Annotated in this window: 41 protein-coding genes and 2 pseudogenes (2 of these 43 cut by a window edge); 19 read left to right on the forward strand and 24 right to left on the reverse strand. The window is 68.0% G+C overall.

Translation table 11 applies throughout. The annotated features are described in order from the left end of the window. A protein-coding gene (locus tag IEY98_RS28120; protein WP_189213691.1) for a hypothetical protein crosses the window boundary here: on the forward strand, window positions 1–41 show its end. Its footprint begins 859 nt before the window's first position; only the last 41 of its 900 coding nucleotides appear in the window; the start codon falls outside the window, past its left edge; it ends in the stop codon at window positions 39–41. Between the two features lie 312 nt (window positions 42–353). Continuing rightward, window positions 354–587: pseudogene (locus IEY98_RS33485) on the forward strand (Lsr2 family DNA-binding protein); the annotation flags it as partial. 364 nt (window positions 588–951) lie between these two features. Here the strand turns inward: IEY98_RS33485 and IEY98_RS28130 are convergent. Continuing rightward, on the reverse strand, window positions 952–1,482 hold the full coding sequence (locus IEY98_RS28130; protein WP_189213692.1) for a hypothetical protein: 531 nt from the start codon (window positions 1,480–1,482) through the stop codon (window positions 952–954). Between the two features lie 55 nt (window positions 1,483–1,537). Here IEY98_RS28130 and IEY98_RS33510 point away from each other — a divergent pair. Both IEY98_RS33510 and IEY98_RS28135 read left to right on the forward strand, forming a co-directional pair. Beyond that, window positions 1,538–2,145: pseudogene (locus IEY98_RS33510) on the forward strand (hypothetical protein); the annotation flags it as partial. 134 nt (window positions 2,146–2,279) lie between these two features. Beyond that, window positions 2,280–2,948: a hypothetical protein gene (locus tag IEY98_RS28135; protein ID WP_189213693.1), complete on the forward strand. Its 669-nt coding sequence runs from the start codon at window positions 2,280–2,282 to the stop codon at window positions 2,946–2,948. Here the strand turns inward: IEY98_RS28135 and IEY98_RS28140 are convergent. Continuing rightward, window positions 2,887–4,014 carry a hypothetical protein gene (locus IEY98_RS28140; protein WP_189213694.1) on the reverse strand — a complete coding sequence of 376 codons (1,128 nt, stop codon included), beginning with the start codon at window positions 4,012–4,014 and terminating at the stop codon, window positions 2,887–2,889. The genes IEY98_RS28135 and IEY98_RS28140 overlap by 62 nt on opposite strands. Before the next feature lie 530 nt (window positions 4,015–4,544). Between IEY98_RS28140 and IEY98_RS28145 the strand changes: the two genes are divergently transcribed. Both IEY98_RS28145 and IEY98_RS28150 read left to right on the forward strand, forming a co-directional pair. Further along, the gene (locus IEY98_RS28145) at window positions 4,545–5,519 is read left to right on the forward strand and encodes an ATP-binding protein (protein WP_189213695.1); all 975 of its coding nucleotides are present in this window, start codon (window positions 4,545–4,547) and stop codon (window positions 5,517–5,519) included. A gap of 2 nt (window positions 5,520–5,521) precedes the next feature. Then, the gene (locus tag IEY98_RS28150; RefSeq protein WP_189213696.1) at window positions 5,522–6,493 is read left to right on the forward strand and encodes a response regulator; all 972 of its coding nucleotides are present in this window, start codon (window positions 5,522–5,524) and stop codon (window positions 6,491–6,493) included. A gap of 118 nt (window positions 6,494–6,611) precedes the next feature. Here the strand turns inward: IEY98_RS28150 and IEY98_RS28155 are convergent, their stop codons facing one another. The 5 genes from IEY98_RS28155 to IEY98_RS28175 form a co-directional block, all read right to left on the reverse strand. After that, entirely contained in the window at window positions 6,612–7,157 is a 546-nt protein-coding gene (locus tag IEY98_RS28155) for a putative endonuclease domain-containing protein (protein ID WP_189213697.1), read from the reverse strand. 600 nt (window positions 7,158–7,757) lie between these two features. Then, window positions 7,758–8,597 (reverse strand): immunity 49 family protein, encoded by an 840-nt coding sequence (locus IEY98_RS28160; RefSeq protein ID WP_189213698.1) that lies wholly within the window; start codon window positions 8,595–8,597, stop codon window positions 7,758–7,760. Next, complete coding sequence (locus tag IEY98_RS28165; RefSeq protein ID WP_189213699.1) at window positions 8,594–9,844, reverse strand: hypothetical protein; 1,251 nt, start codon at window positions 9,842–9,844, stop codon at window positions 8,594–8,596. Before IEY98_RS28165 ends, IEY98_RS28160 begins: the two co-directional genes overlap by 4 nt. 80 nt (window positions 9,845–9,924) lie before the next feature. Then, window positions 9,925–12,405 carry an ATP-binding protein gene (locus IEY98_RS28170; RefSeq protein WP_229787611.1) on the reverse strand — a complete coding sequence of 827 codons (2,481 nt, stop codon included), beginning with the start codon at window positions 12,403–12,405 and terminating at the stop codon, window positions 9,925–9,927. A gap of 570 nt (window positions 12,406–12,975) precedes the next feature. Then, window positions 12,976–14,667, reverse strand: a complete 1,692-nt coding sequence (locus IEY98_RS28175) for a hypothetical protein (protein ID WP_189213700.1) — start codon at window positions 14,665–14,667, stop codon at window positions 12,976–12,978. Between the two features lie 491 nt (window positions 14,668–15,158). Here IEY98_RS28175 and IEY98_RS28180 point away from each other — a divergent pair, with 491 nt between their 5' ends. Continuing rightward, a complete protein-coding gene (locus tag IEY98_RS28180) occupies window positions 15,159–15,641 on the forward strand; it encodes a hypothetical protein (RefSeq protein WP_189213701.1) in 483 nt (160 codons plus the stop codon). A gap of 1,107 nt (window positions 15,642–16,748) precedes the next feature. Here the strand turns inward: IEY98_RS28180 and IEY98_RS28190 are convergent. Beyond that, the gene (locus IEY98_RS28190; protein WP_189213702.1) at window positions 16,749–18,209 is read right to left on the reverse strand and encodes an AfsR/SARP family transcriptional regulator; all 1,461 of its coding nucleotides are present in this window, start codon (window positions 18,207–18,209) and stop codon (window positions 16,749–16,751) included. A gap of 106 nt (window positions 18,210–18,315) precedes the next feature. On the opposite strand from IEY98_RS28190, the gene IEY98_RS28195 reads away from it, so the two are divergent. Both IEY98_RS28195 and IEY98_RS28200 read left to right on the forward strand, forming a co-directional pair. Next, the gene (locus IEY98_RS28195; RefSeq protein ID WP_189213703.1) at window positions 18,316–18,789 is read left to right on the forward strand and encodes a hypothetical protein; all 474 of its coding nucleotides are present in this window, start codon (window positions 18,316–18,318) and stop codon (window positions 18,787–18,789) included. Window positions 18,790–19,053: 264 nt separating this feature from the next. Then, the gene (locus IEY98_RS28200) at window positions 19,054–19,665 is read left to right on the forward strand and encodes an RICIN domain-containing protein (RefSeq protein ID WP_189213704.1); all 612 of its coding nucleotides are present in this window, start codon (window positions 19,054–19,056) and stop codon (window positions 19,663–19,665) included. A 281-nt stretch (window positions 19,666–19,946) separates the two neighbouring features. Here the strand turns inward: IEY98_RS28200 and IEY98_RS32925 are convergent, their stop codons facing one another. From IEY98_RS32925 to IEY98_RS28230, 6 genes are all read right to left on the reverse strand, one after another. Continuing rightward, a complete protein-coding gene (locus IEY98_RS32925) occupies window positions 19,947–20,609 on the reverse strand; it encodes a hypothetical protein (protein WP_229787613.1) in 663 nt (220 codons plus the stop codon). 240 nt (window positions 20,610–20,849) lie between these two features. After that, window positions 20,850–22,439: a family 20 glycosylhydrolase gene (locus tag IEY98_RS28210; protein WP_229787615.1), complete on the reverse strand. Its 1,590-nt coding sequence runs from the start codon at window positions 22,437–22,439 to the stop codon at window positions 20,850–20,852. Continuing rightward, on the reverse strand, window positions 22,436–23,317 hold the full coding sequence (locus IEY98_RS28215) for an ABC transporter ATP-binding protein (protein ID WP_189213705.1): 882 nt from the start codon (window positions 23,315–23,317) through the stop codon (window positions 22,436–22,438). Before IEY98_RS28215 ends, IEY98_RS28210 begins: the two co-directional genes overlap by 4 nt. Next, window positions 23,314–25,107, reverse strand: a complete 1,794-nt coding sequence (locus IEY98_RS28220) for a dipeptide/oligopeptide/nickel ABC transporter permease/ATP-binding protein (protein ID WP_189213706.1) — start codon at window positions 25,105–25,107, stop codon at window positions 23,314–23,316. The genes IEY98_RS28215 and IEY98_RS28220 overlap by 4 nt, the downstream gene beginning before the upstream one ends. After that, window positions 25,104–26,045 (reverse strand): ABC transporter permease, encoded by a 942-nt coding sequence (locus IEY98_RS28225; protein WP_189213707.1) that lies wholly within the window; start codon window positions 26,043–26,045, stop codon window positions 25,104–25,106. The genes IEY98_RS28220 and IEY98_RS28225 overlap by 4 nt, the downstream gene beginning before the upstream one ends. 37 nt (window positions 26,046–26,082) lie before the next feature. Beyond that, window positions 26,083–27,621, reverse strand: coding sequence for an ABC transporter substrate-binding protein (locus IEY98_RS28230; protein ID WP_189213708.1), 1,539 nt, complete (start codon window positions 27,619–27,621; stop codon window positions 26,083–26,085). Between the two features lie 174 nt (window positions 27,622–27,795). On the opposite strand from IEY98_RS28230, the gene IEY98_RS28235 reads away from it, so the two are divergent. The 4 genes from IEY98_RS28235 (at window position 27,796) to IEY98_RS28250 (ending at window position 33,591) form a co-directional block, all read left to right on the forward strand. Then, window positions 27,796–28,440 carry a TetR/AcrR family transcriptional regulator gene (locus IEY98_RS28235; protein WP_189213709.1) on the forward strand — a complete coding sequence of 215 codons (645 nt, stop codon included), beginning with the start codon at window positions 27,796–27,798 and terminating at the stop codon, window positions 28,438–28,440. A gap of 60 nt (window positions 28,441–28,500) precedes the next feature. Continuing rightward, complete coding sequence (locus IEY98_RS28240; protein WP_189213710.1) at window positions 28,501–30,810, forward strand: glycoside hydrolase family 3 C-terminal domain-containing protein; 2,310 nt, start codon at window positions 28,501–28,503, stop codon at window positions 30,808–30,810. Beyond that, window positions 30,807–31,979: a glycoside hydrolase family 1 protein gene (locus IEY98_RS28245; RefSeq protein ID WP_189213711.1), complete on the forward strand. Its 1,173-nt coding sequence runs from the start codon at window positions 30,807–30,809 to the stop codon at window positions 31,977–31,979. The genes IEY98_RS28240 and IEY98_RS28245 overlap by 4 nt, the downstream gene beginning before the upstream one ends. Before the next feature lie 106 nt (window positions 31,980–32,085). Then, a complete protein-coding gene (locus IEY98_RS28250; protein ID WP_229787618.1) occupies window positions 32,086–33,591 on the forward strand; it encodes an alpha/beta hydrolase in 1,506 nt (501 codons plus the stop codon). A 195-nt stretch (window positions 33,592–33,786) separates the two neighbouring features. Here the strand turns inward: IEY98_RS28250 and IEY98_RS33210 are convergent, their stop codons facing one another. Beyond that, entirely contained in the window at window positions 33,787–33,921 is a 135-nt protein-coding gene (locus IEY98_RS33210) for a hypothetical protein (RefSeq protein WP_268244613.1), read from the reverse strand. A gap of 241 nt (window positions 33,922–34,162) precedes the next feature. Between IEY98_RS33210 and IEY98_RS28255 the strand changes: the two genes are divergently transcribed. Further along, window positions 34,163–34,363 (forward strand): DUF397 domain-containing protein, encoded by a 201-nt coding sequence (locus IEY98_RS28255; RefSeq protein WP_229787619.1) that lies wholly within the window; start codon window positions 34,163–34,165, stop codon window positions 34,361–34,363. Window positions 34,364–34,845: 482 nt separating this feature from the next. Here the strand turns inward: IEY98_RS28255 and IEY98_RS28260 are convergent, their stop codons facing one another. From IEY98_RS28260 to IEY98_RS28275, 4 genes are read right to left on the reverse strand one after another with little or no spacing between them, the layout of a single operon-like run. Beyond that, window positions 34,846–35,175: a hypothetical protein gene (locus IEY98_RS28260; protein WP_229787621.1), complete on the reverse strand. Its 330-nt coding sequence runs from the start codon at window positions 35,173–35,175 to the stop codon at window positions 34,846–34,848. Window positions 35,176–35,183: 8 nt separating this feature from the next. After that, complete coding sequence (locus IEY98_RS28265; RefSeq protein ID WP_189213714.1) at window positions 35,184–36,380, reverse strand: RHS repeat-associated core domain-containing protein; 1,197 nt, start codon at window positions 36,378–36,380, stop codon at window positions 35,184–35,186. Window positions 36,381–36,422: 42 nt separating this feature from the next. Further along, window positions 36,423–42,542, reverse strand: coding sequence for a DNRLRE domain-containing protein (locus tag IEY98_RS28270; RefSeq protein WP_189213715.1), 6,120 nt, complete (start codon window positions 42,540–42,542; stop codon window positions 36,423–36,425). Beyond that, a complete protein-coding gene (locus IEY98_RS28275) occupies window positions 42,542–43,282 on the reverse strand; it encodes a hypothetical protein (RefSeq protein ID WP_189213716.1) in 741 nt (246 codons plus the stop codon). The genes IEY98_RS28270 and IEY98_RS28275 overlap by 1 nt, the downstream gene beginning before the upstream one ends. Window positions 43,283–43,613: 331 nt before the next feature. Between IEY98_RS28275 and IEY98_RS28280 the strand changes: the two genes are divergently transcribed. The 3 genes from IEY98_RS28280 to IEY98_RS28290 all read left to right on the forward strand — a co-directional run bounded on the left by IEY98_RS28280 (window position 43,614) and on the right by IEY98_RS28290 (window position 45,788). Next, window positions 43,614–43,847 carry a hypothetical protein gene (locus tag IEY98_RS28280; protein ID WP_189213717.1) on the forward strand — a complete coding sequence of 78 codons (234 nt, stop codon included), beginning with the start codon at window positions 43,614–43,616 and terminating at the stop codon, window positions 43,845–43,847. Window positions 43,848–44,088: 241 nt separating this feature from the next. Next, window positions 44,089–44,808, forward strand: a complete 720-nt coding sequence (locus IEY98_RS28285; protein ID WP_189213718.1) for an Imm52 family immunity protein — start codon at window positions 44,089–44,091, stop codon at window positions 44,806–44,808. 674 nt (window positions 44,809–45,482) lie between these two features. Continuing rightward, window positions 45,483–45,788, forward strand: coding sequence for a hypothetical protein (locus tag IEY98_RS28290; protein WP_189213719.1), 306 nt, complete (start codon window positions 45,483–45,485; stop codon window positions 45,786–45,788). Between the two features lie 473 nt (window positions 45,789–46,261). On the opposite strand, the gene IEY98_RS32930 is transcribed toward IEY98_RS28290, so the two are convergent. From IEY98_RS32930 to IEY98_RS28300, 3 genes are read right to left on the reverse strand one after another with little or no spacing between them, the layout of a single operon-like run. Further along, on the reverse strand, window positions 46,262–47,335 hold the full coding sequence (locus IEY98_RS32930; protein ID WP_229787623.1) for a S1 family serine peptidase: 1,074 nt from the start codon (window positions 47,333–47,335) through the stop codon (window positions 46,262–46,264). Window positions 47,336–47,369: 34 nt separating this feature from the next. After that, window positions 47,370–47,492, reverse strand: coding sequence for a hypothetical protein (locus IEY98_RS33215; protein WP_268244614.1), 123 nt, complete (start codon window positions 47,490–47,492; stop codon window positions 47,370–47,372). A 54-nt stretch (window positions 47,493–47,546) separates the two neighbouring features. Further along, window positions 47,547–50,453, reverse strand: coding sequence for a P-loop NTPase (locus IEY98_RS28300; protein WP_189213720.1), 2,907 nt, complete (start codon window positions 50,451–50,453; stop codon window positions 47,547–47,549). Here IEY98_RS28300 and IEY98_RS28305 point away from each other — a divergent pair. Both IEY98_RS28305 and IEY98_RS28310 read left to right on the forward strand, forming a co-directional pair. Beyond that, on the forward strand, window positions 50,424–54,569 hold the full coding sequence (locus tag IEY98_RS28305; RefSeq protein ID WP_189213721.1) for a S1 family serine peptidase: 4,146 nt from the start codon (window positions 50,424–50,426) through the stop codon (window positions 54,567–54,569). The two genes, IEY98_RS28300 and IEY98_RS28305, sit on opposite strands and share 30 nt — an antisense overlap. Then, a complete protein-coding gene (locus tag IEY98_RS28310) occupies window positions 54,562–55,833 on the forward strand; it encodes an SEFIR domain-containing protein (RefSeq protein WP_189213722.1) in 1,272 nt (423 codons plus the stop codon). Before IEY98_RS28305 ends, IEY98_RS28310 begins: the two co-directional genes overlap by 8 nt. A gap of 430 nt (window positions 55,834–56,263) precedes the next feature. Here the strand turns inward: IEY98_RS28310 and IEY98_RS28315 are convergent, their stop codons facing one another. Both IEY98_RS28315 and IEY98_RS28320 read right to left on the reverse strand, forming a co-directional pair. Continuing rightward, window positions 56,264–57,649 (reverse strand): DUF4407 domain-containing protein, encoded by a 1,386-nt coding sequence (locus IEY98_RS28315; protein ID WP_189213723.1) that lies wholly within the window; start codon window positions 57,647–57,649, stop codon window positions 56,264–56,266. Continuing rightward, window positions 57,646–57,671: the end of a hypothetical protein gene (locus tag IEY98_RS28320; RefSeq protein ID WP_189213724.1), read on the reverse strand. The gene runs 577 nt beyond the window's last position; only the last 26 of its 603 coding nucleotides appear in the window; its start codon lies beyond the right edge, outside the window; its stop codon occupies window positions 57,646–57,648. Before IEY98_RS28320 ends, IEY98_RS28315 begins: the two co-directional genes overlap by 4 nt.

Consider the following 57,671-nt stretch of genomic DNA (forward strand, 5'->3'; position numbering starts at 1 on the left):
CTTCAGTGCACGACGACGATCTGCAAGACCGAGCACTGTGAGCCGCGGCGCATGGCGTCGTTCGAAGACGATCTCCGTTTGGTGGGGCGGTCGTCCTGCCGGTGGCGCTGATCACCGAACGTTGTGTGCGTCCGAGCCGTACGACCTGGACGTCCCAGGTCGGTCGACAGCACTCGAATCCGGCGACAAGTCTGAACCAGCAGATGATGCTCGCGACTTCCGCCTCTTCTGACCGTGGTGGCAGGCGTAGCGCTAGGCGTAGCCGCCGTTGCGCTTCAAGAGTTGGTCTCGCGGGGCCTGCGTGACGAGATGGCTCAGTTCATCACTGTCGGGGTGGCCGGAGCAGGCAAGAAACCAAGGCAATCCGCGACTGGGCGCGGCAATCCGAGTTCGACGTATCCGACCGAGGACGCATCCCCGCCAAGTCGTCCAAGCGTACGACGCCGCCCGACCAACCAAGCCGGACGTTCCTGCTCCCGCCAGGCTCAGGCCCAGTGGCAAGCGTAAGAAAGTTCGCTGAGCCTGGCGGGGGAGGAAGGGCGGACGCTGATCGCCACCTACCTTGGTGTGTCGGTGGTCCAACATGACGACCAGACCGCTCCGCCGATGCCTGATCTTCGCGCCGAGTATCCACACAAGAGCCCAGCCGCCTTCGAGGTCATACGTGACGCACAGCCCCGGCACGTGGAGCAGTCAACGTTATCGGCGTACTCGGTGGTCTCCCTTCGATCCTCGGCGAAGTAAAAGTCGAGATCCTCTAGGGTCGACGGACGTGGTTCTCCGGGTCGGAAGAACAGGCGGCAGGGTGCTGCATTGCACCATCGGATGGGCCGTCGTGGGTGCCGTCGTGGTGGCGACGCACAGTGTCGATGGCCCGCTCCAGGGCGCTGCGGAGCCTGTTGCGTTCCGCGCTGAACCTTGCTATCACTCATCGCTGTCACCAACTGCGGGCTAGCCGATCTTGCGCGCGGAACAGGTAGTTGTAGGCGCTGCCGGGATCCGCTTGGCGTCGGAGGCCAAGGAACGCGCTGGCGGCACCGAGTGCAGCGCCGATGGGATTGCCGGAGACAAGGGTGACTGCGCTTCCAGCGATGCCGAGCCCAAAGGAGGCCAGGGGCCGCCGCCAAGACTTTCGGGCGAGGCGCCGAAGCTCGTCTGCGGTGTCCGCAAGAGCCTCCCGACGGTCCGCGAATGCCTGCTCTCGAGCATCGTGGTCAAGTGATGCAAGATTCCGAACAAAAATGCGGAGATCACGGACGTATGCGCGGTGTTCGGCACCGTGCTGACGGCGGAATCAAGAACTTCGTCGAGAGGTACCGGTGTCAGGTCGAGAGTGATGCCATGTCCGACGGTCGGCAGCGTCGGCATATCCAGCGTGTCGAGCAGAGCTTGGAGATGGCGTGCATGCACACTGATTGGCTGTAGTGCGTAGCCAACCGCTTCAGCAGGGGTGCGCAGGAGTTGCGGGAGTACGACGAGCACGAAGGCACGTACGGCTGGGTGGAGCGAGGTTGACACGCCGTCTTCGCTGTGAGCGCTGCTGGGCATCCGACACTTGGCGCTCGCTGGAGCGTCCGCAGAGGTGCTTCGTCCAGCCCGTTGGCTCCTGATCTTCGCCAGCGTGGTGAGCCTTGCACTGAACGTGGCCGAACCGCTGGTCACAGGTGAGTTCGGCAAGGCAGCGTTCGACGCCGTGGGCCTCTGCTCCTGATCGGCTGGGCTGAGGTCGGCCCCGGCTTCAGCAGGCGATCAGCACGGCCAGCGTCGAAACCTGGTATCGGGAGTCCTCTGGTACCGATCAAGCAGAGCCCAGCGATCGGAGCAGCGTGGATGGCACCGATGAACCAAGTCAGCCGACGGCTGCGACGGCAAATGAGGTGCAGTGGGGCCGCCGAAAGGCACCTCAACATCGCTCACCGGAACTCCTCCTGGAGCAGGCGAAGCGGGAGGATGCGGATCATCGCGCAGCTCATCAGAAACCGGTATCGGCGGACACGCCGTACGCGGCTTGGGGTAGGCGCAACTCGGACGCCCCAGCTCGTCAAAGTTGTTCGTGCCGAGTACCAGGCCCAGAGCGCACGCGCTCCGGTTGATGCAGCTGTCGCGAGCGACGTGCAGCGCACTCCGGCAACCTTGGCGGCGTGACGGTGGTGGCGTACAGCGCGTCCGTGTGGGCCACCACCGTCGAGCGCCGGATCCACAGGTGGCAAGTGCAACCGGTCTCGGCTGTCGATCTGTGCTGGGGACGACCCTTGTTACCCGGACTAGTGTCGGCAGGCGTGACGCCGGAACATGAGAGTCTGCTCACCGCGCTGGTGGAGTTCGTCGGTGAAGCTGGCAAACGGGCGCCAGAACTGGCGGACATGGCCGACCGCGAGGCGGCAGACGCGATGGCCAGTTGGCCGCAGGCTGGCGAGGTCCGCCAGGCTGCCGCTGTTGCCGCCCACACCCACGGCTATCTCGACGAAGGCCAACCGGCTGGCAGAGCATTCGATGCGCAGGGCCTTAATCGTCTCGGCATCGCCGGTCTTCTGCGAGCCGGCCGTGAGTTCGATCGCGAGGCGCTCGTCAACCAGCTGGCCGGTTATTTTGCCGGGCCCGCAGAACGCATATGGCGTCATCTTGTTCTGGATCTCGACTGGGAGTTGCCTGTCCCGGTTGAGATCGTGGGGTGGCGGCTGTGGCGGCCGAACGGTGAGGAGTGGGATGAGTTGCGACCGGTGCCAGCTGCGGCGGACTACGCGGCCGGGCAGGTATGGGATCCGCTGCTGCGATTCGGCGAACATGTGGTGTTGTCCGTGTCCGAAGAGCAGGAAGAGCCCGCAAACGGCCACCGGATCCGGCTGTTGGCAGTCAGCTTTCTACGGGTGATGCCATCGTGGGTTGCTACCGCGCGGGTGGCTTCCGTTGTGGTCGGTCAAAGGCGCCGTTCATGGTCGCATCGATGATGCGTTGCGCGTGCTTCCGGACGTCGGGGGGTTGCTGGCTGAGGTTGGCTTCGATCGTCCTGTGCGGTTGGTCGAGGAGGCTGCGAGCCTGGGCTGCGAGGTCGGGCATGGGCCCGAGAGCAACGGTGACTGCTTGGAGGTTCTCCTGCCAGCCGGCGCGGAGCATGCCGATGACGGAGGGCACCAGGAGCATCACGATCTCCGGGTGCTGGTCGATCTGGTCCAGCCCGGCCAAGCCGGCGTAGTTCGCGTCGTCGAACAGTGCGGCCATCATTCGCGCCACGAGCGGTAGGTGCCGGAACAACACCGCGACGATGTCACGGGCTGTCCCCATCTCCGCCTCGGTCGCCTCGCGCACCGCGCGTAACGCGGTGGGCAGGGCAACTACCTCGGCGGTCTCGAAGAGGGCCTCGGCTGGCCCTGTCAGCCACGGTCCGGCTCCCTCGACGCGCTGCCGCCGACCGTTGGGAGCGACGCCAAGTACCCGTTCGACAGTCTTCGCGTCTTCGGCCGTGGCGTGGACCGCATCTCCGAGAGCGAATGCGCGTAGGAGCAGATGGACTGCCTGCGCCCGGTCGGCGGCCCGGACTCGGGTTCGTCGGGGAAGGGAGTTGGGCCCGCGTTTGGCCGTGAGCCCACCTGCAATCCGGTGGAGCGCCTGGTCGCGGTCGCTGTCCACCGTGGGGGCCAAGCCATGCCGCTGGGCTTGCGTGGTGATCTCTCGTTTCAGCATGTCAAGCGCAGCGGTGAGGCCATCAACGAGCGCGGCACGGATGACGTCAGGTGCAAGGGGGAACCCGTCGACCCATAGCAGCACGCGCAGCGTGTCGAGGTCCTTCGTGTGTTCACGCCACCCAAGCAGTGCGATTAGTTGTCGATGTGCCCCGTCCGAGTAGGTCCACACCGGAGTCCGGCCGCGGTGGCCGGTACGGACGGGCCGGGGCAGCAGTCCCTGGGCGCGGAAGGTCTCCAGCATCCTCAGACTGACTTGGTACCCCGCATCGCCAGCGATACGGACGAGAGCCTCACTGTCGTGACCAATACCTGTCTCGTGGCCGACGCCCATGCAGAGATCCTATCCGGAAGTACTCCCACCGTGTGGCCAGTTAACGTGCACGTCTTGGCTAGTACTCCCGCTGGGGAGCCGACCAACTTGCATCGACGTCGGAAGACCTTGCTACCTGCTCATATTCGTGATCCTGTGGATGTGCAGCGACCACCGGTCGCCGAAGTACTAATCCCATCAATGTCGCGAGGAACGATGATGATCAACGAGAACGACCTGAAGAAGATCCTGGCTGCCACAGCGGCTGGGTACGCGAGCTCGGTCACCAGACGGTGGGCACGCCAGCGCGGTCTCGACCGACTGGCTGTGACACTGCTATCGACGGTGGCTGGCGCTGTCGTCTCAGCGGTAGTCCTCCGCACCTGAGAACACCCGCTAGGCCACCGACGACGAGGAGCGATCGTCCGGCGTGTGGCGGGAACTCAGCGGGTACTGGAACAGCCTTGGCTAGGTGAGCGCGCCGAAGACGATCAATACCCTGCCTCAGCCGCGGGCTGGCTGGCAGGATCAGTGAGGTGAATGGTGGTGCCGTGCTGGCTGTGGTCCTCGGTGTCGGGGTGCTGTTGGTTGCCCTCGTGGTGGCGACCGCGCTCGTGCTGCGGGCTGTACGTGCCTCGACGGCAAAGCAACCGCAGGATCCTGCATGGGGCGACACGGCAGAGCGGTTCGAGCGGAGCGTTGCCACACTCGCTGACCTGAACTTGGACATGAGCCGGTTTGAGCGCAGCGTTGCCATGCTCGAAGACTTGCGCCTGGACACGAGCCGGTTCTGGGAGAGCGTCGTCATGCTCGCCGACTTGCAGCCGACCATGGCGAACATGACGTCCCGTCTGGCGGAGCCGGCGGCGATCGGCCCCACCGAAGTCACCGATGCCCGGATCGTCGCCGAGTTGAACCACGCTCTCCAAACGCCGCTGCGCGGTCTCGGCTACGCCGTCCGGAACCTGGAGAACCTCCCAGACGAGGTGCTGATCGAGGAGCGGGCCAAACGCCTGGCCGACATGGCCGCGATGCTCGACAGTTGCACCGCCGCGTTGGCCACCTTCCGCGGTCTGGTCACCACAGTCGCGTCGGTGCCCTCGCGGCAGCCGTCCCTCAACGAGGCGGTTCGCGCTTTCGGTGACTCGATCCCAAGCCCGAACGACGAGCCGATCGCGATCAACATCGTCGGACTGCCGGACCGGGTCGACGGATTCTCCAACCACTACCTGCTCACCATGCTTCAGCCGCTGGTCGAGAACGCGATCGAGGGCTGCGTCCCCGGCGGCACGGTCGAGATCACCTGCATCGACCACGGCGACGCGGTCGAGTTCACCGTGTTCAATCCTGTCGACCGTCCGGTCGACCAGGATGTCCTGTTCGCACCGCGGCGCACGACCAAGGACGGGCACCAGGGCCTCGGAGTATCCATCGTGTCCCGGCTCGCGGAGTTCGAACGGGGCGACCTGACTGCGGATACCACCGACACCGGCGTGCGCATGCGCGTCGTCCTGCCGAGGAGGTAGCCATGCACCCGGAGATCCTCGTCGTGGACGACGACCGCATGTACGCCCAGAACCTGGCCGAATGGCTGCGGAACCGGATGCCGCAGGAAGTCGCACACACCGACGACAAGGACGAGGCGATCGAGCTGGTGAAGTCCACGTACGTGCGGGTGGCGATCCTGGACCAGCGCATGCGCCGCAAGCTCGGCATGGACGGCACTGAACTCGCCGCCGAAATCCGGACGATCGACGAACGGATCCGCGTCATCATCCTCAGTGGCGAGTCTGACGTTCGGGACTACCAGAAGTCCAACGAACTGCGGCTGCGGCACCTGGTGAAGGGCGACGACGAGGCCCTATTACGGGAGATCCGGCTCGCGCGACAGCAGTATCTGCTCGACCTGGAACGCGGCGCCGAGACGAAGGCTGAGGTCATCGGCCACTACCGCCCCCGCGTGTTCTTCCGCGGTCCGGCAGTGGTATTCAAGAAGCTCGTCGAGGAATACGTCTCCACCACTCCGGAGGTCGACGAGCACGACTTCCGGACGTTGGTGCATGTCAACGCCGGCCAGACGGTCACCGAGGCGCAGATCAGCACGTTCGGCCACGAGATCGAGATCGAGGAAGAGAGCACCCGCCAACTGGAGGCGACCGGCTTGTTCCGGGAGGTGGTGATCGCGCAGCTCACCACCAGCCTGAAGTCGGCGATCCGCGAGCGCGGCCGGACGATCGTCACCCGGCAGGAGCAGCACAGCAGCGAGCAGCGGTTCGAGGTGCCAGAGAAGGACCAGACCGAGGGCGTGGTCGCCTTCGCCATCCAGGAAGCGCCGCTATACCACCGGAAACGCGCATTGATCCAAGTCTCGTGCGAGTGCTGTGGTCACCAGGACGTTGTCACGGTCGGCTTCCGCGAGCCGAGCGGCCAGATCCGCCGCCGCCGTGTCGACTACCTTACGGACAACAAGCAGCGGATTACCGATATCGGCACTCGATGAACACCTGTCGTCGACCGCGTTGCCTCGAAGTTAAGTGAATGTCGTATCGGTAAGCGTGTGAGTCTCCCATGACCCGCCTGCGGTCGACCCTGCAGGTTGTGAAACGGAGGCTGCCGTGTCAGGTGGAATAGCGCTCGGCGAGCCGGTTGAAGAACGACGTAAGCTGCCTGTCGGTGGCTGGGCTTTCGGTGAGTTCGGCGCCGCCGAAGCGGTAGACCTCGTAGCCGCGTAGCCGCAGTTCGCGGTCCTCGGCGACCATCTCGGCGTACCGCTGGGCGTCGGCGCGCCCAGTCTCGTCGGCGTAGTGCTGTCTGCCGTCGCATTCGATCACGATGCGGATTTCGCTGCGGTAGGAGCAGGAGGAAGTCCATCCGCTGGCGGGGCAACGGGGAGGAACCGGGGCGTGGTGGGCTCGGGTGTACGGGTCGTAGTGCAGGTACACCTGCGGGAGCAGAGCCGGGATGTCATTGCCAAGCCGGACGTAGCGCTCAGCGTATGCGCGCAGGATCCGTCGCTCCGCGTCGTTGTCGCCCAGTGAGCGGTCGAGCCGCCGGTACAGGCTGCGCGAGACTTCGCGTGCAGGTGCCTCAGTGAGCCCTTCGCGCTCGACCCACCAGCTGGTCCAGGTCTGCCCAGGTGAGCCCAGGTCTGTGAGCTGCAGCATCCTGCCCTCACCCGTCAGTTTCAACCCGCCAGCCCTGGCGCTGGTCAGCAAACTGCGTGACAAGCTGCTCGTCCAAGCCGTCCGGGCCGGCCACGGGCCTTCGAGTCCTCAACGTTCCCCACGCCGGACATCATGTCGGTCATCAGGTGCACTTCCATGATCAGGAGTTACACCGTTTCGTTTTACAGTCCCCCAGCCGGGTCGGTGTGGGTCGCAACGATCACTTGTCGCCGCTAGCGGAGACGGTAGCAAATGCGAGCAGAATGTGACATGGCGGAACAACGCGGGCGTGCCACAGCACCGCGCGTTCTTCCTTGCCGAACAGGGGACGCCGGAGGTGATCGTGGAGTCAGGCTCGACATCGCTGTCTTCGAGTCGCCAGCTGAGTCGCTTGCGGCGGACTACGCGCACAGACGCTTCGGCTGAACCCGGCGGGTCAAGATCCGATCCTCCGGTGTGCGCGTCCGACCCGGTTGGCGGCCAGGTGCCCGAACATGTCGTCGAGTGTCGCGGTGGTCGGCGGGTCGTCGATCCAGCCCCATCTGAGCGCCTGTTAACGCACTCGTGGTGCGGCACGTGCCCGGACCAACGGTGGCGCCGCTACTCGCCGACTCGCACTCCTTCCACCAGTGCCCGGGGAATGTAGTCGGATTCCACCGTGAGGCCAAGGTCTAGGTCGTAGGCGATGCAGGCCATTGCAAGGGGGGCGAGTGCTAGCAGGCCGTCCGGCTCGTTAGCCCGATCGTTCTGTCCCCAGTACTTCTTGTGCTGCTCGAGGGCAAATGCGAGTTCGCGGTTCACGCCGTCGGTATCGTGCTGGACGATGTAATTGAACAGCTTCATGGCGGGGTAGTGAAGCCGCAACGCACGCGTCTTGCCCATCAACAGCTTGTCCGTATTCATGGCGTCCAGCGCGGTGTTGAGCATGGTCAGGACTTTAGGATCACGACGCCAGTAGGATTTCAGCACCTCGACCCAGAGGTACAGGAACTCGTCACCCGTCGCCCCGCTCCCGTGCAGGACTTTCGCTGGCACGGAGCAGAGGAGGTCCAGCAGCTTCTTGTCTCGACAGGCGACAGCCAAGTGATGCGCGTCAAGCCACATGCCAGGATCGGCGTGGACCCCGTTCCCCGCAGCGGGCACCCGGACAGGTTCGCCGATGACCATGTCGACGCCGTCCCCGTCAGTCATGGCGTATGCGAAGATTCCAGCGCCAGCTTGCGTAGCCAACACGATGCTGTCCCAGAACTCGATGCTGCTCCCATTCGGGTCGAAGACCGAGCGGTACGCGGCATGCCTCAAGGCGCGAGTGTGAGCGAAGTAGAGCTGGTCGAGGTGCTGGCGGGCGCGCTCTACGGCGATTTTCTCCTTGACGACGAGTGCTTCGACGTGCCTACGGGCGAGCTCGTAATCTGTCGGATGTCGCGTAATGGTGCTCATGAAGTTCTCCCGAAAGAGTCTAGGTCGAATGTGCGATGCGAGTAACCGTTGAATTCGGAACCTCGGCTTCCTGGTCTGAGTGACGCGCGGACTAGGATATAATCCAGCGTCCCGTCAGCTCGTGCGTCGAGCAACCGTTCCGTCCTGTCATCCTCGGGGCGAGATTCCAAACGGGCGTCCATCTGGTTCACGATCGAGTTGAAGTAGTGGGCAGTCCCCTGTTCCGCAATCACGTTCCCGGCGCGCCGCGTACCCAGTGGGCCGCCGCCCGCTTTACACTCAACGACCACCAAGCGCTCCTTCCCACCAGCATCGGTTACGGACCATATCTGGTCGAACCACCCCGCTCCTCGTTCACTCCCGTCTGTGGCGTGCAACGGCTTGATCTCAACACCTTCTCCGCCATACATCTTCTCAACCGCGAGCTGACCTGACGCCAGGCCCAAGGACTCGCTCTTCAGCGTCACGTCCTTGTATGCCATTTTTAGGTTTCTGCTCGTGACATTGAGGTCGTTCTTTACGTCCTTCAGCGTGGTGAGCGCAGCATCGCGTTCGGCCACGATCTGGGCGAACCTCTCCTTCTCCTGTTGTGTCGCACAGTACCGCTCTACGTCCCCCTTGAAGGACGCGCGCTGAACCCCGGACTCGACCGGAACGTACCAACCACCTTCCGCGGCGCGCATCTGAGGAATCCGGTTACCGTCCGCGTCCTCGGCAAAGGCGTCCCGGCGCACGGGCTCACCTCTACGCAGGTAGTAGTGTTCCTGGAACATGGGGTCGTCCGCCCGCAGTGCGCTGGGGTACGGCTTGTCGTCACTCTCTTGATCGACCTCGGCCGTTCCCCCCGGGCGTCCTTCTTCGTCGGTGAGGGGAGTCGAATCCTCCTCGTCCGACCAGTCGGACGACCTGAGCTCCGCATCGTCACCCGCTAGCGCTGCAGTCCCAGCCTCCAGCATGTCTTCCGCTACGTCACCCGCAGTAACTGCGGCCGGGTTGGGGAGATCTGCGGAGGTAAGGCTCTTGACTAGTGGTTTGCTACCCGTCACCCCCTTCGGGTTGATCGAGTATGCGGATTCGTAAACTGCTAGCGAGGCGAGTTCCTGTTTGGTTGGGGGAGGGTCGCTACTCATCGGCAGGTGGGGCGGAGCCGATTGACTCAAGTCTCCGCTTTGGTCGGGCTTGATCAAGCCAGTCGTGGGGGGTACGCGGTCCTTGGGGGTTACCAGTTTCCGCTCGTTGATGACCACGCTTGCCGGATCTGGCAGTTTAGGAGGCGATAAATCGGGTGTTGGATGTGGGGATGAATTATCAGTGCCCGAGTCGGCGCTCATGTTGTCTTGTCGATCGACAGGAGGAATTCGGCCCAATTGGTGGGGAGGCGGAGGTACTGGGTGGCGTTGCGGAAGCCGGACGTGGTGTCGGGGGACTGGGTAAGGGCGGCCAACGCGGTCTTCCAGGCGGTGTCGCCGATGACGGTTCCGGCGGGTGGGCGCCACACGTCCGGGTGGTTTTCGAGGGCGTTCAGTTGGACCTCCTTTGGTGCGTCGGGGAGGTTAAGGCCGCGGGTGGCCAAGGTGGGGAGGTGGACGGGTTGGTCGTTCTGGAGTGTGCGGATGACGTCGATCCAGCGGTACGCGCCGGATTGCCATTCGTGTTCGGTGCCGTTGCAGAAGGTGCGGTGTCCGTCGATGGCCATGAGCATCGTCGCGGCGACGTGTCCGATGAGCCGTTCCGGTTGGTAGTGCTCGGAGAGGCCGGTGTAGCGGGAGGCTACGGACTTCTCCACGCGGTGGCCGATGGCGCATTCCAGGGTGCGGCGGTTGAGCGTGGCCAGTTCGTCGAGCCAACGCTTGTCCGGTCGGGGTGTCGGGTGGCCGGTTACGTGGGCGATTACCACCAGTTCGGTCCACAGCACGAGTCTGGGCCCGGAGGCGACCCGTTCGGCGGTGTTGATCTCCCGCAGGGAGCACGCGCCCTGGGTGCGGCAGGCAAGTCCGCAGCCCGCTCCCCGGGTGCGTGACCGTCCTACTGATGGGCCTTCGGCGGGTGCTTCACGGTCCTCGCCGAGCGGGATCTCGACCCGTACTGGGCGGTCCATTCCGTCGGAGAAGATCACTGCGCGGCCTGGTGGCAGGGATACAACGTGCCGTGACTGCGCCTCGGAGAGATTCATGGTCGAGCCGACGGTATCGCGGTCGTCGGCCGCGGGGAGTCGGTGGATGATTTTGAGTGCGGTGTTCTTGATGATGTCGGGGACGATCTTGGCCGGGATCTGTTCGGCGACGACGATGCCTTCTCCGTAGGCGCGGATCTCGGCGAGCAGGGAGCTGAACAGTTCGACAGCGTGCGCGGCTGGGGAGCCTGGCTCGACACGTTTGAGCAGGCGGTGTGCTTCCTCGATGACCGTGACGTGGCGCAGCGTTCCTGTGTCGGGGCGGTGGACGCGGAGGTGTTCGTGTAGTCGGATCAGCATGGCGCCGATGAGGAATGCTTTGTCCTGGTCGTTCCCGATGTCCTCGATCTCCAGGACGACGTTGCGGTTGAGCAGGTCCGCGAGGTCGAGTGGGTGCCCGCCTTCGAAGAACCGGCCGGGGGTGCCCATTCGCAGGCTGCTCAGTCGCACGTCGATGAACCCGCGGACGTTGTCGGCGATCTCTCGGCCGTAGCCGATACCCTCGACGACTTCCATGGCTGTGCGGCGCAGGTCTGAGAGTGTCGGGTATCGCGGGGTACGGTCCGGTCGGACGGGCGCGCCGACGACGGTGTCCCAGCCGAGCTCAGTGTAGCACCGGCTGAGGGCGTGGCTGAGGATCTGGGGGAACGGCTCATCGGCCTCGAAGGCGGCGAGGAACAGGGCGCGGATCAGGTCGATGTGGGTCTGCACTGGGAATCCGGGCTCAGGTTCGAGCGGGTTGATCCCCAAGGGCACGGCGTCGGGCGCGCCAGGTCGGATCACCGAGAGGTTCTCGGCGCCGATTCGGCCTGCCATGCGGGCGTACTCGGCCTTGGCGGGTTCGATGACCAGCCACGGCACGCCTGCGCGAGTCAGTTGTTCGAGCAGGTGGCGTACGGTCTGGGACTTGCCCGCGCCGGTTGCACCGGCGACGAAGGTGTGCCGGTTGAGGGTGCCGGGTGCGACGGTGAACTCGCCGACGGGTAGGTCGGCGTCGTCGAGGACGTGGCCGACTGGTATTCCGCCCTCCCACTCGGGTGTCTGGTCGAACCCGACGCGTTCGGTGAGCCGGATGCCGGGCAGCTCGCGGCGCGGCGGACGCGCGAGCGCGGCGACGAGTTCGGTGCTGGCCATGAACGGCGAGGCAGGGCCGTCACCCTCGACTCGGGCGTCCCATGCCACGCCTAGCCCTGTGAAGTCAGAACCGGGATGCAGTGTGTAGGGAAGCCTGTCGAGATCGCTGGAGCCGCACAGCAGCGCGGCGGCGCGGGCGGCCTCGGACGGGGTGGCTCCTCCGGCGAGGACGTGCACCTGCCACATGCCGCTGACACGGCCGCGGCTGAGCTCCCGGTAGCGGATCTGGGCCCGTTCGAGGGCGGTCCGGTCGGACTCGGAGTTCTCCCGCTGTCGGAGGCGGGGGATGGACATATCCAGCGACGTCAGCTCCCGCTGGACGGAGTCAGCTGGGGCGGGTTCGGCGAGGATGATCCAGGCGAACGGGCAGCGTAGGTGGGCTGCGTAGTCGTCAAAACCGCCCCGACTCAGGTTCTCCTCCGCCGCCCACAAAGGATCGACCTCGGCGGTGCAGCGGGTCCAAACCATCCGATCCCAACCGGCGCGTACGTCGTCGCTCATGACCGGCTCGCAGGTGGCGCCAGGTGGGTAGAGCACGGGGGTGGGAGTCCCGATTCCCACCCCGGGGAACGCGGGCCGCCCGCCGACCAGAACTCGCATCGGACCGCCTGCCGCTGGCCGCTCCCAGGCCACGAGGACGGCGTCGCCGCGACTGCTCGCGTGCGCGGCTGTGAGCGCCGCGAATAGCTGCGCCGGGGTCGGGTCGTCCTGTTCGAGCGGCGCCGGGGCGGTAACAAGGCGGTGGAAGCCGAAATCTGCCAGTGGGTCCACGGTCAGGCCTGGCCGTTGAGCTTGATTGCGATGCGATTCAGGAAGGTGATGCCGGGGCGGCAGTCGCCACGGACGGCCTGCGCCGGGTGAACGGACTCTTCACCCGGATGGACACAGTCGCGGGAGGTTGCGGGATCGTGGCAGACGCGACGGCGAGTTCGTGCACGCCTCGATGCTTTCGCCCTTGGCTCTCGCGGATTCGGAGTGGTCGATCTGTGTGGCTGGGGCGGCTTGCAGGCTAGGCGAGACACAGAACACCCCCGGCACAAGCTTGACTCGTGCAGATCCATGGTTGGCTCGTCATCGTCGTGGAGTGGGTGCGACGTTGGGGAGCAGGCTGATGCCGGGATTGCAGTCGCCCATCACGACTCGGCGTCCGTGGTCACTGGTTTCGATGAGGATGTAGGCGGTGACGGGTAGTCCTTGGATCTGCGTGGGTTCGACGGTGAACTCGTAGACCCGAGCTTCAGTGGTTCCGTGGTTTGTGGTGTCTGCGGTGGACTGGTTGCCGGTGCTTTGCCAGGTTCGTGATCGTGAGGTGGTGGTGGATGTCGAGGTTCCGCTGGTGGTGCTGTGGCTGCGTCCGGTGAGACGCCAGTTACCCGTCAAGTTGCGGGAGCGGCTGGTCGAGTCGTTGGTGCTCTCTGAGTCGGATGCCCCGTCCTGTGTTCCTATGCTTTCGGCGGTTCCAGTGCTGAAGGTTCGTCCAACCTGCTTGGTGAGCTGGCTGAGGACGAACTTATGGCCGCGACCGATGTATTCCGCGGCTCGGGCCGCTTCCTTGGCATTACCGAGTCGCATCACGATCGTGGCGCTGTCGGAGCTACCGAGCAGCCGCTCGATGTCCTCGCGAAGGTGTTCCAGCAACAGGATCAAGCGGACACCAGCTCGTCGTGCCTGCTTGGCCAGCCTTTCCAGGCCGACTCCACCGAGTTGATCGGCACCGGCCACGACGACAACATTCCGCGCAGTACCAGCGGATGAGGAGCGCATGTCGTGGACCAAGCGATGAAACACCAGTCTGTCCAGCAACTCCTTACGCCCGTGATGCCTGGCACTCGTCGTGACCACGGTCATGTCTGTCGGCGGCCAGAGCGGCCCGCACATGTGCCGAGATGCGCTGGAGGTGTCCTCCATGGCCAAGAGGCCCAATGTCTCGGTGAGGAACTGGAGGGTGTTCTTCTCTTGTTCGGTGTGGCCGACCACGTCCACATGATCGATCAGCCTGCGAACCTCGACGGAACTCAGTGAACCGCCCTCGGTGTTGCTCGCGTACGTGCGGCGCAGGATTCCGAGTCCCTCGACCAGCCGACGAAATGTCGGAGCCTGGTCCATCTGCTCTACCACCGTCCGCACGACGGCGCTGTCGATCGAGCGGTGATCCATGCCCTCCCCATTCGGCGCCCGTACGCCATCGGCGACTAGGTCCACCACCTCATCTGACCGTAGGCCTGCGAGAAGAGCGCTCGGCGCGATGTCCACTGGGAAATTCACGTGATGGGCCTGAACACCTTGCTGGAGGGCGAACTCGACCAGGCCGTCCGCGACGTGCTCCTCGGTGAAATCCACGACCAACACTGCCTGGCCCGACGAGACCAGGGACGCACCCAAGGTGGTGATCAAGCTGGCCCAACCGTCTGGCGTCCCACCGAAGATGTCCACACGGTTGGCACCCGATTGCAGGCGCAGCGGATACCACCGCCGCATCGACTCACGCTCGCGCCGCTCCTTCTCCTCAAGAGCCCGAACGTGTGACTGCCAACGCTGATCCTCAATTTGAAAGGCGACCATCCGACCCTGCCGGTGTCGCCTTGCCTTCCGCATCGTTGCCTTGATCCGCCGAGATGGCCGCCACACACTCAGCAACGACAGGCAAAGGCCGAGAACGAGCACCGCGACACCCAACACCAGGAACCCGCTAGGGAGGTACGCGCTGTTCCCGCGCAACGCGTCCGCGACGAACAGCAAACTAGCCGCCACAGCGATCGTCACAAGCCGAGTGGGCAGCTTGCTCCGAGCCGCAGCGAGGCGGCTCGCCCACCGCGCTACATCCGGGGGCGGCAGTTCCTGCCACACCGGCCGCGGAGCAACCGATGCACTGGGAGGCTCAGAGGCTGGCTCAACGTACTCCCAACCCCAACGCTCCTGCGGCACGAACAAACGTTCACCCAAGACCACACTCGTGGCCTGGAACTCTGCGCGACTCCGTTGAGTGTCCATGGCGACACGCAATGTGTCCGACTTGAGTGCCGTGTGTCAAGAGGATCCACCTGAAATGCCTCATGGCGGGGATCATCGATATTGAACAACGCTCAATATTTGAGGAAAGGCACGTGGATGTAATCGTGGGATCATCCAAGGAGGTCTGCATTCGGGGATGGTTAATGTTTGTCTATCAGTTGACTTGCCAAACCCGGTACAGTGATCAAGACCGAATCGCGGCACTCAAGCCGCCCTGTGCTCATTCAGTGAGGATGGCCCCAGTGAACGGACGGCCGGAAGCGACCGACGGTGGTTATCGCGAGTTCGACAACGACTATGACCGAGACGCTTGGCAAGAGTTCACCCCATGGCGCCCCGGTGACCCCAGCACTAAAGGTGAAGGCCCGCCCCCGTACGCTCACGACCACGCACAGCCCGACGGATGGTTCCGTACACTCTTTTCCGCCGCGGACCCCCAACGCTCCGTGCCGAAGAGTCCCCAAAGCGGCAAGCTTACCGACCGCCCCAGCCGATGGTGGACCGAAGACGTGCCGGAACGATTCCAGCCCGGAGAGCGAGTGCGGAACAACACCCCGATCCACGGCAAACTCGGCATGCAACACGTTCCAGACAACACCAAAGGTGAAGTGATCTCCACCAGACACGGACTCCTCGGTGGTGAATACGTCACCATCCGCTTTGAAAACGGCTACATCGAAGAGGTTGACATCAACACTATCGAACGCCGAAGTTGGTGGGACTGAGTTGTCGGCGGCGCGATAATTGGCACAGTCTCAGATTCGCCCTGCGCGGTGATCTGCACGTTGCCGGGAGTTGTCCACCTCGGCGGTTAGGGCCGTGTGTGGGGTCGCAGGTTCAAATCCTGTCAGCCCGACGGTCTGAAGAACGCCCGCTGACTCGGTGGAAACGCCAGGTCAGCGGGCGTTTTGATGTTCGTGGAACCATCTTAGTGGATCGTCGTTGTGGACGGACAGATCGATGTACTGGCGCGTAAGGAGCGAAACAGGAGAAGTACGCTCCAGAACCCCTGTTGATCTCGTTGTGGGGTCGTCGTTGATCTTCCCGGTCGAGTGGACTTCGCCAACTGCTTTCAATGGGCCGCATCTGCCTGGTCAGGCCCATGTGAATCTGGTTTGAGTCGGTTGATGCGCGGTGAGGATGGTTCGTCGCGGGCGGCGATGGTTGGTGCCGGATGCCCTGCGCTTTCTCCGGTTGTGGTTGGTTCGCGCCGTCGACATGCCCCCCGGGTGGTGCCGCCGTCAACGGCAGCGGACCATCCGTCTATGACCCTCGCACTGCCAGACCGGACGGCCTAGCGCCCTGGCCAGGCAAAACGGAGAACCCGCATGTCGCAGGACGGACCAAGTCACGGGAAGTCCCGGCAGCTCGGCTTCGAGCCTGCGCCGACCAGGGTCAAGACGGTGCTGGCTCGAGCCGCGTGATAGGCCACCCAGACGCCGACGATGCCAGCGCCGACGACCACTAGGTTCCTGCTCGCAGGCGAACTCAACACGCTGACGATCGTATGGTCAGCGGGCCGGGGCAATGTCAATTCCGGTCTTGAGGTAGGTACGCAGGTGTTGGCGTTGGGTCAGGTCGGGGACCTGGCCGATCCTGCTGTTCAGCCAGGTTCAGCAAGGCGACGTTGGTCGGCCAGCGGATGCGGATCCGGGCCGGTTGTGCCGACCGCACCCCTAGGAACGGGCGAACAGCTCGTAGGTCCACCGGCCGGACAGGAACGCTTCCGCGCGCTGGTAGGTCCGCGTGGTGAAGGCCCTGGTCTCGTCGTCGGCCTTCCCAGTGCCCACCCGCCGCGCTCGAACCCGTTCCTGCGGTTGTCGGGAGGGCCGCTAGTCGGTGCGGAGCGCCCGCAGCTTCCGTCGTGCCCGCGGGTTGCCGATCCGGCCGTACAGCCCCTCGGCGCGCTGCCAGGCCGTTCGCGCGTCCTGGGCGTGGCCGAGGCTGGCGTGGGCGATGCCCATGCTGCGGAGGGTGATGGCGAGGGAGAACGGGCTGCCCGCTGACTCGGTCAGCGCGACCGCGCGGCGCAGCAGGGGCAGTGCGCGGCGGGCGCGGCCCGCGGCCAGTTCGGCCTCGCCTGCGAGCCGCGTGGCGTAGGCGGTGCCGAAGGGGATGTGCAGGTCGGCGCAGAGCGCCATTCCGTCGCCGATGGCATCCCGGGCCCTGCGGTCTCGCGTGTGCAGGTAGAGGTCCCCGCCGCTGAGCAGCAGGCAGGCCAGCCGCTCGTCGTCGCCGGTCTCCCGCTGCAGGCCGCTCGCCCTGGCCAGCAGGCGGTCGGCGGCGGCGTAGTCGCCGCGCTCGCGCTCGATGATGGATAGGAACTGCACGGCCCTGGCCTCGGCGGCAGCATCCGCTGAGGACACCGCCAGCGCCAGCGCCGCTCCGATGTGGTCGGCGGCGGCCGTGAGGTCGCCCTGCTCGCGCAGGCAGACGCCCGCGAGCTCGTGCAGCTCCCCCCGCTCGGGCGCGTCCGCGCCGAGCGCGGAGCGGGCGGCGGGGATCGCCCGCGCGTGGTCGCCCTGGGCCGCCAGCAGGCGGATTTCGGCGATGTCCGGGGCGGACCCCGCCTCGGACAGGATGGAGTCGTGCAGGGCGCGCAGCTCGGCCGCGGGTTCGAGGCCGAGTTCGGTCACCGTAACCGCCCGCGCGCGCCGGAAGGCGGTCAGGGCGTCGGCGCGGCGGCCAGCTGAGCGCAACGCGGACATGTACTGGGCGTGGAAGCGCTCGCGCAGCGGGTGCTGACGGGTCAGCTCGGCGAGTTCGGGGACGACGTCCGTCGCGCGGCCCAGGGCGAGGTCGGCGTCGATGCGCCACTCCACCACCGCCAGCCTGCGCTCGGCGAGCCTGCTCGCCTCGTCCCTGACCAGGTCGCAATCGGCCTCACCCGCGAACGGGTCGCCCCGCCACAGCGCCAGCGCGTCGGCGAACGCCCTGGCCGCGGCTGCCGGATCGCCAGCGGCGAGCAGGGCGCGTCCGGTCCGGGCGAACTGCTCGAACCGGGCGGCGTCCAGCTCGCCTGGCTCGACGACGAGGGCGTACCCGCCACCACGCCGGACGATCCGGTCCGGCTCTCCCAGCGCGTGGCGCAGCCGGTGCACGCAAACCTGCAGAGTGCGGACCGCGTCTGCGGTGGGCTCGACGTGCCAGACCGCCGCGAGCAACTCCCCGTCGGAGACGACACCCGGCCCGCACAGCAGCGCGCACAACAGCGCTCGCTGCCGCCCGGGACGCAGCGCGACCGGGCCGCCATCCGTCTCCACCTCGACCGGACCCAATACCGCGAAGCGCATCTGGCCTCCCCGCGCTGTAAGTCATCTGAAGGTACTCGCATGGACCCTGGTGCGAACCCCGATACCAGGAGATTCCATGCATTCGAGAATGGTGACCTGTGCGGTCGTGACGGCGGCTCTGACCTGCGTGCTCCCCGGCACCCCGGCCACGGCGGACCCCGGCCCCGTTGCAACCCATTTCGAGCCGGGGCCGGTGGTGCTGCCCGCGGGGGCGATGTGCGCCTTCGGCGTCCGCATCTCCTTCCCGGTGACCGACCTGACCCGGTATACCTGGTTCGCCGGTGGCCGAAGGATCGCGGCGGTGGAGACCGGAACCATGCTGGCCGACTTCACCAACACCGGGACCGGCCGCACTGTCCGACGCGATCTGTCAGGCACCGGCTACTACGCCTACCCCGACCCCCGCACCGTCATCCTCAGCGGCACCCGCATCGCCGCGCTCCTCGGGCCGGGTGACACCCCGCCGAGCAGGCTGCTGCTCTCGAACGGCTCCCCGATGGCGGTCCGGTCCGGGACGACGGGGAAGGTGGTTCTGGTCAGCTCCCCGACCGCGGAGGACATCTGCCGCACCCTGCGGTGATCCCGGTCAGCTGGCGATGATGTACCGCACGGGTGAGGGGATCTCGATGCTCCCGTCCGCGACGGTGAACCGGCGGGCCTCCTCCGCGATCTCCACGCCACCGGCTCGGGCGGCGGCGGTGTCCGCGTTGCAGGTGGTGGTGCTCGAAAGTGCGGGGCGGTGCCGGACCGAAGGGCCGGCGACCGTCCGGATAGTGATATCCGGTGTCCGGCCCCGATAGTCGACTTCGCTCGCAGGAAATTGGCGGTAGCACACTGCCGCAGGGTGAGTGATCCGAAGGTCAACGATGAAGAATCGGAGAAGTGGATGAAGATGAGACTGGGCGGCCTTGTCGCGGCTGCGGCGACGGCCGTTCTGATGACGCTTTCATTGGCGACGCCGGTGCTCGCCTCGGCGACTGTGCCTGCGGAGGCCGCGGTGAACAGAGCCGGGACTGCCTCGAAGGACGTCGGCGCGCAGGAGGTGTATTACACCTGGCGCAACTGGCTCACAAACAAGTGCCTCGACCAGAACTGGAGCGGTGGCGTGAACAGGCACACGGCCATCGCCTACAACTGCCACGGCGGCGACAACCAGTACTGGCAACTGGAGTGGCTGGGTACCAACATCTACCGGGTCCGCAACTTCGGCAGTGGCGAGTGCCTGCACCAGAAGTACGACGGCAGTACGCCCACGACCACGGTCCAGGTCCTGGCGTGCACCGACGCGAACTGGATCAACCAGCGGTGGCGGGTCACCGAGTGGAACGACGGGTCGTACACGTTCAAGAACGTCCGTAGCGAGTGGTTCCTCGACCAGAGCTTCTCGGGTGGGGTGGAACGGCAGGAGGTGGTGGCCTACCCGTTCAACGGCGGCGCCAACCAGTACTGGTACTGACCGGCGGACACGGTGGGCGGATGGTCAGCGACCATCCGCCCACCGCTGGTGACGAACGCGATTACCGCAGCGCGATCGCGCTAGGGCCGACGTGGGACACGGGATGGCCTGATTCGGCGAACCGCGCCCAGTGCCCCTCAGCGGGATGGAACGGAGGCAGCCATAAAGCCCAGCCCTGTCCCGCCCGTCCCGTTGGGGATGTCCGTGGCGGTGAGATGCGCGGGAAACCAAAGGCGATATGAGGCCGCCCGTCCTGTGGATCGGCCACTGCGATCGGTCCGTTACCTGTTCATGGCTTTGACCGGGTTGGGGTGGCGGTACTTCTTCGCCTTGTATCCGTAGCAGGGTTTGCCGATGTTGTAGCCCTCGCGGATGTGGGTGCAGGTTCCGACCCACGACTGCTCCAGCATGTTGAGCACTTCGTACTCGGCGACCGACTGGTTGATGCGCCGCTGCAGAATCTGCTGGGCCCGGCCACCGCTGAGCATGATCGGCTCGTTCGAGGCAACCACGGTTGGACAGGACCACCGGTGATCCTCAGTACGACGCCCGGACCGGTCGGTCGCCCAATCGGTCCGACTCCAGAACCGCGACCCACATACCGGAACCGGCCTTCCCGATGGAGACGAGGATCCCCCGATCTCACCATCGGCGACTGACACCCTTGCCGACATCAGGTGCCGCTGAGAAGGAGCTTCTTTCTCCGGCAGGAGTACGCCGACGACCTCGACCCCGGTGACGTGCATCTGCGGCGCGGTGGACGCCGACTGCGGCGGCCGGGTCGACCAGAACAGGTCATGATCACAGCGGTGGTCAGGACTTGGTTCACGTGCAACAGTAGGATCGTCGCAGGTGCGCGTTGTTTCGGCGACATCGGCGAGGGAAGGCCCGCTGTTCGGCGGGATCTCCACGAAGCCCAGCACGTTGGACCGCAGTCCGGCCACGCCATCTGGCCAGGAGCGCCCGCCCGTACCTCTTCTGCGGCAAGCGGAACCGGTCACCGAATCGGGAGCGAACACGCCGCGCGTCGGAGTCGTGGGGAGCACGGGATGATGGGTATGGTCAGTCGCCACGCCGAAACCACCCCTCGCCTCGCCGTTCCTCGGCCCGGTAGCCAGCCGTCCGCAGGCTGAGTACCGGCATGCGGAGTAGGACGTTTGCCTCTCAGCTGCGGAGGACTTCGCCTAGCGTGGGCGGGTTCGCATTGGCCGGTAGGCGGCTCGGAATCCCATGGCGCTCCACGCGTCGGCATGGGCGGCGAGGCGGGAATGGTGGTCCGGCCAGTCGGTGACCTGGCGCGTCCATGCCTTCTCCGCCGCGCCCGCGAGTCGTGGTAACAGCAGGAACGCCAGGTCGTCGAAGGAGTCGACCGTCTCGCACCAGATCGCCGCCTCGACGCCCGCGATGCGGGCCGCGGGCGAGGTGAGTTCCGGCAGGGTGCTCGGGTGCCAGGCGAACGCCTGCTCGGGACTGTGCGGCAGGTAGTCACCGTGCCCGACGCGTCGCTGTCGTCGCCCCGATTCCTCGTCGGCGGTGTCCGCGTAGGGGCAGTCCAGGTAGAGCATCGTGTTGGAGGACACCAGCACCGGGACGCCCGCCGCGGCCGCGGTCGGCACGTCCTGCGGGGCGAGGGCGAACAGCCGGGCCGCGTCGTCGATCACGGGGTGCAGCGCGGCCGGTGCCCGCGCCTTGAGCTGTCCGACGTCGAAGGGATTGTCCGGGCCGATCCAGTACTGCACCACGTCGTCGCCGTCCAGGCAGCCCGCTCGGACCGCCTCCTGCCAGGCCACGACCCGCTTGCCGCGGGAGCGGAGCAGCGCGTGCGCGTCCCGGACGAACCGCAGGTACGCCGCCGCGGGCATGCCGAACGGCTCGTCGGCCCCCAGGTGCACGAACGGTCCCGGCGCCAGGTCGACGAGCTCGTGGAGGACGTCGTGGGCGAAGGCGGCGGCCTCGGGGACATCGGGGTCGAGATAGCGCACGTGCGGGTGCACCGGCTCGGCGCCGCCCGCGAGTTCCGGGTAGGCGGTGAACGCGGCGACCACGTGGCCGGGCATGTCGAACTCGGGGACGACCGTGACGTAGCGTTCCGCCGCGTACGCGATGATCCGGTCGAGGTCGGCCCGCGAGTAGAAGTCCGCGGTCGCACCGGGGCGGGAGCCGGTGAGCCCGGGGCGGCGGGCGATCTCGACGCGCCACGCCTGCGAGTCGGTGAGGTGCAGGTGCAGGACATTTAGCTTGTGCCAGGCGAGGAGGTCGATGACGGAGCAGATCTCCTCGGGCGGGAAGTAGTGGCGCGCGACGTCGAGCGAGAGACCGCGCCACGCGTAGGCGGGGCCGTCCTCGATCGCGACGCCGGGAACCGTCCCCGCCGGGTCGACGAGCTGGAGCAGCGTGGTGAGGCCGCGGAAGGCGGCCTCGTCGCCCGCGGCTTCGACGAGCACGCTGTCGGGGCGGACGGTCAGCCGGTACCGCTCGTCGGCCTGCGCCGCGCGGGGATCGACCCCGTCCGGTCCGGGCAGGCGCGTCAGCCCCAGCGCGTCGGGGTCGTCCACGACAACCGTGATGCCGGCTCGCGACTCCCCGGGCGGGGTCATCCGGACGCCGAGCCCGTGCAGCCGTTCCGCCCAGGTCGCGAACCAGTCGGTCACGCCCCTGGCCAGGCCGGGCGGCACGGCGACCGCCACCGCGTCAGGCGTCCCGAGCCGGACGCGTCCCGGGCGCGTGGTCGCGGCTCGTGTCGGGAGTGGCACGAGGGGGAGGTTCGTGGTCACGTGTTCTCCTCGGCCCGCCGCCGGTCCAGCGCGGCCCGCCGGTCCCGCTGCGCGGCGGGGTCGGCGACGGGAGCGGACAGCAGCAGGCGCTGGGTGTAGGGGTGCCGGGGCGCGGTGGTGACCTGTTCGGCGTCCCCGGACTCGACGATGACACCGCGGTGGATCACGTTCACCCGGTGGCTCATGTACCGCACCACGGACAGGTCGTGGGAGACGAACAGGTACGCGACCCCGGTCTGCTCCTGGATCTCCAGCAGCAGGTCCAGCACGGTGCGCTGCGTGGTGAGGTCCAGCGCGGAGACCGGCTCGTCGCACACGATCAGCTTGGGGCCGATCGCGAGCGCCCTGGCGATGGCGATGCGCTGCCGCTGTCCGCCGGAGAACTCGCGCGGCAGCCGCTGGGCCGCGTCGGCGGGGAGGGCGACGCGGCCGAGCAGGTCGAGGACCCTGCGCCGGGCGTCGCGTCCTGGGACCCCCTGCGCGTGCAGCGGCTCGGCGAGTGTCTCCCCGACGGGGATGGAGGGGTTCAGCGAGGCGAACGGGTCCTGGAAGATGACCTGCAGGTCCTGGCTGAGCCTGCGGCGGCGGCGGGCGGAGGCGCGGTCGATGCGCTCACCGCGGAACTCCACCGCTCCGCTGTGCACGGGGGCGAGCCCGAGGACTGCCCGCCCGATCGTCGTCTTGCCCGAACCCGACTCGCCCACCAGGCCCACGGTCTCGCCGGGGCGGATGTCGAGCGAGACGCCGTGCAGGACCTCCACGCGCGGTGCGCGCCACCCCTTCCCCGGGAACGACACCCGCAGGTCGCGGATGTCGAGGATCCGCGGTCCGGGGGGCGCTGCCGGGGCGGGCAGCGGCTCGGGCCACACACCGCTCATGCCGGGACCTCCGCGCCGTCGGCGGCTCGGGGCGCGACCCAGGCGGGCCTGGCGGGGGCGTCGTCGAGCACGGCCTCGATCAGGGTTCGGGTGTAGGGGTCCTGCGGGCGCGTGAGGACCTGCGCGGTCCTCCCGGTCTCGACGATGCGACCGGCGTTCATCACCGCGACGCGGTCGCAGAGGTCGGCGACGACACCGAGGTCGTGCGTCACCAGCAGCACGCCCAAGCCGCGCTCGGCCTGCAGGCGGCGGAGCAGTTCGAGCACCTCGGCCTGCACGGTGACGTCGAGCGCGGTGGTCGGCTCGTCGGCGATCAGCAGTTTCGGGTCGCAGCTCATCGCCCCGGCGATGAGCACCCGCTGCGCCATGCCGCCGGAGATCTCGTGCGGGTAGGCGTCGAAGACGCGCCGGGGGTCGGCGATCTCCACCTGGCGCAGCAGTTCCAGCGCGCGCTCGGCCGCGGCCTTGCGCGAGAGCCCGAGCCGCAGCCGCATCGGTTCCACGAGTTGGCCGCCGACCGTGAAGGCCGGGTCGAGGTTGGTCATCGGCTCCTGCGGCACGTAGGCGACCACGCCGCCCCGCAGCGCGCGGTATCTCTTCTCGGGGAGCCCGACCACCTCCGTCCCGGCGATCAGGATGCTGCCCCGCGACACCCGGCCGCCCTCGGGAAGGATGCCCAGGACCGAGAACGCCGTCTGCGACTTGCCGGAGCCCGACTGGCCGACGAGGCCGACGACCTCGCCCTCGGCGACGTCGATGTCCACCCCGCGCACCACGTCGACGGCGGACGCGCCGCTGCCGTAGGACACGGCGAGGTCGCGCACGGACAGCAGCGCCGCCCGCGCGCCCGCGCTGTCCGACGTCGTGGGGGCGGAAACCCGGGCGCGGCGGGCCGCTCGCGGGCGCGGGGGCGGGGTGCCCCCGTCCTCCAGGACGTCGCGGAGCGCGCTCGCCAACAGCACGAGCGCGGCGCTGGTGATGCCGAGTGCCAGTCCTGGCCACAGCATGAACAGGGGGCTGCGCTGCACGTTCTGGAACGCCTCGTTGAGCATGGCTCCCCACGTCGGCAGGTCGCCGCTGCCGATGCCCAGGAACTCCAGTCCGGCCTGGAGGCTGATGGCGATGCCCGCGACGAGGGCGATCTGGATGATGATCGGCGCACGGACCACGATGAGGACGTGCCGGGCGATGATCCGGCGGTCCCGCAGGCCGGACACGCGGGCGGCGTCGACGTAGAGCTCGCCGCGGACGGTGGCGACGATGCCGCGAACGAGCCGGAAGAAGCTCGGCGCGACGAGCACGCCGAGCACGACCATGAGCACCCACATGGTCGGGCCGAGGATGGCCCTCGACGCGAGCAGCACGACCATGGCGGGCAGGGCCATGACGAAGTTGCCCGCCCAGTTCGCCACGGCGTCGAACCACTTGCCGTAGTAGCCCGCGACGAGGCCGCTGGGCACTCCGATGGACAGGGCGACCGCGAGGGCGATGAGCGCGCCTCCGAGGGTGTTGCGGCCGCCGTGGAGCAGTCGGGACCAGACATCGCGCCCCGCGGAGTCGAACCCGAGCGGGTGGCCCGGCTCCGCTCCGGCGAACGCCTTGCTCAGTTCCGCGGCGCCGGGGTCGGTGGACAGCAGCGGCGCCAGCAGCACCGCGCCGCCGACCACCCCGAGGACGAGCGCGGAGATGACGGCCTGCGGGTTGCGCAGGAACCGCCGGACCGGCTTGGCGCGGCGGGGCGCCGCCGCGCCCGCGGGCAGGTGGTTGTCGGATGTGAGCGCCTCGCTCATGCGGCCCTCGCCTTCGGGTTGAGCCAGCCGACGAGCAGGTCGACGCCCAGATTGATCACGACGACGCAGACGACGGTCGTCATGACCAGGCCCATGATGACGGGGGTGTCGCCGCGCGTGGTGTAGGTGACGGTCATGGAGCCGATGCCCGGCAGGCCGAAGATCTGCTCGACCAGCACCGCGCCGCCGAGCAGGCCCACGAACTGCATGCCGAGCACGGTGAGCGCGGGCGCGGCCGCGTTGCGCAGCACGTGGCGGAACAGCACCCGCCCGGGTGGCAGCCCTCGCGCCCGCAGCGTTCTGACGTAGTCCTGGCGCAGGACGTCGATCACCGAGCTCCGCACCTGCTGGGACACGCCTGCCACGGCCGCGACGGATAGGGACAGGATCGGCAGGGTCACCGTGGACAGCCACCCCGGGACGGAGGTCGTCAGCGGGATGTACCCGATCGCCGGGAACCACCGCAGCTGCACGGCGAAGACCAGCACGATGACGAGGGTGACCAGGAAGCCGGGCAACGCGTACCCGACGACACCCAGCACCTGCACGATCCGGTCGACGGCTCCGCGCCGCACGCCCGCCCAGACCCCGAGGAGGAAGGCGAGCACCGCGGTGACGAGGGTGACGCCGAGCATCAGGCTCAGCGTGACGGGCAGCCGGTGGCCGATGGCCGTCAGCACGTTCTCGCTGGTGAACCACGAGGTTCCCAGGTCGCCGGCGAGCGCGTCCCCCAGCCACTGGGCGTACCGGGCCAGGATCGGCTGGTCGAGACCGAGTTCGGCGGTCTTGGCGTCCACGGCGTGCTGCGGCGCGGACTGCCCGAGTAGCTGCCGCGCCACGTCGAGGTTCGGAACCGACAACAACACGAACGAGACGAACGAGACGACGAAGAGGAGGAAGAGGCCCGCGGCCAGGCGGCGGACAGCGAATCTCAGCATGGTGATCGGCCTCCTGCGGGGTCCGGTCCCCGGGGACTCAGCCGGTGGGCTGGTAGTTGTAGAGGGACGGGACCGCCATGCCCGACTGGGGGAGGGCCGTGACGCCGCCGTCGGTCACCAGCGCGTAGGTCATCCGGTAGAACGGGACGAACCACGCGTCCTCCACGAGGTGCCTGTTGAGGGCCCGCAGCTCGTCGAGCGCGTCCTCGGCCTGCGCCGCCTGGATCTTCGGCACCAGCGACCGCACCGTCTCGTCGGTGTAGCCGAAGACGTTGAACGTGCCCGGCAGCACGAGGTCCTTGATCGCCAGCCAGTCGGTGGCGGGCTGCCCGTTGTTCATGACGAACCCGGAGAACTCGCGGTCCTGGAAGATCCGCCGCAGCGCGTCGCCCTGGTCGACGTCCACCCAGGTGAGGGTGATCCCGACGTCGGCGAGGTCGGACTGGAGCGAGGCGGCGATGGCGTCGGAGACGATGGAGGTCATGCGCGGCATCTTCAGCTCGAAGCCGTCCGCGTGCCCGGCCTCCGCCAGCAGTTGCTTGGCCTTCTCCGGGTCGTGCGCGTAGTACGAGTCGAGGCTTTCGTCGTAGGCGACGGTGTCGGCGCCGAAGACCTGGCTGGTGACGGCGCCCTTGCCCCGGCGGATCTGCTCCAGCATCGTCTTGCGGTCGATGGCGTGGTTGAGCGCCTGCCGCACCCGGACGTCGGCGAGTTCGGGGGTCACCACCCCGGCGCGGTCGAACAGCAGGATGCCCTGGTAGTCGAAGTCGACCGGGGTCGTCGTCAGGGTGGTGGCGCCCTCCAGGCTCGCCTGCTGGTTGGCGTCCTGCACGACGGCCGTGTCGATCTGCCCGGTCTTGAGGCCGTTGACGATGGCCGTCTCGTTGTCGAACACCGTCATGGTGACGCCGTCGAACGGCAGGCGCTCGCCCCAGTAGTCGTCGGCGCGCCGGTAGACCCACTTCGTCCCGACGACGGTCTGGGCGGCGTCCAGTTCGTACGGTCCCGTGCCGTCGGGCGTGGTCTTCAACCTCTCGGCGTCGGCGAACGCCGCGGGGTTGGCCATGAGACCGGCGGCGTCCGACAGGTAGTAGAGGTAGGCGGGGTCCGGGGCGTCCAGGTGCAGCACGACACGGGTCGCGTCGATCACCTCCACCCGCTCCAGGCCGGAGAGCCACTTGGCGTTGGCCCCGCTGCTCGCCTTGAAGCGCTCCAGGTTCGCCTTGACCGCCGCGGCGTCGAACGGCGTCCCGTCGTCGAACCTGACGTCATCGCGCAGCGTCAGCGACAGCTTCGTGCGGTCGGTGTCCCAGGTCCACCCGGTGGCCAGCATCGGGCTGTAGGCGCCGTCGGGCTCGCGCTTGACCAGGGAGTCGTAGGCGGCCTGGAAGAAGGGCAGCGCGCCGCCGATCGCGGTCACCGGGTCGAGGCTCTGCGGGAACGTCATCGTGGCGATGTCGAGGGTCGGGTCGCTCTGCCCGGCAGCCCCGCCGCCTGCTCCGGCGCATCCCGCCAGTACGAGGGCAGCTGCCACAACACCCGCCGAGCCCGCGGTCGGGAACCTGCGGATCCTCATAGGTCACTCCTGTCCTGAGCAGCCGGGTTTCGTCGCCCGCGCAACCGATCCGCAAAACTAACCATGTGGTAAGTTCTGTTGGCGACATGGTAGGCACACCACCACGCTCGATGTCCAGCACCGTTCGGTATCACCGGTGATGCCCCACCGGGCCCCGATCCACGAGGAGACACGATGACGAGTCCGGACCTCGGCCATGTCGCGACCGACGCGCGGGCTCGCGTCCGCAGGCACACCAAGGGCGACCGCACCAAGGAGCGGATCATCGACGCCGCCGCCGACCTGTTCGCCCAGTCCGGGTACCTCGCGGTGTCCCTCAGGGACATCGCCGCCCGGGCGAAGATCACCCACGCCGGTCTCCTGCACCACTTCCCCGGCGGCAAGGACGAACTGCTCATCCGGGTGCTCGAACAACGCGACGCGAACGACGCCGCCGTCCTGTTCGACGAGACCCTCAGCGCCTGGGAGCACCTCGACCAGACGGTCGGCATCGTCGAGCGGAACGCCAGGACACCCGGGCTCGTCGCGCTGTACGCCAAGCTCTCCAACGAGGCGAGCGACGCCGAGCACCCGGCGCACACCTACTTCCGCCGCCGTTACGAGATCCTGCGGGCCCACTTCGCCGCGGTCCTCGGCGAGCTGATGGACCAGCCCGGCCTCGCCCCGGACAGCGCGGCGCAACAGCTCATCGCGCTCCTCGACGGGCTCCAGACGCAGTGGCTGCTCGCTCCCGGGACGATCGACATGCGCGCCCGCCTGATCGACTTCCTCGCCCTGCTCGGCGTCGACACGACCGGCTGGAGCACGGATTCGGCCTGAGGTCCGCCATCCGCCGCGATCGGACGCGCCCACTCCACCCACCCACGAGGGAGACGCCCCATGCCTGACCAGAAGGACCGCTCCATCCCGATAGAGCTCAAGGCATCACTGACCTCGGGCAGCGGCACCTGGCACTCGACGGGCGCGCCGGGCCTCGTGCGCCCGTTCCTGCTCGCCGACGGGCCGCACGGGGTGCGCCGCCAGCGCACGGGCGGTGACGCGCTCGGCATCGGCGACAGCGTCCCGGCCACGTGCTTCCCGCCCGGAGTGGCCCTCGGCTCGACCTGGGACCCGGAGCTGGTGCGCCGCGTCGGGGCGGCCCTCGGCCAGGAGGCGGCCGCCCTGGAGGTGGACGTGCTCCTCGGCCCCGGCATGAACATCAAGCGCTCCCCGCTCGGCGGCCGCAACTTCGAGTACCTCTCCGAGGACCCGCACCTCACCGGCAGGCTCGCCGCCGCCTACGTCGAGGGCGTCCAGTCCAGCGGCGTCGGCGCGTGCGTGAAGCACTTCGCGGTGAACAACCAGGAGACGGACCGCATGCGGGTCTCCGCCGAGGTCGACCAGCGGGCCCTGCGCGAGATCTACCTCCGCGCGTTCGAGCACGTCGTCAAGGCCGCGCGCCCGGCGATGGTGATGAGCGCCTACAACCGGATCAACGGCGTCCCCGCGAGCGAGGACCACTGGCTGCTCACCCGGCTGCTGCGCGAGGAGTGGGGCTTCGACGGGGTCGTCGTGTCCGACTGGGGCGCCGTCGACGACCGGGTCGCCGCCCTCCGCGCCGGTCTCGACCTGGAGATGCCGCCGACCGGCACGGACGGCGAGGTCGTGGCCGCCGTCGACCGGGGGGAACTGGACGAATCCGCTCTCGACGCCGTCGTCGACCGCCTGCGCCGCCTCGAAGCCAGGCTCGGCGGCGCCAAGGAGCCCGCCTCCGAACCGGAACTGGCCGCGATCCGCGACCGCAACGCCGACCTGGCCAGGGAAGCCGCCGCGCAGGCCGCGGTGCTGCTGACCAACGACGGGGTGCTCCCGCTCGACCGCTCGTCGCTCGATTCCGTCGCGGTCATCGGCGAGTTCGCCCGCACACCGCGCTTCCAGGGCGGTGGCTCCTCCCGCATCGTGCCGACGGGGGTGAGTTCGGCCCTGGACGCGCTCACCCGGCGGCTGGGAGCCGACGTCGTCCGGTTCGCACCGGGGTACACCGTGGACGGCTCCGGTGACGACGCGCTGGCACTCGCCGCGGTCGAGGCCGCCCGCGCCGCCCACGTCGCCGTGGTCTTCCTGGGACTGCCCGAGCACGCCGAGTCCGAGGGCTTCGACCGCACGACGCTCGACCTGCCCACCGACCAGGTGAGCCTGCTGGAGCGGGTCGCCGCCGTCGCGCCGCGCGTGGTCGTCGTGCTGTCGAACGGCGGCGTCGTGTCGGTGGCCGAATGGCGGCACCACGCCAACGCGATCCTGGAGGGTTGGCTGCTCGGCCAGGCGGGCGGGGAGGCGACCGCGGACCTCCTCCTCGGTGACCGCGCCCCCTCGGGCAGGCTCGCCGAGACCATCCCCCTGCGGCTCGAGGACCACCCCAGCTACCCGACCTTCCCCGGCGCCGACGGGATCTCGGTGTACGGGGAGAGCGTCCACGTGGGGTACCGGTACTTCGACACGGTGGACCGGCCGGTCGCCTTCCCGTTCGGGCACGGCCTGACCTACACCCGCTTCGAGTACTCGGACCTCCGGGTGGTCGCCCCGGCCGAGAACAGCTGGGAGGTGACGTTCTCGGTGACGAACACGGGCGATCGGGACGGCCGGGAGGTCGCCCAGCTCTACGTCGGCCCGGTCGAGGACCAGCCGACCCGCCCGCGCGCAGAGCTGCGCGGCTTCGTCGCACTCGACCTGCGGCCCGGCGAGACGACCACCGTCACGCTTCCCCTGACGGCCACCGACCTGCAGACGTGGGACGCACGCGGGCAGCGCTGGACCGTGCGCCCGGGCGACTACGCCGTTCACGTGGGAGCGTCATCGCGGGACGTGCGGCTGCGGACCACAGTGCACAGTGACGGCGACCGCGTCCTGGCGCCGCTCACCGCACAGTCCACCATCGCCGAATGGCGGGCCGACCCCGCGGGACGGCAGGTGCTCGCCACGCTCCTCGACCGGGTCTCCCGGTCCGGCCTGGCGTCGTCGGTCGCCCCCGAGCTGGTGCGGATGTTCCTGTCCATCCCGCTCGACAAGCTGCGCTCCTTCGGTCTCGGGGTCACCTCGGCGACCGTGGCGGAGCTGGTGCGGGAAGCCGGCGCCCGCCAGGCGGAACTCCTCGCCGCGGGTGCGTACCGCCGCCCGGGAGCGGCCCGGAACCACAGCCAGGAGACACCATGACGAGCACCTTCCCCGGCGGTTTCCTGTGGGGAGCCGCGACCGCCGCGCACCAGGTCGAGGGCAACAACACCACGAGCGACCTGTGGGCCGTCGAGAACGCGCCGGAGTCGATCATGCCCGAGCGCAGCGGCGACGCCTGCGACAGCTACCACCGGTGGCCGGAAGACCTCGACATCGTGCGCGACATCGGCCTCAACTGCTACCGGTTCGGCATCGAGTGGGCGCGCGTCGAGCCCGCGCCCGGCCACACCTCGCGGGCGCAGCTCGCGCACTACCGGCGGATGGTCGAGGGGTGCTTCGAGCGCGGCCTGACGCCCGTGGTGACGCTGCACCACTTCACCACCCCGGCGTGGTTCCGCGCGGCGGGCGGGTGGACCACGGGCGAGGGCGTCTCCCGCTTCCGCGACTACGTCCGCTCGGTGCTGCCGATCCTCGACGGCGTCGAGTGGGTGTGCACCATCAACGAGCCGAACATGCTCGCGATGATGAGCGCGATGCTCAAGCGCGGTGAGCGCCACGAGAACGTGGCAGGCGCGATGCCCCCACCGGACCAGGACGTCGCCGACGCGTTGATCGCAGCGCACCGCGCCGCCCGCGAGGAACTCGCCACCCTGCCGCGGGTGCGCTCCGGCTGGACCGTGGCGAACCAGAACTTCCAGGCAGCGGCAGGCGCGGAAGACCTGACGGCGGAGTGGTCCCGTTCCCGTGAGGACCAGTTCCTCGACGTCGCCAAGGACGACGACTTCATCGGCGTGCAGGCCTACACCCGGGTCGTCATCGGCCCGGACGGCCCGCGCGACCCCGGCGGTGCGCGCAGGACGCTCACCGGCTGGGAGTTCTACCCCGAGGCGCTGGAGGGCGCCGTCCGCCACACCGCCCGGCGGGTCGGGCCCACCGTGCCGATCCTGGTCACGGAGAACGGGATCGCGACAGCCGACGACGCGGAGCGGGTCGACTACACCCGCCGTGCTCTGACCGGGCTGGCCCGCGCCATCGACGACGGTGTCGACGTACGCGGCTACCTCCACTGGTCGCTGCTCGACAACTACGAGTGGGGGTCGTGGACACCGACCTTCGGCCTCGTGTCCGTCGATCGCGAGACCTTCACCCGCACGATCAAGCCCAGCGCGCGCTGGTACGGCGGAGTCGCCCGCGCCGGGAGTCTCTGACGTCCGCTCCGGTGCGGGCCGTCCACCATGGACCTCCACCGCACCGGCGTCGACCGCGCGTCGCTGATCGCTCGTTCACCGCCGACCGACCACGATGGAGGACCCGATGCGCCTGGTGGCCGCACTCACCGCGGTGGCAACCACCGCCGCACTGGCCGTTGCCGCTTCCCCGGCGGCGGTCGCGGACGCGCCCGCGCCGCGCCACGTCTGCGTCGCCGGGGTGCCGGAGACCGACCCGCTGGCACCGGGACCGGTGGACATCTGCCTCACCGTCTTCAGACCTGCCGCGGCCGCGCACGGGCGGGTGCCGGTGCTGCTGCACAGCCACGGCTGGGGCGGCTCCCGCGAAACCGCTCCGGAGTCGGTCCAGCGTTACCTCGATGCCGGTTTCGGCGTGGTCAGCATCGACCAGCGCGGCTTCGGCGAGAGCGGCGGGAAGGCGCACGTGGGCGACCCGGCGTTCGAGGGCGAGGACGTCATCCGGGTGATCGACTACGTCGCGTCGCTGGACTGGGTGCGCAAGACCGGCCCGAGCGACCCGGTGCTGGGCGCTGTCGGCGGTTCCTACGGCGGCGGCTACCAGTTCGCGGGCGCGTTCGCCGAGATCGCCAAGACCGGCCGGACGCGGTTCGACGCGCTCGCCCCGCAGATCACGTGGTCGTCCCTGAACGAGAGCCTCGCCCCCCGCGAGGTCGTGCGCACGACGTGGGTGACCGCCCTCTACGCCATCGCCCCCGGCGCGCACACCTCGACGCTCCACGCTGGCTACGCCGAAGGTCTGCTCACCGGCCACTGGCCTGCCACGATGGACGAGTTCTTCCACGACAACGGCCCCGCCCACCACGCCGCCGCTGGCAGGCGGCTGGACATCCCGGTGCTGCTGCACCAGGGGATCAACGACAACCTGTTCCCGCTGGACCAGGCGATCGACAACTTCGACATGGCGCTCACCGACCGCGCCCGCGCCCGGAGCATGCTCGTCGGCTACAACGGCGGCCACGTGCTCCCCTCCGCCCTCCCCGCGGGCTACGCCGTCTCGGGCGACACGTGCTCCGCCCGACTCGGCGGTTCCGGCTACGACGAACTCGAACTGCGGTTCCTGGCCGAAAACCTCCAGGGCGCGCCCCGCACGCTGACCGGGTACGGCCGCTACCACCTCATGACCGCCGAGGGCGGGTGCGTCAGCGTGGACTTCGTCAAGCCGACCACCACGGCCGAACTGCCCGACATCCTCACCACCGCGGCCGTGGGCCTGCCGCAGGCGATCAAGATCGCGGACGGCCCGCTCACCCTCGCCGGTTCGCCGTCGCTGAACGCCCTGGTCACGACGCTGGGCCTGGACAGCCGCGCGTTCTTCGCGCTCAGCGTCGGCACCTCGCCCCTGGACGCCAGGGTGATCCAGAACAACGTGCTCCCGCACCGCGAGGAGAGCCTGAACCTGGGCACCCGCCGCACGATCGAGCTGCCCGCGGTCGCCGCGGCGGTCCCGGCGGGCAGTTCCCTGTTCCTCACCGTCACCCCGATCTCGGACATGTTCGTCCTCCACGGCAGCCGCACACCCAGCGCAATGGTGCTGCGAGACGTCACCGTGCGGCTGCCTGTCGTGGGGTGAGGTCGGGTGGCTGGGCAGGTGATCCCGGCAAGCCTGCGGCGCTGCGGTCCAGGACGACGGGCGTCCCCCGCAGGAGTTCCGCCATGGTTGCCGTTACTGCGAGAGTGGGGGCGGATCAGCTGGTGATGTCGTCGGAGTGATCTCCGTGGTCTTTCTGGTGGGTGAGGTCGCGGACGCCGCGCAGCGGGGAGAAGATCAGCCAGAGGGGGCCAGCAGTCCGCCGAGTGCGGCGATCCAGAGGGCTTCGGGGGTGCCGGTGGCGAGTGCGCCGCCGAGGAAGCTGGCGGATGGGATGAGGCTCCAGAGGAGGAAGCGCATGGTGGCGTTCATCCGGCCGCAGGTGGTCGGGGCAGAGTAGTTGGCGGAAGCTGACCTGCACGATGTGAAGACACCACGCAGAAGGAGCCGATGAAGGATCCGGCGGCGAAGAAGGAGCAGTCCGGTTCCGGGGGTGACAGGAGGATCAGCAGGGCCGCCGCGGCGCCTGTGGTGGTGGTCAGCAGCAGTGATCGGACGTGGCCGAGGCAGTGGGACCAGCCTCGCGTGCGCGGGGACGATGCACTACGTCCACGTGTGGGAGCACCTGAGTCCGGACCTATCCCACATCAGCTGGCGCAAGAGCAGCTTCAGAGGCGGAAACGGCGGCGAGTGCGTCGACGCCGCCATCGGTGCCGTCCGGGACAGCAAGAATCCCAGCGGCGGCATGGTGGTCGTCACCGACCTGAGGGACTTGGTCCAGGCCGTCAAGACAGGCCGGATCAGCCATCGCTGATGTGTCGACGCATCCACGATCAGTCGACCCGCCATGTCCTCGAACGTCAGATCCCGCTGGCTCGCCGGGTACGAGCGGGATCGGGTTCCGCGCGATCCCCAGCCGCGGCACCGCCAGCACCCGGCGAGCATCCGCGACTAATCCCGCCAAGGACAACGGACTACCGGCATCGCCGGGCGCGCCACTTACGGCTCGTCGGCTTGAGCGCATATACGCATGGGGACTCCCGAACTCGCCGAGGCCCCCGCAGCGATCTGGCGGAGCCGCCCAGATGCCCACTCCCGTGAGGGCATTTACATGCCAAGCCTCCGGTCAGCCGTCACCAACCTCGTCCAGCAGCAGATTCACGGCACCCAACGCCCTACGAAAACCCCGGAGGGGTCCCAGCCGCATCCCGCTGGTTTTAGTTTCCGTCCCATAACGAGGCCGCACGATGTCGCCATCGTGCGGGCCTCGTTATGATACGGCGATCAAACGCTGGCTTATTCCATTTTGGCCGCCCGACTCTGCAGCTCTGCGGCCACGTTATCCCAGTCCGGTCCGAAGCACAGCAGGTCGTTGGCCGCTTCCCGCAGCAAAGCCGCATCGCCGGGCCGCTGCAAACACGCGAGCCGGTAAGCCAGGTTGCGAGCCCAGACCGGAAGGGCCATCCAGTCCTCCGCCAAGACCGCCCGCAATGCCGCGAGAATGTCCTCCGAGTCGGCGAAGGTGATCAGCTCGACAAAGGTTCGAGCGGACTCATTGATGGAACCCTGCGCAGGTTCACCGTGCGACACCATCAGCGCGCGCATCGCTTGGTCGAGGCTGGACATGATCAATCCTAGCTGTTGAGCCAGTAGGTGGAAACTCGGTAGACGTTATCAGGAGTTTGGACCATCCGGTAGCCGATGTCGAAACCCCCTACCTGGACTCGGCGCTCGAGTGGACCGGAGAATCCTTGCGTGCCCGTTCTGGGCATGATCCCACCGTTCGCCATGTGGCTGTAAGCGTCAGCGGCAATGCTCTTCTCGATCTCATCCGGCGTCAGACCCGTTGTCCTGAGGTCATTCTGAACGCCGCCGGGCCCGGTGCGAACGCGATCGAAGCCGTGGCCGGTATTGAATTGCCACTGGTCATCTCCGAAAGTGGCCGAACGCTTCAGGTCCTGCCCACTGCCCTGGGACGACGTGTACTTCAGTTCTTTGTCGGGTGTGGAATGCCCGCCGCTGAAACCAGTTCCACCGCCGCTATCGCTGTTGAACAAGTTGTAAAGACCATCGCCGAACATTCCGATCCCGACGATGAAGATCCCTCCGCCGGTCGCGGCGGCTGTGGCACCGAGAGCCGCGGCGGGCGCCCCCGCAGGACAAAGAACGCCGGTGCCGCAAGCAGCCGTGCCACCGACCGCGAGAGTGCCGCCCGCGACGAAGAGTGCGGCGCCACCGACCGCGGCAGCCGTGCCGAGCGCCATCTGGCCGATATCGTCAGCGCTGTCAGCGAGGAAGTCGCCGACGTCGCTTGCCGCTTCGCCGACTGCTTCCGCGGCGTCGCCGAGAGCGTCACCCGTGTCGCAGAGCCAATCCCAGAGCCCGCAGTGGCCGTCGAGCTCGATGCGACTGATCGGGTTGCCGCCCGTGAACGCGTAGCGGTTGCCATTCCACGGGTCGACCCCGAGTGCCATGTCCTTGAACGCGCCGTTGAAGGTGTCGCGGACGGTGAACCTGTTGATGTTGGGCTGATAGTCCCGGAAGCCCATGTCGTAACCGCCACTGGCGGGGTCATAGCGCTTTCCGTTGTAGCGGTAGAAGTTGAACGGCTCTTTGCCGGGCTGCTGAGCGTCCGGTTTGTCGATGCCGGTGAAGGCCTGCTCATCGTTGGACCCATACGCCGTGTAGCCGTAGGTGGCGCGGGTGTCGCCGTTGTCCTTGGTCAGCGTTTCGACGTCAGTGTGCGGGTTGTAGCCGTAGTACGAGTCCTCCGCGACCTCAGGCCCAGCACCGTCGGTGTCCTTCTTGATCTGGGTCAGACGGCGCCCCATGGCGTCGTACTGGTAGGTGCGCTGCAGCTGGCCCGCGATCTCCTAGCTGATGACCTTGTCTGTCAGGCCGAGGTACGCGTAGTCGGTCGTCTTGCTGTCCGCCGTCTTCGACATGGTGCGGTCCAGCGGGTCGTACGCGTATGTCGTCGCCTTCAGGGCCGTGCCGTCGTGCTTCTTGTGCGTGGCGGTGCGGTCGAAGCCGTCGTAGAGGTACTGCTCGATGATCTGACCGGCCGAGGTCACCGTGTCGAGACGGCCGAAGGGGTCGTAGTTGTACTTGGCCGTCGCGCCGCCGGACGACGCTGTGGTGAGGCGGTTGCGGTCGTAGGTGAACGCCGTCTGGGTGCCTGCGACGGTCTGGTCGATGACGTTGTTGTTGGCGTCGTGGGTGTAGGTCTCGGTCGAGACGACAGAGCCTGTGCCCGCGGCCTTCTTCGTCACCGACGACAGGCGTTCGCGCGGGTCGTAGGTGTACTCGTAGATGTGATCGAGGTAGGCCGAGTGGTTGTCCGCGTTCTGGACCTTGGTGTGGTCGGTGGCGCGGTTGCCGTTGGGCGTGTACTCGATCAGGTGCTGGGCGACCAGCGTCCCGTCGGACTTCTTCTCGATCTGGGAGGCCAGGGCGCCGTCGAGGTGGTAGGTGTGGTCGACGGTGTTGCCGTTGGGCTTGGTCTCGCGGAGAGCCTGCCCGCGCGGGGTGTAGGTGTAGGTGGTGATTTTGGGGGTGCCGCCGGTCTCGGTGTTGGTGACCTTGGCGAGCAGGTCGCGGGGGTCGTACTCGAACAGTGAGTCCTGGCGGTCGTGGTCGCGGGTGAGCGGGGCGCCGTTCTCGTTGTAGGTGAACGACGTGGTGTTCTTGACGACCGACGCCAGCTTCTCCTCGACCTTGGTGAGCTGGTTGAGCCCGTTGTAGGTCATGGCGTAGGTGTCGACGGCCGCGCCGGGGCTGGTGTCGGTCAGGGTGATCAGGTTGGCGTTGGCGTCGTACGCGTGGGTGAAGGTCTTGGCCTCGGTGTCGGCCTCGCCGGTGTTGTCGCGCACGAGCTTGACCGCGTCGGCGTACACGGTGCCGTTGGCGTTGTCGGTGAGGTCGATGCTGGCGGCGTTGCCCGCGGTGAGGGCGTGGCTGCCGAGGCTGACCCACTCGCCGCCGTTCTGGGTCTGGTCGACCACGACGGGGGTGTCGGTGGTGCCGTTGTCGACGTTGTAGGTGGCGTTGGTGGCCGCGCCGGTGACGCCTGCCGGGTAGCGGACGAAGATCTCGTAGGTGCCGTCGGCGGGGACGATCGGGGTCCAGGTGAACTGGGACGCCCCGGCCCCAGCGGGAGCGCTGTGGTGGTCGAAGCCGCTGTAGCCGGTGCCGCCGTCGCCGCGGTTCCAGGTGCCCGCGACAAGGACGCCCGCGGTGTCGGAGTTGTCGACCAGGGCGACGTGCTTTCCGACGGGGACGCCGTCGTCGGAGCGGGACTTGAGCTTGCCGTCGGGGTAGTAGTCCCAGGTCATCGTGCGCGCGGAGGAGCCGCCCGCGCTGGTGAGGGTTCGGCGGGTCTGCTGCCCGAGCGGGTTGTAGTCGTAGGTGGTGGCGATGTCCCACGGGTCGGTGGTCGAGCGCACCCAGCCGTTGTCGAAGTAGTCGTAGGTCGTGGTGTTGCGCACGGCCTGCCCGGCCGACGGCGGCATGGACACCGTGGTCATCCGGCCTGCGGGGTCATACCCGTAGGTGGTGGAGTCAGGTGTGGTCACGCCGGGGTCGTGCGCGGTGATCTGCTCGACGGGACGGTTCAGCTTGTCGTAGACCGTGCGCGTGGCGAAGTCGTCCGGATCGTCGGTGGTCTCCACACCGCGTGGGGTGATGACGCGGGTGCGGTTGCCGACCTCGTCGTACTCGAAGCGGGTGACGCGGGTGATGCCGGTCTTGTGCGGGACCTGCCCCTCGACCAGCACCGAGCGCTCGTCGTAGACGAGGGTGGTGGTGACGTTCTCGGCGTCGGTCTTGGTCACCACGTTGCTGTCGAGGTCGTAGGCGACCGAGGTGGTGTGGCCCGCAGCGTCCTTGGTGGCCAGCTGGCGGTGGTTGCGGTCGTAGGTGTACTCGACGGTGTAGTCCGCCGCGTCGGTCGTGGCGTTCTTGCGCGGGTCGACGACCTTGGTGAGGTTGCCGACGTTGTCGTAGGTGTAGGTCACCTTCTGCCCGGCGGCGTTGACCGCCTCCACCAGCTGGTACACCGGGTCGTAGGTGTAGCGGGTGATGAAGTCGTCCGGGTCCGTGGTCGCGGTGCCCAGCGGCTGGGTCTCGGTGAGGAGGTTGCCGACCTTGTCGTAGGTGAACGCGCTCACCCGCTCGGGCCCGGTCGGGGTGTCCTTCGGCGCGCTGCTGGACACGAGCTGGTCGGCGTCGTCGTACACCGCGGTGGAGATCGCGCCGTTCGGGGCGGTCATCTGCACGACGTTGTCGTTGGCGTCGTAGACCGGGGCCGGGGTGACGATGTGCTCCCCCGCCGCCTGGTCCTTCGGCACCCTGGTCTCGCCGGGGCGGCCGAAGGTGTCGTAGGTGGCGGTGGTGGTCTTGCCGTTGGGATCGGTGACCGAGGTCGGGTTGCCGCGCGCGTCCAGGACCATGGTGGAGCTGTGGTTGTACGGGTCCGTGGTGGTCAGCGGGAAGCCGGTCGGGTGGTAGTCGCTGAAGGTGGTGGTGTTGCCGTTGGCGTCGGTCGAGGTGAGGATCTGGCCGAACGCGTCGTAGGTGTAGGTCGACTGATAGTCGTCCGGGACCGTGGTGGTGGCGACGCCCTTGGGGTCGGTGACGGTGGTGATGTTGCCGCGCGCGTCGTAGCCGAACTCCCAGCGGCGGCCCTCGGGGCTGGTCTTGGCGGTCAGTTCGGCGACGTGCCCGTCGAGGCTGGTCTGGTAGGCCAGCACGGTGGGCGGGGTGTTGTCGGCGACGGCCTCGGCGTCGCGGATCTCCAGCGGGTAGCCGGTCTTCTGGTCATACGACCAGGTGGAGACCGCGCCGTTGGGTTCGGTCAGCGAGGTGACGTTGTGGTCGCCGTCCCAAGCCAGCGTGGTGGTCTCGTTCTTGGCGTTGGTGGAGCTGGTGGGGCGGCCGAAGCCGTCCATGTGGAAGCGGGTGGTGTTGCCCTCGGCGTCGGTGACGGTGGAGTCCATCTCCGCGCCCTGTGCGCCGTCCGGGTCGGCGTACTCGAACGTGGTGGCGTGGCCCAGGCGATCGGTGATCGTGTGGACCTTCCACTTGTCCTTCGGGTCCTCCGGCGCGGTCCAGTAGGTCAGGGCGGTGTCGCTGCCGCGCGGGTCGGTGACGGTGACCAGCTTGACGTTCTTGTTGCCCTGCGTGGCGTCGTAGGTGAAGCCGAACGTCTTGGGCTGCGAGCTCCCGGCGCCGTCGACCAGCTGGGTGAGCAGGCCCTTGTCGCTGTAGGCGAAGGTCAGCGTGCGACCAGAGATGTCCTTGATGGACTTGACCTGGTCGATGATCTTCGGGTTGTTCGTGTCGGACTTGGTGTAGTAGTCCAGGGTCAGCGACTTGCGGCCCGCCGGATCGGTGACGTAGGCGAGGAACCTGCGCGGCTGGTTGTTGGACTTGCGCTCGGTGTAGGTGAAGGTCTGCTCGTTGCCGTTGCGGTCCCGCACGGCGGTCAACCAGCCCTCGGCGTCGAACCAGAACTCGGTGCGGTCCGGCCGGGTCATCACCCAGCGGCGCGAGGTGTCGTCCCCGGGGCCGCGACGGAGGTGCAGGTGCACGCCCTTCGGGGAGATGTAGGTCCACTGGGCGGGGTCGGCGGACCCGTGCTTGTCGAGGACGAACACATGGCTGGTGCCGTCGCCGTCGGGCAGGGTGACGCGGGTCGGGTAGTCCTGGCCGCGCGGGTGCAGTTCCAGCGAGGCGCCCAGGCGCACGAGTCCGGCGGCGGCGATGGACCAGCCGTAGCCGGAGGTGGTCGTGGTGGTGTCGAGGCTGTTGTAGGTCAGCCGCAGGAACGTGGTCAGGCCGCGGCCGGGGTTGGAGAACGCGTCGTAGGACCAGACGACGTTGCCCGCGTACTGGTTGACCAGCACGTTCGACCCCGCGCCTGTGGACTTGCCCGCGTAGGCGTAGAACTTCTCAAGGCCGAGCTGGTCGGAGGTCGGGTCCTCGACGGAGATGTTCTGCGGCAGTGACGGCGGTCCTCCGTTGCCGGACAGCCACGCACCGGTGTGCTTGTTGCGCAGGTCCCAGTGCACGACCTGCTGTTCGCGCTTGTTGCCGTCCGCGCCCTGCCGGGTGGTCCTGATCCTCGCCTGCACGGTCACCGTCTGGCCGGGGGCGAGGTTGGCGGGCAGGGCGGTATCGATGCGGTTGACGCCGGTCACGTCGGTGCCGTCCGGCAGCGTCCAGCGCTGCGACAGCGCCAGGTCCGTCGCGCTCCAGGTCGCGCCGGTGGTGTTGGTGATGGTGACCGGGACGGTGTGCTCCTCGTCGGAGAGCACGCGGGTCGCCGGGGTCTCCGGGGCGTGGTAGGTCAGTTCCGCGGTGGGGGCGGTGTAGCTGACGGTGAGCGTGGCGTGCAGGCGGCGCTCGGCGGCCTCGTCGGAGAGCAGCAGCACGCGCTGCTTGGCCGTCCCGGCCTCGTCGCGGACCTTGATCAGGTAGCCGTGGTTGGTGGCGGGGTTGTTCACCCAGCCCTGCACGACGGCGGCGTTCTCCCAGATGTGGCGCTTCGGGTCGTTGCTGATGCCCACGACCTGGTCCAGCCGGGCGCCGAAGTCACCACCGGGCGTGGTCCACGCCGCCGCGGCCGACGCGCGGTTCCAGGTCGCCTCGGTCTCGACGAAGCCGCGGGTCAGGGCGTGGGCGTCGAAGGTGGCGCCGCTGCCGTTGGAGTAGAAGCCCCACAGCGAGAAGTCCGCGTCCATGATCCGCGCGTTCGCCGGGAGCGCGGAGAGGTCCTTGAACTTGGTGACGACACGTGTGTTGCCGTAGGTGGAGTTGTTGCCCGGCATCAGCCACGGCTGGTTGCCGATGCGGTTGTAGTTCGTGGTCGGATTCGCCGACGCGATCGTGGTGTCGTCGACGTTGGAGATGAACGTCTGCGTCACCAGACCGGCCTTGGGCAGGCGGGCCAGCTGGGTCGGGCCGGGGATCAGCTGCCCGTCACGGGTCTTCGCGGCGACCATGTAGTAGTAGGCGTTGCCGAACGGATCGGGCGAGTCCGCCGGGGTCGGGGACGCGGTGGTGTCGGCGAACGACGTGGCGGTCGGGGACAACGGCGCGATCAGCGTCGAGCGCGACGGGGTGAACGTCTGGAACACCGTGCGGTGCACCTGCAGCTCGACGATGTCGTCGTTGGGGTCGCTCGGATTCGGGTCGGTGTAGGCGGGCCAGGTCAGCTCCGCGCCCGTGGCGGTGATCTTCGTGGGCAGCTGCAGGTCGACGCTGGGGCGGCCGTACTTGAGGATCAGCTTGGGGCGGTTCGCCTTCTCGCCGTTGTAGGCGTACTCCGCCGCCTGGTAGACCGCGCCGCCGCGGTTGAGGGTCTCGTCGGTGGCCTTGAGCATCACGCCGTGGTTGGCCAGCGAGCCGGACACCCAGCCCTGCGCCATGTTCAGCACGCTGTACTCGTGCCACACGTTGGCGACGTTGGCCGCCTTGACGGCGGTGGACTCGGCCGTGGCGTGGAACGCGGCGTTCGCCGAGTTCCACGTGACGGTGTCCTCGGACCACGACTGGGTGATCCGGTGCGCGCCGATCGTGACGTTGTTGGCGGCGGTCCACAGCTCGCTGTCGTAGTAGACGCGCAGCTTCGCGCTGGTCAGCGCGGTGCCCGCGGGAACGACGTCGGTGTCGAACTTCAGCAGGCTGCGCGCCTTGCCCCAGGCGTCCGTGCCCACCGACAGGCGGTAGTCGGCGCCGTCGGCGCGAGTCGGGGTGTCCGACCAGATTTGGGCGTCCTGGCCCTCGGTCGGGGTGGGCTCGATGACGATGGTCGGGTCGATCGTCACCGGGTACTGCCGCTCGGGGGCGTCCAGCCAGCCCTTGTCAGCGGTGACGGCGATCGTGATGTTGGCGCCGTGCTGCTCGACGGTCTGGGTGACCTTGTCGCTGAACGCCTTGCCGTACGGGGCCTTGGCGTCGTCCTTGGAGTCGACCATGAACGGCTTCGGCATCACGACAACGGCGGCCCATCGGGCGTCTCGTTGCCGAAGAAGCCGATCGAGCCGTCCTCCTGCGCCCGCGCGGTCACACCCGCCAGGCGCAACGTGAACCGGAACGTCGGGTTTGCCACGGGACGCGGCAGGACGATGTTCTCCTTCAACCCTTCCGGCGTCACCACATACTGCAGATCCGCGCCTTCGAACGCTCCCGGGTAGGTCACCGTCGACCCGTCGACCCGAGGCGTCACCTTCCGCGCGGCCGTGTCCAATCCAAGCCCGGCCTGCTTGCCCGCGTACTCGAACCGCACCAACCGATCCGACGACTCTCCGAACCGCGACACGAACGCGTTCCGCTCCACTCCGAAGCGGAACCCGTCCCTGGGCAGCTCCTTCACCTCGGTGTCCGCAGGCTGCCATTTCCCGTTCGCGTCCCGGTAACGCGTCGGCTCCGGAGACACCTCCACCTCGAACGTGCCGTCGGACATGGCGAACACCCGAGCCGACGCGGACCCGCGCTCCACCACCTCCCGCACCCGCTTCGGCGACTTCTTCCCTTGCCCCGCAGGCTCCTGAGCCACCGCCGCCGCTGGCTCCGGGAACAACCCGGCAACCCAGTTCCACACGGCGGTGATGCCGGACCACTGTCCACTAGAGACAGGCTCGGCGGTGGGAACGCCCACCAACGCCACAGCCGTCACCACGAACAGAGTGAAGACGCGCCAAACCCAGCCGCGCGAACGCGACGAACGCATGCCGACTCCCCAGTCTCGAAGGACCACCACACGGCGAACACCAACCACGTGACGGGCTATCCCGCCACCACCAAACCACCCCGAACCCGACAGGCGGATCCGCCGAACAGGCCAATCCAATCGACCGACAATGTCGCCCACACCACAAGAAACCACCCGCACGGCCTAAACAGAGAATGCAGAAAGAAGGCATGCAACTGAGAGCAGGTGTTTCTCCCGTTGAGGGTGACCGCCATTCGGCCGTAAGAACCACCACCGAACGACGCCACCACGTGCAGACCGAATCAGCCGCGCCCGACCGCACCCACACGCATGGCACGCCCTCGTGCAGTTGGCACACGAGGTCTTCGCCCTGATCACGGTGGTGCTGTTCATCTTGGCCTTGGTCAAGTTCGGCGTCGGCGCGGACCTCGCGGCCATTCTGTGGACGCCGCTAGGGCCCACCTCCGTCGTGAGGACCAAGGGTAAGACACCGCTCGAGGATGTCCTGCTGAGGATGCAGCCGGGAGGCCTCTCGCTGACCAGTGAGAAGGCGTTTATGAAGTGGATGTGCGCAAATGCGTAGCGGCGATGCAGACGGCTCGGCCAGGGGTGCGATCGGCAGAAGCACCCTGAGCGACTGACTGCACGCCCCGCGCATTACCGGCAATTGTGCGGGCCTGGCCGTGTTGCTGTTAGGAGTTGCAGGGCGACGCCAATTCGATGGCTTTTGGTCGAATCTGGGGTGGTCACTGCTATGATGAACCTTCTCAGCGTGGAATTACTGGAGTTGAGATTGTTCATGTCCCCATGGCTAGGATGAGGACATGACTGATCCGATGTTCCTCGGTGCGTACTGGGGTGATAGAAGCGAAGACCGGAAGGCGTGCGCGCGGAGGCTCGCGGATTACCTAAGTCGCGCCCGAGTGCTGCATCCACTGCTCAAGGACTGGTCGAGAAAGGGGCGGAGCAAGTCGCCACGATTCGTGGACGTCGACCCTGATTCGTTGTCGGCGGTGCTGCGCGGTGGGTCGTCCCACAGTATCCCGGACGGCAGCGATATCGAAAGACTCGGCTTCACTGCTGGGTTGTGGAACGGGAGCCCGGTTACGCCCATCAGTGTGAATGTGACGTGTGGTCTGCACGCGAGCACCGCTGGCTTGATGAACTCTGTGGCGGTCAACCTGCCGGACGTGGACGACCCCGCGGCGGCCAAGCTCTACACGTTCGACGTCGCAATCGAACTGCTCGAGATGACAATCGAATGCTGGACTCCCGACTGGGCGGTGCTCACTCCTTTTTCGTTCCGCGGTGCCCAGAAGGTCAACATGCGTGAGTCGTATGTGGGATGGTTGACGTATCTCAGTGCACCGAGAAGGGTGCTAATCGAAAACATGAATGATCGAGGTTGGGTTCGCGAGGTTGATGACGGAGGAGTGATACTGGTGGCGGGTGAAAACGCGAGTCAAGCGAGCCTGATTTCGTTGGGCGAGCTCCGGACGGATCTCGTAGACCGTGGTGCTCTGTACCCGACACCGCTACAGTAACTAGTCGTCGGCCTGTGAAGTTTTATGGGGCGGTTCGGTATTCGAACCTGCAGTCGTAGGTTGCGAATGTCCATCGTCTTGCTTCGCGATTGAAAGTGGACGGCTGAGGTCATGGCAAACTTCCGGGTACTCGAAGTCGAAGCCCGGGGACATCCTCGCGCTGCTCCTGCCTAGAGGGGGTATTGGCGGCATCGCAGTGGCAGAGTTCGAGTAGAACCACTCCACTCAGCGGCGGCGCCAGGCCCGTCATGGTGCCGATCACGCGCAGGACCACCGTTCGCGATCGTTCTCGGCATGGGGATCAGCTCGTCGGCCAGGTTGTTGATCGTTTCAAAGCAGCTCCACGAGCTGCGGGCCTCGGTGTCGTCGAGCTCGAGGTTCGACAGCTCTTCGAGCTTGTCCAGGTCCACTTCAACGCTGACCGAGAACGAACGGCGCAGGACCGCAAGTCCTGCGCCGTCTGGCTCCGGGCGGCGGTTCCACCATTGGTGGCGTTGTCACCGGCCTTGTGGCCGTCTCCGAAGCGTCGCCGACATAAGCGTGAGAGTGCGCCACCGGGTGAACAAGACGTCGTGCGGCCTCGTGTTGCGGGGGAGCGGGTACTCGTGCGCTGCGGGCAAGCAGGTCCGCGTCTTGAAAGGAGTAGGGCCATGGTGAGGCGACGTGGAATGCGGGTGGCGCTGGCGATGGCGGTGGTGGTGACGGCAGCGGTCGGCATGCCCAACTCCGCCGCGGCCGCGACCGGAGCGTTCAAGGTGAACGGGCACACAGTCCTCCATGACCCCGACGACTACCGGTGCTATCGCCAGTCGATCGGCTTCATGGATTCCGTGCACAACGACACGGACCGTAGGGCCCGGTACTACGCGACGGTGAATGGACAGGGACGCTGCGTGGACTACAAGGACTCCACGCCCCCCAAATCCTACGACGCCTTCATCCCCAGCACCGAAGGGATCATGTTCGTGCTGAACAACTGAGTCGATGGCCAGCCATGACGTCGAACGGGCGATCACCCCACTCGACGGCCACGGTGACAGCCGGGTGGGGGATGGCTCGCAGCTCGATCGGGCTGTCGCCGCGAATGCGGAACCCCGGCCATGTCGACTTGTACGGCATCGCGGCGATATGGAGTAACGACATCAAGATCGTCTCGACCTGCGGCTATCAGGTAGTCGGTCGGCACGGAGCCGCGCTGAGGCACGGAGACCGGATTCGGCTGGAATCGCCCCGGAGGCCCGCGCCCTATCGCCACCTGCCGTGGATGGTGAACGGCGGCGGTGTCCTCGGGTAGCCCGGACCAAAGCCGAGCCGATGAGCGCCGGTCACGAGCCCTCGATCGTGTGCTCGCCTGGACCAGTGGGGGCACCTACTGCGCCATTCGAGTGGTTGCTGAGCGCGCCGGACCGCCTGCGCACACCTGATCAACCACCGCCACACAACCGAGGCGGGGTCAACCGGGCGTCGATATGACGACATCTGGGGGCAGGTCGCGCAGCAAGCGGACGTCCGTCCGGAGTTCCTCCCACCAGTCGCCCGAGATCGGGGCGAGCAGGAGGACGCGGACGCGGGGTGCGCCGGTGATACGACCAAGCCCGCTGGGCCGCCGTGATCTGCGGTCCACGATCTCCAGGAATTGGCGCACCTGCTCGTCCCGCCCGTCGGCGGCTTCGACGACGATCAGCGCGGGCGTGGTGAGCCACCCGAGGGCGTCCATCTCCTCCTCGGACGCACCAGCGGCCAGGAAACCGCTGGTCCAACCAGCCGCACGCGTGGAGGTGACGATCCCCGCGGCGACATCCGCTGTCCTGCTGGTGATCACTTTGATCGAGAACCACTCGTCGTCGAAGCACCATCGGCGCAGGTGCTCGGCCACTGGGCTGGGCGCACCGCGATCAAGACCGGCTCCCGCACGAGAAGTCGCGCTCGTGGGGGTCAGCACCGAGTGGAACTCAGCGGGTTCAGCCAGTGGATCGACCACCTTCGCTACCTCAGGCAAGGACGTGAGCGCCTGCACAGGAACGGCGCTCAACCAGGCCCAGCCGTTCTCGGCGCAGGTGTGCACCACGATCCCGACCAGTAACGCCCCAACGATGACCGGGGCACCCCGCAGTCCCGCGACATCGCTCTCGGTGATGGTGATGTGGTACCGATCGCGTTTAGTTGAGGAGCCAACATCTACGACGCCATGCAAGCCCACTGTCGCGCCCTGCCCGGGCCGGAACCCGATCACTTCAACGGGGAAGTCCGTGCACGTCGTGACGAAACGCCCCCACCTCAGCGGCGGTTCGGCCGATAGCCGCCGTCCCGCGGCCGCGATTCGCAGGAGCGACACCGGACCGTCCTGCGCCACGGTCCTCGCCCGCCGAACGACCGAGTCCACCCGAACCTCCGCCGGGGACGCGCCGTTCCCGCCCGACACCACCTTGGGCGCGGTAAGCACCAGCCCATCCTCGAGGAGGTAACCGCTGCCCCACGGCCGCTCGCCGCCGCTGCGCACCTGGACCACCCGGTCTCGGTGGTTCATCCGGTCGAACCGCCCGCCGATGCGGCGCGGTCAGCTAGTTCTCCGGCAACTCGTCGGCGTCCCCGCCCACCTCCGAAGACCCCAGGTGCTCGTCCTTCGACAGCTCCGCCTCGTCGCCCACCTTGCCGTCGCTCGTGCCCACGTCCTTCTTGCCCACGTGCCGTTCCTCCGTCCGTGCGTGGGCCAAGTCTGCACTCCCGCGGCGGTGTCGTCATCCTGAGGACACAAGACGCCGGAGGATCCGGAGATCGTTCTGGATCGCGGTCAGCCTGCTCTGCGCCCGGTCAGGACCAGCGACCGCGAGCTTGCGAGTGAGTTCCTCGGCCTCTTCAAGTGCCTGGATCGCGTCGTCGAACCGTTTCACGGCGGCGAGCCGCCTGCCGTAATTCGCCAGCGCCACCACCAGTTCCGCTCGGGGATTCGCGGTGTCCTCACGAAGGAGCTGCCTGCAGACCCGCACCGCCTCCGCCGCGCGGTCAAGGGCCTCGTCGACGCGGTCCAGCCCAGCCAGTAGGCGGGCCAGGTTGATCAGCGCTCGACCGAAGGTCACCGTGTAGGTGTCTGGCGCCTCGCGCACAAGCAGCTGGTACGTGTCCACAGCGTTGAGCGCGTACGGCAGCCCCTCCTCCGGGCGTCCCACGTCCTGGAGGTAGTAGGCGTAGTTCGTGCTCGAATTGGCCAGCTCGGCGCGATAACGCTCGTCCTGCCGGGCCAACTCCGCACGCGCGCGCACAGCGGCTCCGCCCGCCCGCTCGGCTTCGTCGCAACGACCTGACTCGTGCAGCCAGATGGCGTAGTGGTGCAGAGCCGCGCTCAACCGAACCTGGTCCGTCCACAGATCGTCCGACCGGCACAGGGCGATCGCTTCGCCGCCTGCGCGCACGGCTCGCTCGAGCTGACCTACAGCCGCGAGGCGTGCTCCGTAGCTCAACAGCGCCTCCACCAGGCCATCCGGTGTGGCGCCGAACCTGGCGACCGCCTCCCTGCGGAGGCGGACCATCTCGACCGCGTGGGTGAGCGCCTGGTCGTGCCTCCCCGTCTCAGCCAGCCGGAACGCCAGGTGCTGGAGGGCATCCCCCGCTGAAGCCAGCCGGTGGCCGTCGTCGGCGGTGCCCGCGACACGCATGTCCACCAGCCGCGTCGCCGCCGAGACGGCCCACTCCGCCAACGAGATCGTGTGCGACGGAGTCGCTTGCAACAGATCGTCGACGAGGGCGGCGTCGAGCGCGGGCATCGTGACCAGCAGGTTCAGCGCGTGGCACGGGATCCGATGCTCACCGCGTGCGGTGACCGCGATCGCGGCGAACGCCATCGGGCGTGGCCTGCCCAGCACGTAACGGACAATCCGGTCGGACAGCGCCGGGAACCGCTCGCTCGCGCGGCACAACACGGTCAGCATCTGCACGGCCTGCTCACCGGACACGTGCTCGGCGAGATCGTCGAGCAGGCCACCGAAGTCGACCTCGACAGTGCCGACCAGGTACTCCCCGAGCGCGTCGGGGACCAAGGCGTCCCAGTACCGGCCATCCGCGCCATAGAGGTCCCGCAGCCACGCCGCGGCGGCGGTCAGCACGTTCGCCGTCTCCCCCTTGAGGAGCGCGAGCTTCCTCAGCAGGTTCGTGGCGTCCGCCGACGACACCACAGGGCACAGCGTCGCCACCGTCACCAACTGGCGGAGGGTGTTGGGGTGCAGGTGGGCGATGCGGTGAACCGCGGCCGTGTCCGCCCAGAAGCGCTCCTCGTGCCGCAGCAGGACCTCTTCGTCAGTGGCGCCTGCGGCGATCTCGACCGGAGTCCTACGCTGCAGGACGGCCGCCAGTGCCGCCATCTGGACGGGAAGCGCTCGGACGAATTCCGGGCGATCGAGCGGAAGCCGATCGATGTCGATCGGCTCGACGTCGACACCATCCGAGCCGGGCAGCACAGCGATCCCGCCTGCCAGCTCGGTCACGGCCGCGCGGAACGCGGCGACCCTGCTCGCGTAATCGGGCAGCAGGTCCGGCAGTGAGATGACGTCTTCCATCGGACGGACGCGCAACAACCGGGTAGCCGATCGCAGCGCGCTCCACCACTCGCCTGCCCCCCTCGCCAGCAGGAGCAGCCGGATCGGGGACAGGGCGCGGTCGGCCAATTGCTCCATCAGGTGGATCAACGCGCGCAGCTGGTCGACCCGGGTCTCGGCGTAATCCACCACCAGGAGGACGGGTTCGATCGACTCGGCAACCACGCCGATCAGGTCCGGCCTGCACAGGGCGTCCAGGAACCCGGCGCACCAGCCCACTTGGCGCAGCGCCCGAACCAGTTCATGGGCCAACCTGGTCTTTCCGCTCCCTGCGGGCGCGGTGACCAGCATGACATCGATCCCGCGCTCGTCGTCCGCCCAAGCCCGCAGGGAGGCGACGAGGTCGTCCCGACCCCGGAAGCGCACCGCGGCGTGCTCGGCGCGCAGAAGCCCGATGGGTGACCGAGGCAGCGCAGGCGCCCGTTCGATGAGGGCGGCCAGCTCCACCGGCTCCAGGCTGATGTCGCCCACCAACCGCCGGAAGGCGGGGTCGGCGAGCAGCGTGGTCACCGGTATGGCCGTCAATCCGGCGCCCCCCGCATCCGAATCCGCTGCGACGATCGCGACCAGCGCCCCATCGGCGCACACACCCGCGCCCGACATGCCGGCCCACCGGCTGGTGTCGGCAGAGCGACTTCCGACGGGAACGGGCACCGGCGTCGTCACGCTGATCTCGTAGCGGCCCGCTTTCACCCGGCTGCTCGGGAGGAGTTCACCGCGGATCTGGGCCGCGTCGCGATACTCCAACCGGCCGCGGAGCCGCAGCTCCATCGCCACGGGGAACCCGGTCGCGACCACCGGGCACGGTGCGGCGGTCACGACCTTCCCCCACCGCACCGGCTGACGCGGGGCGTCGAACGTATCGTCGCCTATCCGTAGGAGCGCGGCATCGACTCCGGTACCGGCGGGCGAGTCGTACCTACGCCAAACCACCTCGCACTTCAGGAGTCCGGAGGACGGGCGCAAACGCACGAACGCCGCGGTGTCCCGGGGGACGACGTGGGCGGCCGTGAGGACCAGCCCGTCGTGCAGGAGGAAACCGGTACCGGTGCGCACTTTGGCGTGCCCGCGGCCCCCGTGCTGGTAAACCTCGACGACGCGTTCGAGACCCCGTCGTCTGGGCAGGTCGTACCCGCGCTCCGCTGCGTCGATGGGCATAATCATCCCATCGACCCGAACCATGATCAAGCCGCGCCCCGTCTGGACCCCCGGGTGCTGGAGGTCTACGCGAAGAAACCGGGCCAGGGGTACGCAACGGGGACCGGATACCTCCTCGAGGGCGGCATGGTGCTGACCTCGGCGCACGTCGTCAGCGGAACACCGGTGTTCGTCCGCCGCCCGGGGGACAGCCACCTCGAGTGTGCGGTTGTATGGCACCCAGACCACGAGCCGAGTGCCGACCGGCCCGACGCCGCGCTGCTGCGCATCACCGATCCGCGCTGGGTCGAACCCGCGTCCCTGCCACCGCTGCACTGGGGTGCCCTGGTCACCGAGGCCGCCATCCCCGTGGCGCTGGTGTGCTTCCCGACCAGCATGGAAGTCGCCGCCGACGAGCACTCGTCCTGGTACCGGGACAGCGCCCACCTGTCCGGGGTGGTGGACAGGCGGCTGATGCGCGTCACGCCGACCCATCCGCTGCCTTCCCGCGCCGGACGTCTCCGCTGGAAGGGCGCGTCCGGCGCGGCCGTGCTGGCCGCCGGGACGGTCATCGGTGTCGTCGCCAAGGCCCAGGACGAGCCGGGGGCAGGTTGGCTCACCATCGTGCCCATCACCGACCTGCTCGCGCATCCCGGCTTCCGGGAGCTGGTCGGTCCGATCGAGGTCGTCCCTGCCGAGCTGCGGCACGTGCTGACCGCCGCCGCGCCGCGCCGCGCCTACTCACCGGTGTCCCTGCTGTCGGCCGATGTCGAGGCCGTGCCCTTCTACGGGAGAAGCGAGCTGGTCACGGAACTGCTTTACTGGTGCGCCAACGACCAAGCGTTCGACGTCCGATTGGTGACCGCGCCGGGCGGCCACGGCAAGACGCGGTTGGCCAGGCGGTTAGTCACCGTAGCCCGCGAGCGCGGCTGGCACACGGGTTTCCTCCGGGACAGGGTCGACGCGGCCGAGCTGTCCGTTCTCGGCGCGCTCACCGAACCCCTGCTGCTCGTCATCGACTACGCGGAGGATCGAGGCGAACAGCTCACCGTGCTTCTCGATGAGCTGCGCGCAGTCACAGCCAGGCCCTCTCCGCCCAAGATCCGGCTGCTGCTGCTCGCCAGATCCGCAGGCGAGTGGTGGACGCGCTTGCTCGAGCAGGACCCGCTCGCGCCGATCGAGGTCTCCTCCCCCGTGCGACTGCCAGGACTCGATCCCACCGCGGCCGCGAGGCGAGCCGCAGTCGAGAACGCCATGACGCACCTGGCCGCTCGCCTCGACGAGATCGAATGGGACGGGCCACTGAACCTCGCCGCAGCGGCGGATGCGGTCCTGCCGGACGTGTCTGCCGAGCGCTTCGCGTGCGCGCTCAACCTGCAGATGGCCGCGCTTGTAGCCGTCCTGCAGGCGGTAGACCCCGTTCCGTCGGGCACCGAGCACGAGACCGTCCTGCTGCGACACGAGCAGAAGTACTGGAAGCGGACCGCTGTCCGCCATGGGCTCGACCTCCCCCTGGCGAGCCGTCGCCGCTTGGTCGGCATCGCGACCTTGTGCCAGGCCGAGGACCAGCGAGCGGCGCACGACCTCCTGACCCGCTACGCCGATCTCCGCGCGGGTGTGGACGACCGCCGGGACGGCGTGGCGCGGTGGCTCGCGTCGCTGTACCCGGCCGACGGCATGTACTGGGGTTCCCTCCAACCCGACCGGCTCGGCGAGTACCTCGCCGCGACGGTCATCACGGAAGACCCGCTGCTGCCGCACGACGTCCTTCCTGGCACCACCCGCAGGCAGGGGGTGCGGGCACTGCGCACGCTCGCGCGCGCTGACCTCCACCGGCCTGGCATGGCGTCGGTGGTGCACGACGTGATCACGGCGCACCCGGTCGCGCTCGCGCCCGCGGCGGTCGAGGCGGCGACGACGGTGGAGAACCCCGATCCCCTGCGTCGCGCGTTGAGTGCCGTCACCGCCGACCCGCGCACCGACCCGGCCATCCTCGGCAAGCTGTACGACGAGGTGCCCCTGCAGACCCAGGCGCTCGGGCGCTGGGCGACTGATCTGGCGGCACGGCTGGCCGAAGCGGCGGGCACACTGGCTCAGTCGAGCGCATCGCCCGCAGTGTGGGCAGAGCAAGCCAAACGTCTGAACAACCTCTCCATCCGCCTGTCTGCCGCGGGAATGCATTCCCAAGCCGTCGAGGCCGCCAAGGGTTCCGTGGCGCTTCGCCAGCGCTTAACCGACGACGACGCGACAGCAGACCTGTTCGCTCTGAATCTCTCGTTGAACACCTACGCCAACTGTCTGTCCGACAACGGTCGATTCGACAAAGCACTGGAAGTGGCCGAAGAGGTAGTGCGGTTGAGCAAGCTGACCGCGGACGTGGACCCGGGCGGTTCGGCGCACGCGCTCTACAACCTGGCGAGTAGGCTGGCAGACGTAGGGCGTAATGCCGAAGCCAAGGACACGGCGAAGGTCGCGCTGGACGAGTTCCGACGCCTGGCCATCGCCGACCCGGTCAGATACGGCGCGGATGAGGCCATGGCGTTGAACGCCTACTCTCAGCGGTTGGGAGACCTCGGTGAGTTTGAGCTCGCTCTCCGATTCAGCACCGACGCCGTGGCGCTCTACCGCCCCCTGACCGCCCAACTCCCCGATGAGTACACCGAAGACTTGGCAGGCGCACTCGGCACCAGGGCCGACCTGATGGCCGCGCTCGGCCGTATGGAAGAAGCCGCGTTGGTCGTCGCGGAGAGCGTTGGCTTGTTCCGGACGCTGGCCCATCCAGACGTGCAGGGTTTCGTCAACGCCCTCAACACCAATGCGGAGTGCTTGGCGGACCTCGGGATGCCCGAGGAGGCAGCAGAGGTCCTCGCCGAGGCACTGGCTCTCTTGGAGCCGCACCGGGAGTCCGAGTCGCACACCTTCGCGCTCCTGCACGCCCGTGCTCTGGCGAACCGGGCGAACGCGCTCCTCGAGATCGGACTACTGGATGAAGCGGCTTCTCATTACGAGAAGGCGGTTACCGCCTACCGGCGACTGACGTTTGGCAACGCGGACGAGCGGGACGGGGAACTGGGCGAGGTGCTCGTGTACCTGGCCACGTGCCACGCACAGCGAAACCACGCGGGGAAAGCGCTGGCGGCCGCGACGGAGGCCGCGGATTTTCTCGCTCGGCTGGGTGACGGCGCGCTCGGGGACCACCGCCGCGATCTGCTCGACAGCCTCCGCCTCCGGACCCTGCTGCTCTCGGAAGCGGGTCGCCGGGCCGAAGCCGTCCTCTCGGCGGACGAGTACGTCTCCGCAGGCCGGGAGGCCGACCGGGTCGACCATGTCGAGTTCGGCCTCGCCGTGGCCGACTCGCTTGTCGTCTCGGCCATCGCCCTGTCGGAGCTGCAGAGGAACCCCGAGATGCTCGCCGCCGCGGTCGAGGGGCACTCGCGGTGGTTGGCGCTGTTCGAGCAAGCTCCCGACGAGCACCGTGCCGAGTTCGTGCGCTCCGCGCATGTCTTGGCCGCGGCGCTGTCGGAAGCAGGACAAGGACCGGAGGCCTTGTCTGTCGTCGAGGGCTGCGCCCGGCTACTGGGCGCGGATCTGCGGCACTATCCGAGCGTGTCCATCGACCGGGCAGAGACGCTACTGAACGTCGGAAGGGCGGCCGAGGCGAACGCTCTCGCGCGCAGGATGCTCCGGCTCGACTGGGATGAGCGGGAGTCGGACCGCAGCGACCTGTTGGTCATCAGAGCCCGCGCCCTGTCGGCCCTCGGACGACCGCGCGCCGCGCTGAAGTGCATCGATCTCGCGCTGACGATCCGAGAGCGGCTTGCCGAGGACGAACCGGTGCGCTTCCTGGTCGAGGTCGGCATGGCGTGGCTGACGCGAGCACGGATACTCGCAGCTGGGAGCGACCGCGTCGGGGCAGCGGAATCGGCGACGAGAGCGGTGACGGCGTTCAATCAGATCGCCGAGTCCGAGCCTGCGGCGTTTCCCGATCTGCTCGGCGAGGCGCGCGCCCTACTCGCGGAGGTGACGAGTGGGTGACGCACCGCCGCCCAGGGTCTTCATCTCCTACGCGCACGACTCCGAGGAGCACAAGCGGCACGTGCACGCCTTCGCCCGGTTCCTGCGTGCCGACGTCGGCATCGACGTCCGCTTCGACATGTGGGACACAGAGCGGAGACGGGACTGGGCGACCTGGATGATCAGCCAACTGGAGGATGCTGACTTCGTTCTCGTCATCGCGTCGCCGGCATACAAGCGCCGCGCCGACGGCCGCGCCGAGGCCGAGGACGGCCGTGGCGTCCAGTTCGAGGCATCGCTGCTGCGCGACCTGCTCAGCGCGCGGCGTCCTCAGTGGACTGCCAAGATACTTCCCGTCGTCCTGCCCGGTCACACGCTGGACGAGATCCCGGCCTTCCTCCAGCCCTACACCGCCAGCCACTACCAGGTGAGCGGGTTCAGCCTCGACGGCATCGACGAGCTGTATCGGGTGATCACCGGGCAGCCCCGGTTCCCCACCCCCGGTATGGGCGCGCTGGTAGTCCGTCCCCCGGAGACTCCCGAGGACACAGGCGATCCCTGGCCGAGCGGCCACCAAGTCCGCGTCGGCCAGCGCTCCTACCTGGTCAGGGGCACGGTGCCGATCGACTCGACGCCTTCGTGGTCCACGCGCCAAGCGATCGCCAGCGACGTGAGCAGGCCGAACGACCTCGTCACGCTCCGGGAACTCCGCCTGGTGCGGCCCGACGAATCAGCCGCGCGACAACGCGCCGCGTTCGAGGCGGAGGCGATGCTGCTGGCCGACCTGGCAGCGGTGCCTGGCTTCCCTCGACTGTTGGGCCTGCAGGTGGACCCCCACGCCATCGTCCTGGCGTTCAGCAGGGAGACGGGCCACACTCTCCGGGACCTCTACCGAGCGCCGTTGGCCGCGCCTCGGTTGGTCGGCTTCCTCGAGACGATCCGACAGTTGTGCGCATCGCTGCAGGCGCTTCACGAGCGCGGATTGGGTCACCAACGACTCACCCTCGACGCCGTCGTGCTTGCAGGAACGCGACAAACACCGTTCCTCCTCGACCTGGGATCCAGTGCGCTGGGCGCCGCCCACCACACTGCCGCAAGTCCTCTGGTCGACGTGCACGACCTGGCGGTCATGGTGCGAGACACTATCTCTGAAGTGGACATACGCCGATCGCCGCGCCTCAACCAGTTGCTGGCCGATTCCCTGAACCACCATCGACAACCGCGCAACGCCGCAGCCTTCGGCGCTGCCCTGACGGAGGTAGTCGAAGAACTCCATGCGCGATGAACGGTCCAACCGAAGGGGTTGGTTGGCTGCACGGGGCTCGGCGACGCTTTCACCGACCGCTTCGAGTCCGGCGAAGCGCACGACGCCGTCGAGCGGGTAAGGAGCAAGCGCCGACCTGGCCTCGTCCAGTCGAGTCAGGTCGAGTCTCCCCAGAGCACCTTCGGGCGCCGGTGATCTCCGTGCTTCGGTCGACAATGGCGGGTGACTTTGCGGAGGCCGTCGGCCAGCGCGACATCGTGTCCTGCCTGGATGAGCGCGACCGCTGTGTGACTGCCGGTGTATCCGGCACCGCAGCCGGGGAGAACGAGCATGGCTGCGTACGTCGAGGTCCGTGCACGTTCCGACGTGTCGAGAAGGGACTGAGGACGTCGTAGTAGCGGGCACGATTGTGGGTGAAAGGGGAGTTGATCCTCGTGGGATACGAGTTGGATCAACGCCACTCGCGGCGCAGTGGCAGGGTGGGTTCGCGCCCGTTGTTGCCGTTGTGGTGGTAGCCACCGTGGGGTGGCCACTGGGGCTGCCGGGTCGCGGCGGCCCAGGTGTCGACTGCCTGCCTGCTTTGACCGCGCGCGGTGGCGGCCCAGCGGGCGATTGCGTCGGCTGCGATCGCCTCCTGCTCGTTCACCAGGCGTTCGTTGGTGCGTTGGCCCGCCGCGTACTGCAGTTCGGCCTGGTGGAACTCGAGGTCGACCCGGCGCTGGTCCCGGTCGTCGATGATGGTCTGCTCGTAGGCGGCCTTGCGGGCGGCGTTGGCCTTCGCCTCGCGCTCCATGCGGCTGATCAGCTGTTCGTACACCGTCGGCGGGGCGAGCAGTTGCAGGACCTTCATCAGCACCGGCAGCACCTCGAGCGCCATGAACAGCAGCGTCAGCAGCAGGCTCGCGGTGCCGATGCCGGGACGCCGGTCGGCCAGTGACGACTTGGCCTCGATTCGGCCCAGCAGACCGCCGTCCTCCTCGGTCCGATCGGCGAACTGGTCCTGCTCGCGCTTGCGGTCTGCCCGCCGGTCCTCGATGTCGGCGCGGAGCCGCTCGGCCTCGAACGCCGCGGACCGCGACTCGGCCGTCGAGGCGTCACGGGCGCGCGCCTGGGCCTCGACCAGTTCGGCCTGCGCGGCCTCGTAGTCGGCCAGCGCGCGGTCGCGGGCGGCCATCTTCTGCCGCGCGGACTCGCCGATGCCGGGCTGGTTGGTGCCGCAGTTGCCGTCGATCTCGCACTGCGCGGACTTCTCGGCTTCCAGGTAGACCTCCTTGGTGGCGGCCACCTTCTCCTTGGCGGCCATGACCCCGGGGTCCTCGGCGGCCTGCCCGTCCGGGCTCTGGTCGGCCACGGCCTGCTGTCGCGCGAGTTCGCGCTCCAGTTCCGGGATGGCGGCGTAGCGGGGGTTCTGCTGCAGCTGCTCCTCGAACGCGGCGACGCGCTCGCTCTGCAGCACCTCCAGCTCGGCGTTGATCTCCCGCTCGAAGATCCGCAGCACCAGCGGCGTCGAGATGACGATGCCGAGCAGGACGGCCAGGAGGAGGCGGGCGGTGATCCCGATGCCGTTGCGCCACGGGCTGGTGTCCCTGGTCATGCCGAGGATCAGCATGCGGTCCAGGTTGAGGATCACCAGGCCCCAGCCGATCCCGGCGGGGATCGCCAGGCCCAGCGGCAGCCGGACGGCCATGGTCAGCGCGAACGTCGCCGAGACCGCGGCGACGGCCGCCGTCGTCAGCAGCACGATCGCCGTGGCCGTGTACCGGGGGCGGTCGGCGGGCGTCTCCCGCAGCACATCGTGACGGGCTCCCGCGATGGCGGCGAGCAGGCGCCCGATCATCCGTCGTCCCCTCTGCGCAGCA

This window comes from Actinokineospora fastidiosa, assembly GCF_014648415.1.
Taxonomy (GTDB): Bacteria; Actinomycetota; Actinomycetes; order Mycobacteriales; family Pseudonocardiaceae; genus Actinokineospora; species Actinokineospora fastidiosa.

Bases quoted from the DNA above. Each gene is read 5' to 3' on its own strand.
- IEY98_RS28315 (WP_189213723.1), bottom strand. From the start codon at position 57,649: ATGATCGGGCGCCTGCTCGCCGCCATCGCGGGAGCCCGTCACGATGTG.
- IEY98_RS28220 (WP_189213706.1), bottom strand. From the start codon at position 25,107: ATGAGCGAGGCGCTCACATCCGACAACCACCTGCCCGCGGGCGCGGCG.
- IEY98_RS28285 (WP_189213718.1), top strand. From the start codon at position 44,089: ATGACTGATCCGATGTTCCTCGGTGCGTACTGGGGTGATAGAAGCGAA.
- IEY98_RS28240 (WP_189213710.1), top strand. From the start codon at position 28,501: ATGCCTGACCAGAAGGACCGCTCCATCCCGATAGAGCTCAAGGCATCA.
- IEY98_RS28270 (WP_189213715.1), bottom strand. From the start codon at position 42,542: ATGCCGAAGCCGTTCATGGTCGACTCCAAGGACGACGCCAAGGCCCCG.
- IEY98_RS28140 (WP_189213694.1), bottom strand. From the start codon at position 4,014: ATGGGCGTCGGCCACGAGACAGGTATTGGTCACGACAGTGAGGCTCTC.
- IEY98_RS28160 (WP_189213698.1), bottom strand. From the start codon at position 8,597: ATGAGCACCATTACGCGACATCCGACAGATTACGAGCTCGCCCGTAGG.
- IEY98_RS28155 (WP_189213697.1), bottom strand. From the start codon at position 7,157: ATGCTGCAGCTCACAGACCTGGGCTCACCTGGGCAGACCTGGACCAGC.
- IEY98_RS28190 (WP_189213702.1), bottom strand. From the start codon at position 18,209: ATGCGCTTCGCGGTATTGGGTCCGGTCGAGGTGGAGACGGATGGCGGC.
- IEY98_RS28235 (WP_189213709.1), top strand. From the start codon at position 27,796: ATGACGAGTCCGGACCTCGGCCATGTCGCGACCGACGCGCGGGCTCGC.
- IEY98_RS28245 (WP_189213711.1), top strand. From the start codon at position 30,807: ATGACGAGCACCTTCCCCGGCGGTTTCCTGTGGGGAGCCGCGACCGCC.
- IEY98_RS33210 (WP_268244613.1), bottom strand. From the start codon at position 33,921: ATGAACGCCACCATGCGCTTCCTCCTCTGGAGCCTCATCCCATCCGCC.
- IEY98_RS28250 (WP_229787618.1), top strand. From the start codon at position 32,086: ATGCGCCTGGTGGCCGCACTCACCGCGGTGGCAACCACCGCCGCACTG.
- IEY98_RS32930 (WP_229787623.1), bottom strand. From the start codon at position 47,335: ATGAACCACCGAGACCGGGTGGTCCAGGTGCGCAGCGGCGGCGAGCGG.
- IEY98_RS28275 (WP_189213716.1), bottom strand. From the start codon at position 43,282: ATGCGTTCGTCGCGTTCGCGCGGCTGGGTTTGGCGCGTCTTCACTCTG.
- IEY98_RS28265 (WP_189213714.1), bottom strand. From the start codon at position 36,380: ATGGGGCGCCGTCTGACCCAGATCAAGAAGGACACCGACGGTGCTGGG.
- IEY98_RS28260 (WP_229787621.1), bottom strand. From the start codon at position 35,175: ATGTCCAGCCTCGACCAAGCGATGCGCGCGCTGATGGTGTCGCACGGT.
- IEY98_RS28150 (WP_189213696.1), top strand. From the start codon at position 5,522: ATGCACCCGGAGATCCTCGTCGTGGACGACGACCGCATGTACGCCCAG.
- IEY98_RS28170 (WP_229787611.1), bottom strand. From the start codon at position 12,405: ATGAGCGACGACGTACGCGCCGGTTGGGATCGGATGGTTTGGACCCGC.
- IEY98_RS28215 (WP_189213705.1), bottom strand. From the start codon at position 23,317: ATGAGCGGTGTGTGGCCCGAGCCGCTGCCCGCCCCGGCAGCGCCCCCC.
- IEY98_RS28230 (WP_189213708.1), bottom strand. From the start codon at position 27,621: ATGAGGATCCGCAGGTTCCCGACCGCGGGCTCGGCGGGTGTTGTGGCA.
- IEY98_RS28225 (WP_189213707.1), bottom strand. From the start codon at position 26,045: ATGCTGAGATTCGCTGTCCGCCGCCTGGCCGCGGGCCTCTTCCTCCTC.